Origin of the sequence: Rhizobium centroccidentale (genome assembly GCF_030182565.1) — a bacterium.
Taxonomy (GTDB): Bacteria; Pseudomonadota; Alphaproteobacteria; order Rhizobiales; family Rhizobiaceae; genus Rhizobium.
In genome coordinates this window covers 166,474-224,144 of sequence record NZ_JAQJCG010000006.1, presented here as the reverse complement: position 1 = coordinate 224,144, position 57,671 = coordinate 166,474, and the positions used below count along the sequence as shown (strand labels likewise).

General features: G+C 60.2%; 45 protein-coding genes, 1 tRNA gene and 2 pseudogenes (2 of these 48 only partly in view). 15 read left to right on the top strand and 33 right to left on the bottom strand.

Features of this window, described 5'->3' with window-relative positions:
* The 9 genes from glgC to PH562_RS11050 all read right to left on the bottom strand — a co-directional run.
* A protein-coding gene (gene glgC / locus PH562_RS11090; protein WP_285172995.1) for a glucose-1-phosphate adenylyltransferase crosses the window boundary here: on the bottom strand, positions 1 to 586 show its 5' portion. The gene continues 677 nt to the left of window position 1, outside the view; 586 of the gene's 1,263 nt are visible here — the first part of the coding sequence; its start codon is at positions 584 to 586; its stop codon lies beyond the left edge, outside the window.
* Between the two features lie 27 nt (positions 587 to 613).
* Entirely contained in the window at positions 614 to 2,821 is a 2,208-nt protein-coding gene (gene glgB / locus PH562_RS11085; RefSeq protein WP_285172994.1) for a 1,4-alpha-glucan branching protein GlgB, read from the bottom strand.
* Positions 2,818 to 5,280, bottom strand: coding sequence for a glycogen/starch/alpha-glucan phosphorylase (locus PH562_RS11080; RefSeq protein WP_285172992.1), 2,463 nt, complete (start codon positions 5,278 to 5,280; stop codon positions 2,818 to 2,820). Before PH562_RS11080 ends, glgB begins: the two co-directional genes overlap by 4 nt.
* A gap of 296 nt (positions 5,281 to 5,576) precedes the next feature.
* Positions 5,577 to 6,785, bottom strand: coding sequence for a vWA domain-containing protein (locus PH562_RS11075; protein WP_285172991.1), 1,209 nt, complete (start codon positions 6,783 to 6,785; stop codon positions 5,577 to 5,579).
* 148 nt (positions 6,786 to 6,933) lie between these two features.
* Entirely contained in the window at positions 6,934 to 7,812 is an 879-nt protein-coding gene (locus tag PH562_RS11070) for a transglutaminase family protein (RefSeq protein ID WP_113230778.1), read from the bottom strand.
* A 5-nt stretch (positions 7,813 to 7,817) separates the two neighbouring features.
* A complete protein-coding gene (locus tag PH562_RS11065) occupies positions 7,818 to 10,235 on the bottom strand; it encodes a circularly permuted type 2 ATP-grasp protein (RefSeq protein WP_285172988.1) in 2,418 nt (805 codons plus the stop codon).
* A 13-nt stretch (positions 10,236 to 10,248) separates the two neighbouring features.
* Positions 10,249 to 13,569 (bottom strand): transglutaminase family protein, encoded by a 3,321-nt coding sequence (locus PH562_RS11060; RefSeq protein ID WP_285172986.1) that lies wholly within the window; start codon positions 13,567 to 13,569, stop codon positions 10,249 to 10,251.
* A 182-nt stretch (positions 13,570 to 13,751) separates the two neighbouring features.
* On the bottom strand, positions 13,752 to 15,179 hold the full coding sequence (locus PH562_RS11055; protein WP_113230775.1) for a mannose-1-phosphate guanylyltransferase/mannose-6-phosphate isomerase: 1,428 nt from the start codon (positions 15,177 to 15,179) through the stop codon (positions 13,752 to 13,754).
* 302 nt (positions 15,180 to 15,481) lie between these two features.
* Positions 15,482 to 16,582, bottom strand: a complete 1,101-nt coding sequence (locus PH562_RS11050; RefSeq protein WP_285172985.1) for a DUF475 domain-containing protein — start codon at positions 16,580 to 16,582, stop codon at positions 15,482 to 15,484.
* A gap of 421 nt (positions 16,583 to 17,003) precedes the next feature.
* On the opposite strand from PH562_RS11050, the gene PH562_RS11045 reads away from it, so the two are divergent.
* Positions 17,004 to 17,255, top strand: coding sequence for a hypothetical protein (locus tag PH562_RS11045; protein WP_285172984.1), 252 nt, complete (start codon positions 17,004 to 17,006; stop codon positions 17,253 to 17,255).
* Between the two features lie 44 nt (positions 17,256 to 17,299).
* Here the strand turns inward: PH562_RS11045 and PH562_RS11040 are convergent, their stop codons facing one another.
* Together PH562_RS11040 and PH562_RS11035 are read right to left on the bottom strand one after the other, a co-directional pair.
* Positions 17,300 to 17,770 (bottom strand): hypothetical protein, encoded by a 471-nt coding sequence (locus PH562_RS11040; protein ID WP_113230772.1) that lies wholly within the window; start codon positions 17,768 to 17,770, stop codon positions 17,300 to 17,302.
* A gap of 176 nt (positions 17,771 to 17,946) precedes the next feature.
* The gene (locus PH562_RS11035; protein ID WP_113230771.1) at positions 17,947 to 18,192 is read right to left on the bottom strand and encodes a hypothetical protein; all 246 of its coding nucleotides are present in this window, start codon (positions 18,190 to 18,192) and stop codon (positions 17,947 to 17,949) included.
* A gap of 213 nt (positions 18,193 to 18,405) precedes the next feature.
* Here PH562_RS11035 and PH562_RS11030 point away from each other — a divergent pair, with 213 nt between their 5' ends.
* The gene (locus tag PH562_RS11030; protein WP_285172982.1) at positions 18,406 to 18,717 is read left to right on the top strand and encodes a hypothetical protein; all 312 of its coding nucleotides are present in this window, start codon (positions 18,406 to 18,408) and stop codon (positions 18,715 to 18,717) included.
* A 139-nt stretch (positions 18,718 to 18,856) separates the two neighbouring features.
* Here PH562_RS11030 and PH562_RS11025 read toward each other — a convergent pair.
* A tRNA-Val gene (locus PH562_RS11025) sits at positions 18,857 to 18,931 on the bottom strand.
* A gap of 83 nt (positions 18,932 to 19,014) precedes the next feature.
* Positions 19,015 to 19,377 carry a response regulator CpdR1 gene (gene cpdR1, locus PH562_RS11020; RefSeq protein WP_004117561.1) on the bottom strand — a complete coding sequence of 121 codons (363 nt, stop codon included), beginning with the start codon at positions 19,375 to 19,377 and terminating at the stop codon, positions 19,015 to 19,017.
* Between the two features lie 272 nt (positions 19,378 to 19,649).
* Here cpdR1 and PH562_RS11015 point away from each other — a divergent pair, with 272 nt between their 5' ends.
* The 3 genes from PH562_RS11015 to hisN all read left to right on the top strand — a co-directional run bounded on the left by PH562_RS11015 (position 19,650) and on the right by hisN (position 22,218).
* Positions 19,650 to 20,549 carry an N-formylglutamate amidohydrolase gene (locus PH562_RS11015; protein WP_285172981.1) on the top strand — a complete coding sequence of 300 codons (900 nt, stop codon included), beginning with the start codon at positions 19,650 to 19,652 and terminating at the stop codon, positions 20,547 to 20,549.
* A 111-nt stretch (positions 20,550 to 20,660) separates the two neighbouring features.
* On the top strand, positions 20,661 to 21,152 hold the full coding sequence (locus tag PH562_RS11010; protein WP_285172979.1) for a YcxB family protein: 492 nt from the start codon (positions 20,661 to 20,663) through the stop codon (positions 21,150 to 21,152).
* A 292-nt stretch (positions 21,153 to 21,444) separates the two neighbouring features.
* Complete coding sequence (gene hisN, locus PH562_RS11005; protein WP_285172978.1) at positions 21,445 to 22,218, top strand: histidinol-phosphatase; 774 nt, start codon at positions 21,445 to 21,447, stop codon at positions 22,216 to 22,218.
* Between the two features lie 5 nt (positions 22,219 to 22,223).
* On the opposite strand, the gene PH562_RS11000 is transcribed toward hisN, so the two are convergent.
* The 3 genes from PH562_RS11000 to PH562_RS10990 form a co-directional block, all read right to left on the bottom strand.
* The gene (locus PH562_RS11000; protein ID WP_285172976.1) at positions 22,224 to 23,198 is read right to left on the bottom strand and encodes an alpha/beta fold hydrolase; all 975 of its coding nucleotides are present in this window, start codon (positions 23,196 to 23,198) and stop codon (positions 22,224 to 22,226) included.
* A gap of 128 nt (positions 23,199 to 23,326) precedes the next feature.
* On the bottom strand, positions 23,327 to 24,394 hold the full coding sequence (locus PH562_RS10995) for a cyclic nucleotide-gated ion channel (protein ID WP_113230767.1): 1,068 nt from the start codon (positions 24,392 to 24,394) through the stop codon (positions 23,327 to 23,329).
* A gap of 112 nt (positions 24,395 to 24,506) precedes the next feature.
* Positions 24,507 to 24,986 (bottom strand): Lrp/AsnC family transcriptional regulator, encoded by a 480-nt coding sequence (locus PH562_RS10990; RefSeq protein ID WP_285172975.1) that lies wholly within the window; start codon positions 24,984 to 24,986, stop codon positions 24,507 to 24,509.
* A 130-nt stretch (positions 24,987 to 25,116) separates the two neighbouring features.
* On the opposite strand from PH562_RS10990, the gene PH562_RS10985 reads away from it, so the two are divergent.
* Both PH562_RS10985 and PH562_RS10980 read left to right on the top strand, forming a co-directional pair.
* Complete coding sequence (locus tag PH562_RS10985; RefSeq protein WP_285172974.1) at positions 25,117 to 25,533, top strand: DUF2000 domain-containing protein; 417 nt, start codon at positions 25,117 to 25,119, stop codon at positions 25,531 to 25,533.
* A gap of 355 nt (positions 25,534 to 25,888) precedes the next feature.
* A complete protein-coding gene (locus tag PH562_RS10980; protein ID WP_015341097.1) occupies positions 25,889 to 26,353 on the top strand; it encodes an Hsp20 family protein in 465 nt (154 codons plus the stop codon).
* A gap of 132 nt (positions 26,354 to 26,485) precedes the next feature.
* On the opposite strand, the gene PH562_RS10975 is transcribed toward PH562_RS10980, so the two are convergent.
* Positions 26,486 to 27,511 carry a bile acid:sodium symporter family protein gene (locus PH562_RS10975; protein WP_285172973.1) on the bottom strand — a complete coding sequence of 342 codons (1,026 nt, stop codon included), beginning with the start codon at positions 27,509 to 27,511 and terminating at the stop codon, positions 26,486 to 26,488.
* A 107-nt stretch (positions 27,512 to 27,618) separates the two neighbouring features.
* Here PH562_RS10975 and PH562_RS10970 point away from each other — a divergent pair, with 107 nt between their 5' ends.
* Positions 27,619 to 28,476 carry a LysR family transcriptional regulator gene (locus PH562_RS10970; RefSeq protein ID WP_285172972.1) on the top strand — a complete coding sequence of 286 codons (858 nt, stop codon included), beginning with the start codon at positions 27,619 to 27,621 and terminating at the stop codon, positions 28,474 to 28,476.
* 44 nt (positions 28,477 to 28,520) lie between these two features.
* Positions 28,521 to 28,781 (top strand): hypothetical protein, encoded by a 261-nt coding sequence (locus PH562_RS10965; protein WP_285172971.1) that lies wholly within the window; start codon positions 28,521 to 28,523, stop codon positions 28,779 to 28,781.
* 66 nt (positions 28,782 to 28,847) lie between these two features.
* On the opposite strand, the gene PH562_RS10960 is transcribed toward PH562_RS10965, so the two are convergent.
* The gene (locus PH562_RS10960; RefSeq protein WP_285172970.1) at positions 28,848 to 29,894 is read right to left on the bottom strand and encodes a threonine aldolase family protein; all 1,047 of its coding nucleotides are present in this window, start codon (positions 29,892 to 29,894) and stop codon (positions 28,848 to 28,850) included.
* Between the two features lie 567 nt (positions 29,895 to 30,461).
* Here PH562_RS10960 and gltB point away from each other — a divergent pair.
* Both gltB and PH562_RS10950 read left to right on the top strand, forming a co-directional pair.
* The gene (gene gltB, locus PH562_RS10955; protein ID WP_285172969.1) at positions 30,462 to 35,186 is read left to right on the top strand and encodes a glutamate synthase large subunit; all 4,725 of its coding nucleotides are present in this window, start codon (positions 30,462 to 30,464) and stop codon (positions 35,184 to 35,186) included.
* Positions 35,187 to 35,362: 176 nt separating this feature from the next.
* Positions 35,363 to 36,817 (top strand): glutamate synthase subunit beta, encoded by a 1,455-nt coding sequence (locus PH562_RS10950; RefSeq protein ID WP_113230759.1) that lies wholly within the window; start codon positions 35,363 to 35,365, stop codon positions 36,815 to 36,817.
* 63 nt (positions 36,818 to 36,880) lie between these two features.
* On the opposite strand, the pseudogene PH562_RS10945 reads toward PH562_RS10950, so the two are convergent.
* The 3 genes and pseudogenes from PH562_RS10945 to PH562_RS10935 all read right to left on the bottom strand — a co-directional run bounded on the left by PH562_RS10945 (position 36,881) and on the right by PH562_RS10935 (position 40,364).
* Positions 36,881 to 37,630: pseudogene (locus PH562_RS10945) on the bottom strand (aminoacyl--tRNA ligase-related protein).
* A 240-nt stretch (positions 37,631 to 37,870) separates the two neighbouring features.
* The gene (locus tag PH562_RS10940) at positions 37,871 to 39,061 is read right to left on the bottom strand and encodes an SGNH/GDSL hydrolase family protein (RefSeq protein ID WP_483315338.1); all 1,191 of its coding nucleotides are present in this window, start codon (positions 39,059 to 39,061) and stop codon (positions 37,871 to 37,873) included.
* A gap of 79 nt (positions 39,062 to 39,140) precedes the next feature.
* Positions 39,141 to 40,364: a lytic murein transglycosylase gene (locus PH562_RS10935; RefSeq protein WP_285172968.1), complete on the bottom strand. Its 1,224-nt coding sequence runs from the start codon at positions 40,362 to 40,364 to the stop codon at positions 39,141 to 39,143.
* Between the two features lie 203 nt (positions 40,365 to 40,567).
* On the opposite strand from PH562_RS10935, the gene galU reads away from it, so the two are divergent.
* Complete coding sequence (gene galU / locus PH562_RS10930; protein WP_113230756.1) at positions 40,568 to 41,455, top strand: UTP--glucose-1-phosphate uridylyltransferase GalU; 888 nt, start codon at positions 40,568 to 40,570, stop codon at positions 41,453 to 41,455.
* Between the two features lie 90 nt (positions 41,456 to 41,545).
* Here the strand turns inward: galU and PH562_RS10925 are convergent, their stop codons facing one another.
* Positions 41,546 to 43,063 (bottom strand): outer membrane beta-barrel protein, encoded by a 1,518-nt coding sequence (locus PH562_RS10925; RefSeq protein WP_285172967.1) that lies wholly within the window; start codon positions 43,061 to 43,063, stop codon positions 41,546 to 41,548.
* Between the two features lie 196 nt (positions 43,064 to 43,259).
* Between PH562_RS10925 and PH562_RS10920 the strand changes: the two genes are divergently transcribed.
* Positions 43,260 to 44,255 carry a KpsF/GutQ family sugar-phosphate isomerase gene (locus PH562_RS10920; RefSeq protein WP_285172966.1) on the top strand — a complete coding sequence of 332 codons (996 nt, stop codon included), beginning with the start codon at positions 43,260 to 43,262 and terminating at the stop codon, positions 44,253 to 44,255.
* Here the strand turns inward: PH562_RS10920 and PH562_RS10915 are convergent, their stop codons facing one another.
* A complete protein-coding gene (locus PH562_RS10915; protein WP_285172965.1) occupies positions 44,256 to 44,714 on the bottom strand; it encodes an NfeD family protein in 459 nt (152 codons plus the stop codon). It abuts the gene before it with no gap.
* A gap of 1 nt (position 44,715) precedes the next feature.
* On the bottom strand, positions 44,716 to 45,732 hold the full coding sequence (locus PH562_RS10910; RefSeq protein WP_285172964.1) for an SPFH domain-containing protein: 1,017 nt from the start codon (positions 45,730 to 45,732) through the stop codon (positions 44,716 to 44,718).
* 300 nt (positions 45,733 to 46,032) lie between these two features.
* Between PH562_RS10910 and PH562_RS10905 the strand changes: the two genes are divergently transcribed.
* Positions 46,033 to 46,941: a S1C family serine protease gene (locus PH562_RS10905; protein ID WP_285172963.1), complete on the top strand. Its 909-nt coding sequence runs from the start codon at positions 46,033 to 46,035 to the stop codon at positions 46,939 to 46,941.
* Between the two features lie 33 nt (positions 46,942 to 46,974).
* Here the strand turns inward: PH562_RS10905 and hemH are convergent, their stop codons facing one another.
* The 9 genes from hemH to PH562_RS10860 form a co-directional block, all read right to left on the bottom strand.
* Entirely contained in the window at positions 46,975 to 48,009 is a 1,035-nt protein-coding gene (hemH, locus tag PH562_RS10900; protein WP_285172962.1) for a ferrochelatase, read from the bottom strand.
* Between the two features lie 96 nt (positions 48,010 to 48,105).
* Positions 48,106 to 50,196 carry a 5'-nucleotidase C-terminal domain-containing protein gene (locus PH562_RS10895; RefSeq protein ID WP_285172961.1) on the bottom strand — a complete coding sequence of 697 codons (2,091 nt, stop codon included), beginning with the start codon at positions 50,194 to 50,196 and terminating at the stop codon, positions 48,106 to 48,108.
* 147 nt (positions 50,197 to 50,343) lie between these two features.
* Entirely contained in the window at positions 50,344 to 50,667 is a 324-nt protein-coding gene (locus PH562_RS10890; protein ID WP_285172960.1) for a hypothetical protein, read from the bottom strand.
* A gap of 28 nt (positions 50,668 to 50,695) precedes the next feature.
* The gene (gene omp10 / locus PH562_RS10885) at positions 50,696 to 51,085 is read right to left on the bottom strand and encodes an outer membrane lipoprotein Omp10 (RefSeq protein WP_015341076.1); all 390 of its coding nucleotides are present in this window, start codon (positions 51,083 to 51,085) and stop codon (positions 50,696 to 50,698) included.
* Between the two features lie 180 nt (positions 51,086 to 51,265).
* Positions 51,266 to 52,717, bottom strand: a complete 1,452-nt coding sequence (locus tag PH562_RS10880) for a homospermidine synthase (protein ID WP_113230747.1) — start codon at positions 52,715 to 52,717, stop codon at positions 51,266 to 51,268.
* 255 nt (positions 52,718 to 52,972) lie between these two features.
* A complete protein-coding gene (locus PH562_RS10875) occupies positions 52,973 to 53,257 on the bottom strand; it encodes a YciI family protein (RefSeq protein WP_285172959.1) in 285 nt (94 codons plus the stop codon).
* Between the two features lie 4 nt (positions 53,258 to 53,261).
* Positions 53,262 to 53,903: an aminotransferase class IV family protein gene (locus PH562_RS10870; protein WP_285172958.1), complete on the bottom strand. Its 642-nt coding sequence runs from the start codon at positions 53,901 to 53,903 to the stop codon at positions 53,262 to 53,264.
* Positions 53,888 to 55,048: an aminodeoxychorismate synthase component I gene (locus PH562_RS10865; RefSeq protein WP_285172957.1), complete on the bottom strand. Its 1,161-nt coding sequence runs from the start codon at positions 55,046 to 55,048 to the stop codon at positions 53,888 to 53,890. Before PH562_RS10865 ends, PH562_RS10870 begins: the two co-directional genes overlap by 16 nt.
* 25 nt (positions 55,049 to 55,073) lie before the next feature.
* Positions 55,074 to 56,921, bottom strand: a complete 1,848-nt coding sequence (locus PH562_RS10860) for a M3 family oligoendopeptidase (protein ID WP_285172956.1) — start codon at positions 56,919 to 56,921, stop codon at positions 55,074 to 55,076.
* Between the two features lie 220 nt (positions 56,922 to 57,141).
* Between PH562_RS10860 and PH562_RS10855 the strand changes: the two are divergent.
* A pseudogene (locus PH562_RS10855) lies at positions 57,142 to 57,671 on the top strand (sigma-54-dependent transcriptional regulator) (its annotated part continues 722 nt past the right edge of the window); the annotation flags it as partial.

Below are 57,671 nucleotides of genomic sequence, written 5' to 3'. Positions count from 1 at the left end.
GGATGCCGGGCGGATCGGCCGGCTTCTCGACGAAATCTATGATCCGGTCCTTGTCGTCGACATGCATGACGCCGAAGCCGACAGCTTCCATTCGCGGCACTTCCAGGCAGCCGATGGTGACATCAGCGCCGGAATCGACGTGCTGCTGCAGCATCCATTCGTAGTCCATCTTGTAGATATGGTCGCCGGCGAGGATGACCATATATTCCGGACCATAGGGCTCGATGATGTCGATGTTCTGATAGACGGCGTCCGCCGTGCCCTCATACCATTGCGTTTCCGAAACGCGCTGCGAGGCCGGCAGGATGTCGAAGCTTTCGTTTCGTTCGGGGCGGAAGAAGTTCCAGCCGCGCTGCATGTGGCGGATCAGCGAATGCGCCTTGTATTGCGTGGCGACGCCGATGCGGCGAATACCGGAATTGAGTGCGTTTGACAGCGCGAAATCGATGATCCGGGTCTTGCCGCCGAAATAGACGGCTGGCTTGGCACGGCGGTCGGTCAGTTCTTTCAGGCGGCTGCCGCGTCCCCCGGCAAGAACGTAGGCCATGGCATCGCGTGCCAGCGGCTGAAAACGTTTTTCTACCATTTTTATTCCTCCCTGTCCGTAGTGATCTCAGAATTCCGGTTCGAGCATGATGGTCGCCAGGGGAGGCAGCGTTATCACCGCCTGTACGCCTCCGCCTGCATTGACGGCCTGGACACGCCCGCCATTCCCCTTGCCGCTGCCGCCGTAGATGTCGGCATCGGTATTCAATATCTCGCGCCACCGCCCCTCAGCTGGCAAGCGCAAGGTGTAATTCTCGCGATAGACTGGCGTGAAATTCGTGATGACGGCAACTGGCTTTTCGCCCGGCGCCTTGCGGAGCCATGCAAAGACCGAGTTTTCGAAATCATCGACGACAAGCCATTCGAAGCCGTCGCCCTCGCAGTCGCGGGCGTGGAGAGCCGGCTTGCTGCGATAGGTGAAATTGAGGTCACGAACGAGGCGGCGCATGCCTTCGTGCATGCGGTACTGCAGCAGGTTCCAGTCCAGAGCGCGCTCCTCGCTCCATTCGCTCCACTGTGCGAATTCCTGCCCCATGAACAACAGCTTCTTGCCGGGATAGCCCCACATGAAGGCATAGTAGGCGCGCAGATTGGCGAATTTCTGCCAGTCGTCACCGGCCATCTTGGCGATCAGCGACCCCTTGCCGTGGACGACTTCATCATGCGAGAGCGGCAGGACGAAGTTTTCCGAGAAGGCGTAGATCAGGCCGAAGGTCAGCTCGTTGTGGTGATATTTGCGGTGCACGGGCTCGCGGGCGAGATAGCTCAGCGTATCGTGCATGAAGCCCATGTTCCACTTGAAGCCGAAGCCGAGGCCGCCTTCATGGACCGGCTGCGACACTTTCGGCCAGGAGGTCGATTCCTCGGCAATGGTCATGACGCCGGGATGCGCGCCGTAGATCCGCGTATTCATCGACTGCAGGAAACGGACGGCTTCGAGATTTTCGTTGCCGCCATATTCGTTCGGGATCCATTCGCCATGTTTGCGGGAATAGTCGAGGTAGAGCATGGAGGCGACGGCATCGACACGCAAACCGTCCAAGTGGTATTTTTCTGCCCAGTAAAGCGCGTTGTTCAGCAGATAGGCGAGGACTTCGGTGCGGCCGAAATTGTAGATCGCCGTGTTCCAGTCGGGGTGAAAACCCTTGCGCGGGTCTTCATGTTCGTAAAGGGCGGTGCCATCGAACCAGCGCAGGCCATGTTCGTCCGTCGGGAAATGCGCCGGCACCCAATCGAGGATGACGCCGATGCCGACCTTGTGGCAGCCGTTGACGAAACGGGCAAAGCCTTCCGGTTCGCCGAAGCGGGCGGTCGGGGCGTAAAGACCCGTGGTCTGATAGCCCCAGGACGGATCGTAGGGGTGTTCGGTGATCGGCAGGAATTCGATATGGGTGAAGCCCATGTCGACGCAGTAGGGAATGAGGCGCGAGGCGAGTTCGTCCCACGACAGCATCGAACCGTCGTCGCGGCGCTGCCAGGAACCGGCGTGCACCTCGTAGATGGAGATCGGCTGGCGGCGCTGGTCGACGCTTGCCCAATGTTCGCGGTGTGCCGAATCATCCCAGACCTGAAGCAATTCGTTGGCGGTGACCGAAGCCGTCTTCGGGCGCAGCTCACTGCGTCGGGCAAAGGGATCCGCCTTCAGCGGCAGCAACACGCCATCATGGCCACGGATCTCGAACTTGTAGGCAACCCCGGCCGGCACATCCGGGGCGAAGATCTCCCAGATGCCGCTGTCGGAGCGAAAGCGCATGACGTGCCGGCGGCCATCCCAATTGTTGAAATCGCCAACGACGGAAACACGCTGTGCATTCGGTGCCCAGACGGCAAAATGAAAGCCCTGGACGCCTTCATGCTTCAGCGGATGGGCGCCCATCTTGTCGAACAGGCGCAAATGTGTGCCCTGACGGGCGAAGTAATCGTCCATCGGCCCGAGAACCGGACCGAAGCTGTAGGGATCGGTTACCGCCCATTCGGCATCGCCGCGCCGGGCGCGATAGCGGACCGGCTGCTGTTTGGCGAGTTTGACGTCGCCGGAAAAGAAGCCTGCCGGATCGAGGCATTCGAGCTCGCCGATGACGGAACCGTCGAGCGCCGTGGCGGTGACGGCTTCGGCACCAAGGATGAAACAGCGGGCCACATAGCCTTCGTCTGTCTTATGAACGCCGAGAACGGCGAACGGATCGGAATGGGTGCCTGCGAGAATTGCAGCAATATCCCCTGCCGAAATATCCCTCAAGCTTGTGCCGTCAGCGGGTTTTTTCGGCTTTTTCATCCGGCCCTCCAGATTTCCTTGGCATACTGACGGATCGTCCGGTCGGAGGAGAACCAGCCCATGCGAGCGGTATTGTTGATCGTCTTCGCATACCACTCGGATGGATTGGCCCAGAGAATATCGACTTCGCGCTGTGCCGAGGCATAGGCGTCGAAATCGGCGGCGACCATGAACCAGTCGTGGCTATAGATGCCGTCGATCAGGCTGGCATAGCGGTTGCGATCGTCGGGGGAGAAGACACCGGAGGCGATGGCCGAAAGGGCCTGAGCCAATTCGCGCGAGCGCTCGATAATGGCGCGCGGATTGTGACCGTCACTGCGCAGGTTGGCGACCTCATCGGCCCGCAATCCGAAGATGACGATATTATCCTCGCCGACATTGTCGCGCATTTCGACATTGGCGCCGTCGAGCGTGCCGATGGTCAGCGCGCCATTGAGGCCGAACTTCATGTTGCCGGTACCCGAGGCTTCCATGCCGGCGGTCGAAATCTGCTCGGAAAGATCGGCGGCCGGAACCATGACTTCCGCCAGCGAGACGTTGTAGTTCGGTACGAAGACGACCTTCAAGAGACCGCGCACCGACGGATCATTGTTGATGACACGGGCGACGTCGTTGATCAACTTGATGATGAGCTTCGCGTTGTGATAGCTCGGCGCCGCCTTGCCGGCGAAGAGCTTGACGCGCGGTTGCCAATCGAGTTCCGGATGCGAGCGGATCTGGTCGTAGAGCGCCACCGCTTCGATGACGTTCAGAAGCTGGCGCTTGTATTCGTGGATGCGCTTGATCTGGATATCGAACATCGCATTCGGATCGAGCTTGATGCCCATGCGACTGGCGACAAGATTGGAGAGCTGCACCTTGTTGGCACGCTTGATGGCGGCGAATTTCTCCTGGAAGGCGCTGTCGTGGGCAAACTGATCCAGCGGCTTCAGCTGCTCAGCATCGTCCAGGAAGGCGTCGCCGATGGTTTCGCGCACGAGGTTGGTCAGGCCGGGATTGCACTGCATCAGCCAGCGGCGCGGCGTGATGCCGTTCGTCTTGTTGTTGATGCGGTCCGGATAGAGCTTGTGCAGGTCGGCGAAGACCGTGACTTTCATCAGGTCGGTATGAAGCGCGGAAACGCCGTTGATCGAATGCGAGCCGACAAAGGCGAGATTGCCCATGCGTACGCGCCGATCGCCGTTTTCGTCGATCAGCGAGATCGAGCGGATTTCGGTGTCGCTGAAATTGCGCAGCTTGCGCGCTTCCACCAGAACCTTGGCGTTGATGGCATAGACGATCTGCATGTGGCGCGGCAAAAGCCGCTCGAACAACGGCACGGGCCAGCTTTCCAGTGCTTCCGGCAGCAGGGTGTGGTTGGTATAGCCGAAGGTGCCGCGGGTGATATCCCAGGCCTTGTCGAAATCGAAGCCATGAACATCGACCAGCAGGCGCATCATTTCCGTAACGGAGACGGCCGGATGCGTGTCGTTCAGCTGGATCGCGACCTTGTCGGCGAGATTGGTCAGATCGTCATATTGCTGCAGGTGGCGGCGCAGAATGTCCTGCAGCGAGGCCGACGAGAAGAAGAATTCCTGGCGGAGGCGCAGCTCCTGGCCGGCGGGCGTCGCATCGGCGGGATAGAGAACACGGGTCAGGCTTTCGGCCTTGTTGCTTTCGCGCAGCGCGCCGATATGGTCGCCGGCGTTGAAGGCATCGAGCAGGATCGGGTCGATCGGCTGCGCCGACCAGAGGCGCAGCGTGTTGACGCGTGCGCCACGCCAGCCGACGACGGGTGTGTCGAATGCGGTGGCGATGACGCGCTCGGCCGGCTTCCAGACGTAACGCGGCTGATCGTCGTGGCTGCCGATGGTCTCGACGGCGCCGCCGAAGCCGATTTCATAGGAGCTCTCCTGGCGTTCGAATTCCCACGGGTTTCCGTGCGCCAGCCAGGTTTCGGGTAGCTCCACCTGCCAGCCATCGGCCATCTGCTGGCGGAAGAGCCCGTGGACGTAGCGAATGCCATAGCCATAGGCCGGCACGTCGACGGTAGCCATGGATTCCATGAAACAGGCGGCAAGACGGCCAAGACCGCCGTTGCCGAGCGCTGCATCGGGCTCGAGGCCGGCGATGACACGTATGTCGACGCCGAGTGAGGCGAGAGCGTTGGTGATCTCTTCCATCAGGCCGAGATTGGAGATGGCGTCGCGCATCAGGCGACCAATGAGGAATTCGAGCGATAGATAGTAGACGCGCTTGGCGTTCGTCTCGTAGGTCTTGCGGGTCGATTCGATCCATTTGTCGATGACGCGGTCGCGAATGACGAGGATCGTTGCCGTCAGCCAGTCGTGCGGCTTGGCAACCTTCGCGTCCTTGCCGATACGATATGTCAGGCGCTCAATGATTTCTTCGGCAAGGATTTCGGGGCGGGAACTGCGCGGGGCTGGAACGGGGAGATCGGCCTTCGTCAAGTTATTCATACTATCAACTCTCGCCATTTGTGATTTATATTCAGCGTGTTACGCTCAATTAAATCGATTTGCCTTTCCGTTTCACTATCAGTTTACGCACCGATGTAAAGCAGTTGCAACAAGCGAGTTGGGCGGATGCGAAAATTGCGGCGAAAGGTTTCCGGTGAGCGCGAAAAGACTTGATTCCGATGATGTTTCGAGCTTTTATTCGCGCATCGATCAAACGAAAAGCCGCGCGATACTCGCATCGCGCGGCTTTTTCTTTATTGTCTATCTGTGGTTGCTTTGCGCTGCTGCCAGCAAGATCACTTGGTCAGCAGGGTCATCTGCTTCGATGTTTCCGTGGCGATTGTCTTGAAGGCGGCGACCAGATCCGACATCTGCTGCGCAGCAAAGTAGTTTGATGGGCTCGTTGCGCAAGCCTGGAGCAGACTTTGGCCGCGTGCCGGAGCCATGAAAGCAACAGTGTAGATTTTGATACCAGCGGCCTTTGCAGAATTGCAGGTTGCCAGCGTCTTCTGATCCGAACTGGTGTCGTTGTTTTCTCCATCTGTCATCAGCACGATGTACTTCTGGAAAGTCTTGTTATTCTTTTTGGCCTGAGCAGCTGCTTCGGAAGCCGACATAAGGTTGTTGAAAGCCATTGTCATCGGCGCACTGGACTCGGTACCGCCTTGAGCATTCAACCCGCTGACGACGTTGGTGCGAGTCGATTTTGTTCCCCAATCGAGATTGCTGTAGCTGTCGACTTCGCTGCTCCAAGCAATGGCTGCGGTGCGGACGTATTGCGACGCAGGATCGGCCGCATCCAACTGGTCCAGAAGACTGCCGACGGCTGTTTTCAGTGCTGCAATCTTTTTGATGTAGCAAGGACTCTTAGCCTTTGGATACTGATATAGATAATTCCCGTCAGTATAGTATTGGATACAACTTTTCTGACTAGTGTCGACAACTTCCGTATTCAGTAACATCGAACCGGACTTATCGAGCGCGATCTCCATCGACAGCGCATTCTTCTGGGTTTCGGTAGTCTTTCCGCTGATTGACGTGCTGGATGCAGAAATGTTCAGGGAACTTTGCCCTGTCAGGCGTGTCATGCTGTTCACGGACATCGAATAGGATGCATTTACGACGACCGTGTAACCAGAATTCCCGGAGGAATCGGTCGTTTTTGTTACCGTCGTGCTGGTGCCCGCTTTCAGTGAATTCGCAGCATCGGTATCGCCAGCGAGATAGTTCGACATTTGGCCGAGGACGAAATTGTTGCCGAGATCCTTGGCGGTCGTGGTGGTCGCACTGCCGTCCGCAAGTGCGGTTGCAGTCGCGAGCGCGGCGGCGTCCGTTGATTCCTGAAGCTGGCTGCGTGTCAGCGACATGTTCGTGACATCGACCGCTACACCTCCCGCCACAGCCAGCACGGGCACGGCAATCGCCGTCAGGATGCCGAAATTTCCAGCTCTATCGCGTAAAAGTTGTTTAAATGCCCAAAGTATATCGGAGCCGGCAATCATCATGTCCGCCTGTTAGAAAGAGTTAGATTCTCAAGAACGGCGGGACTATCAATTACAAATATGAGTTGAAGGTTTAAGCGATCGGTTGATTTTTAACAAACTACATAATCTGGCGCGATTCGCTTCAGATTTTTACTACTTTAAGTATATTCTATTTTAGTGGAACGACATCTACTGCCTGGACGGCTTTCTGATTGCCGTAGCCCTTCAGTACGCCGATAACGGGGGCAACGTCCGAATAATCGCGACCATAGGCTACGACGATGTGATCGGTGCCGGCGGGAATATTATTGGTCGGATCGAGCTCGATCCAGCCGGCCGTCTCGCCGCACCAGACGCGCACCCATGCATGCATGGCGTCGGCGCCTTCCAGTCTTTCCTTGCCGGGCGGTGGAATGGTGCGCAGGAAGCCGCTGACATAGCCGGCAGGAATGCCGAGGCTGCGGAGCGCGATGATCATCACATGCGAAAAATCCTGGCAGACCCCGCGTTTGAGGCGAAATGCCTCCTTGGGGGTGGTATCGACCGTCGTCGCCTTGGGATCGTAGGTGAAATCCTTGTGGATCTGCGCGCAGACCGCATGCGCAATCTGCAGGGTCGTCAGTTTGGTCGATTTCCATTGCCTGGCGTAATCGGTGATTTCGCCCGTCAACGGCAGACGCGGGCTGCTCCCGAGGAAATGGTGGGGCGAAGACGGGTCGATCGACCAGCAGTCTTCGATCTCTTCCGGCAACTTGGCGAGCATAGGGGAGAAGTCGGCCGCGACAGGCTGGCTCTCCACCTGAACACGCGCCTGCATGCGGATATCGAGCCTTTCATGCGGATCGCGCACCAGGATCGAAGTTGCCGGGTGCTGGAAGAAATCCGTGAAGTTCGATTGCTCGTCCGGCCCTGGGGTTATCTTCACCGAGCCGGCGATCAGCCTCTGCCGGTTGGGCAGGGAGAGCGGCATGACACGCAATATATGCCGCGCGCCGCTGGCCGGCACGTCGTAGATGTAGCCCATGTGAAGTGAGAGATCGTAGAGCATTCACGTCATCCGAGGTAGGTGCGTGCCAGCAGGTCGGAGAGCCGCTCCAGTTCGCGCGCCAGCTGCTGGTAGACTTCGACCGTCATCGCTTCGGGCGTCATGACAGCCAACCCGGAATGCAGGCGCATAGCTTCGCGGAAAAAGGGCGACATTTGGCCGTTGACGTAGGCATTCGGCAATTGCTCGACCTCGCGGTGGATCTCGTTCATCTGGAAGAGGATCGAGCGCGGATTAAGCGGATCGAGTGCGAGCAAATCCGTCACTGTCAGACGAGCGGTATTGACGTTGTAGCGGCGGCGATGGGTCATGACGCTGTCGCCGATCTCCAGCAACATGTCGAGCGCTCCGTCGGGCGCATCGGGGCCGGACATATGGCCGAGCAGCCGGGTCATGTGCAGGCCGCGCTCGATATAGCGGCCGAGCGACAGGAAGCGCCAGCCGGTGAAGCGGTACATGTTTTCATGCACGAGGCCGGCAAAGCCCGCGAGCTTGCGCAGCAGGATCGTCATGGCATGGCTGGCATCGTCGCCGGACTTCACGCCCTCCTTGAAGCGGCGTGCCGTCTTGGCGAGATCATTCAGCGCCAGCCAGCCATCCGGAGAGAAACGATCACGGATGTTGCTCGCCGAATAGACGGCGCTGTCAATGTTGCGCAGCAGATTTTCCGGCACCGCCTGCTTGGTATCGATGTCGATGGCGGCAAGATAGGCGCTGACATCGGCAAGCAGCGGCTGGTTCGGATCGGCTGCTTCGGCAAAACGCCCATGCCAGGCGCGCAGGATGCGCAGCGCACCTTCGGCGCGCTCGATATAGCGGCCGAGCCAGAAAAGATTATCGGCCGCCCGGCTCGGCAGGCTACCCGGCATGTTGCGGGTGAAGGTTTCTTCGGCCGGCAGCAACGTATGCGCCTCGACGGGTTTGTCGGAGACGATCCAGACATCCGCAGCCGAACCGCCGGCCTGCATGGCAATCGCCGCGACATCGTCGCCGCTGCCGATGCGGGCAAAGCCACCCGGCATGATCTGCCAGCCGTTTTCCGTGCGGGCAGCGAAGACACGCAAGCTCATCGGCCGCGGTGTCAGCTTGCCGTTGACCCAGGCCGGCGTCGTCGACAGTGTCACGACCTCCTGGCCGACCAATTTTTGACCTTCGGTTGCCAACCAGTCCGCGATCGAATCGCGGGCGGTGCTGCGCAGCGTCGAGCCCAGCACGGATTGGCCGTTGTCATCGAAGAAGGGCATTCGGGAATAGGCCGGGCCGATGACCATCTTCTCGATGTTTTCAGCGACATGTTCGCGCTCGCTTTTCTGGCCGCACCACCAGGTCGCGATCGAGGGTAACTTCAATTCCTCACCACGCAGATGCCGACAGATGGTCGGCATGAAGGCGAGCAGGGCGCGCGTCTCGAGAATGCCGGAGCCGAGCGCATTGACGATGGTCACCGTCTGAGCCCGCAGGGCTTCGACGAGGCCGGGCGTGCCGATATGGGAATGCTGGTTGAGCTCCAATGGATCGGCGTAGGACGCATCGAGGCGGCGCCACAGGACACTGATCGGCCGCAGCCCTGCAACGGTGCGCACCATCAGCTGATCGTTGACGACAGTGATGTCCTCGCCTTCGAGCAGCATGAAGCCGAGATAGCGGGCGATATAGGCGTGCTCGTAATAGGTTTCGTTGGCGGGCCCTGGCGTCAGTACCGCAACGCGGCCCTCACCGCTTCGCTTACCGCCGAGCAGGGCATCGCGGAAGGCACCGAAGAAGGAGGCAAGGCGATGAACCTTGGTTTCGGCGTAGATATCGGAGAAGGCGCGGGTGGTGGCGACACGGGTTTCCAGCGCGAAACCGGCGCCGGATGGCGCCTGCGCGCGGTCGGCCAGCACCCACCAATTGCCATCAGGACCGCGGCCGACCTCGAAAGCCAGGAAATGCAGGTAATGGCCGTTTGCAGGCTTGACGCCGACGAGCGGGCGCAGGAACTCCGGATTGGCGGCAATCAAGGCCGGCGGCAACAATCCTTCGCTGACCAGCCTACTGTCGCCGTAGACATCGGCAATGACTTCTTCGAGCAGATCGGCGCGCTGCTGCAGGCCTTCGGAGAGAGCCTGCCATTCGCGCTCGTCGATGAGTACGGGGATATGGGAGATCGGCCAGTTGCGTTCGCTGACACCAGCTGTCCCATAAGCGCGATAGAAGACGCCTGCATCGCGCAAATAGCGGTCGGCGCGGGCGAAGCGCTCGGTCAATCCCTCTTCCGTCATGCGCGTCAGCGCCGAGAGGAAGTTTTGCCAGACTGAGCGGACCGCGCCGGTATTGTCGACCATTTCGTCAGCGACACCGGGCAGGGGACGATAGGCAAAGGCCGGCGCCTTGGCGGTGCCGGTCTTCACCTCATCCCGTCGTTTCATCGCCGGTTTTCTACCCATGCTCAGTTCCGTCTCAAATTCCCGCCGGACGCCTGAGGTCGAGCGTCAGCGGGAATTCCACCGATGCGGTCTCCGGTCTTACGGCATAGTTACCTGCTGTATGCCCCCAAGGCTCGAAACGCGCAAGACGTCGCGCTTCCGCCTCGTTGCCATTGACGGGGAAGGTGTCGTAGTTGCGGCCGCCCGGATGGGCAACATGATAGATACATCCGCCGATCGAACGCTGTGACCACGTATCGTAGATATCGAAGGTCAGCGGCGTATCGATGGGCAGAACCGGATGCAAGCCCGAGGCCGGATGCCATGCCTTGTAGCGCACGCCGGCGACCGAAACGCCCGCCATTCCCGTCGGCGTCAGCGGTACGGGACGGCCATTGCAGGTCACCGTATAGCGGGAGGGATTAGCGGTTTCGAACCGCACCTGTAGGCGCTCGACCGACGAATCGACATAGCGCACGGTGCCGCCGATCGCGCCTTCTTCGCCCATGACGTGCCATGGTTCCAGCGCCTGGCGCAGCTCCAGCTTGCTGCCCTCATATTCGACTTCGCCGCAGAAGGGGAAACGGAATTCGAGCTGCGCCTGGAACCATTCCGGTCTGAGGTTGAAACCGTTTTCGCGGAGGTCGCTGAGAACGTCGAGGAAATCCTGCCAGATATAATACGGTAGCATGAAGCGATCATGCAGCGTCGTGCCCCAGCGCACGAACCGGCCATCGATAGGGTTGCGCCAGAAGCGGGCGATCAGTGCGCGCACCAGCAATTGTTGGGCAAGGCTCATGCGGGCATTCGGCGGCATTTCGAAACCGCGGAATTCGACGAGGCCAAGGCGTCCCGTCGGTCCATCCGGCGAAAACAGCTTGTCGATGCAGATTTCCGAGCGGTGGGTGTTGCCGGTGACATCGGTCAGAAGATTGCGGAAGAGGCGATCCACCAACCATGGAAGCGGCTGGATGCCGCGGCCGGGTGCCGGCACCTGGGCCAGCGCGATTTCCAACTCGTAGAGGCTGTCGTGACGGGCTTCATCGATGCGCGGCGCCTGGCTTGTCGGCCCGACGAACAGGCCGGAAAAGAGGTAGGAGAGCGAGGGATGGCGCTGCCAGTGCAGCACCAGGCTCTTCAACAGGTCGGGACGACGAAGAAACGGGCTGTCGTTCGGATTGGCGCCGCCAACGACGACATGGTTGCCGCCGCCGGTGCCGGCATGACGCCCGTCGATCAGGAATTTGTCCGTGCCGAGACGCGTCTGCCGCGCCTCTTCGTAAACCGCCGTCGTGATATCGACGCAGTCCTGCCAGTTCGACGCGGGATGGATATTGACCTCGATCACGCCCGGGTCAGGCGCGACGCGGATGACGTTGATACGTTCGTCCTGTGGCGGCGAATAGCCTTCGATGTGAATCGGCAGCGCAAGTTCAGCCGCGGCATTCTCGGCCGCTGCCAGCAGTTCGAGATAATGTTCGATCTTTTCAACCGGGGGCATGAAGACACACAGCCGACCGTCACGCGGTTCGACTGAGATCGCCGTGCGGACGGCGCCGCCGATTTCGCCGAGCGTCTGTTCGACCCGCGATTGCGAGCTTTCATCCACCTGGAACGAGGCTTCTGGCATGGTGCGGCCAGCTGGCACGATGACGTCAGGCAGAGGCAAGCGCGGAATGGAGGGATCGGCCGTGTGGATATAGGGATAGCGTGACGGCGGCACATAAGGGAGCGTGCCGAGCGGCAGGCGATAGCCGACCGGAGAATCGCCGGGCACAAGGAAAATCTTGCCGCGGCGTGTGCGCCATTTTTCGCTGACCCAGCGCGTACCGCCGGCGCGCGCGTTCCATGCCTGTATGGGCAATATATAGCCGGTTGGAGTCGTCAGACCACGCTCGAAAACACGAGCGATACGGCTGCGCTCCTCGGGATCCTTGAGCTTCGAATTGGAAGGATCAACGTTCTCGGGTAGGCTCCCTTCCTTGACGATCCATTCAGCTGGGTCTTCGTAGGCCGGTTGCACCATGTCAGGCTCGATTGCCAGTTCTTTGGCAATCGCATTCAGAAGCTTGCTGGCGCTCTCCGAGTCCGCACCCGTCTGTGCCGTTTCTTCGGCGATCAGAGCGGGGTTCTGCCAGATCGGCCGTCCGTCTTTGCGCCAGTAAAGCGAGAAGGTCCAGCGGGGTAGGCTTTCGCCGGGATACCATTTGCCCTGGCCATAATGCAGGAAGCCGCCGGGCGCGAAGCGCTCGCGCAGGCGCCTGATCAACTGATCGGCAAGGTCGCGTTTGGTCGGGCCGACGGCGGCAGTGTTCCATTCCTCAGACTGGAAATCGTCGATCGACACGAAAGTCGGCTCGCCGCCCATGGTCAGGCGCACGTCATCTTCCTTGAGGATCGCGTCAACCTTTTCGCCGAGTTCGTTCAAGGCATCCCAGCTTTCGTCGGAAAAGGGCTTGGTGATGCGCGGATGCTCGGCGACGCGGGCGACCTTCATGTCGAAATCGAATTCGGTATTGGCTTCGCCGAAATAGCCGCCCGAGATCGGTGCGGCGTTGCGGTAGTGCGGCGTGGCGGCGAGCGGGATATGGCTCTCACCCGTCAGAAGGCCGGAGGTCGGATCGAGGCCGACCCAGCCGGCGCCGGGAAGATAGACTTCCGCCCAGGCATGCAGGTCTGTGAAATCGACCTCGGTGCCGGAGGGACCGTCGAGCGCCTTCAGGTCCGGTGTCAGCTGGATGAGGTAGCCGGAGACGAAGCGGGCGGCGAGGCCGAGATGACGCAGCACCTGAACGAGCAGCCAGCTCGTGTCGCGGCAGGAGCCTTTCGCTTTTTCCAAGGTCTCCTCAGGTGCCTGGACGCCCGCTTCCATGCGGATGACATAGCCGATCTCCTGCTGCAGCCGTGCATTCAGGCCGACGATCATATCGACGGTTTTTTGTTCCGAGCGGTCGAGCGTGGCGAGGAAATCTTTCAGTCTGGGGCCGGGTTCTTCCGGCTTCATATAGATAGACAGATCCTCGCGGATGGTCTCTGGATAATCGAAGGGCCATTTCGTCGCTTCCTCTTCGACAAAGAAGTCGAAGGGATTGTAGACCGTCATATCGGCGATGAGATCGACCTCGATCTTCAGCTCGGTTACCGGGTCGGGAAAGACGAAGCGGGCGAGATAGTTGCCGTAGGGATCTTGCTGCAGATTGACGAAATGATTCGACGGCGTGACCTTCAGCGCGTGGCTGAGTACGCGGGTCTTGGAATGGGAGGCGGGTTTCAGGCGGATGATCTGGGGGCCGAGGCGGACCGGATTGTCGTATTTGTAATGGGTGAGATGATAGATGCTTGCCTTGATCGCCATATGTCTCTTCGCCTAGCCCGCATCGTTGTGCGGTGATTGCTGTTCCCATAGCCAGTGTGTGCAATGCAGCGAAAGAAAGCAAGGTGTCTCCAGGCACTTCGGAAAGTCCTGCTGTGGCATGCCAAAGCAAAAGCGGCGAGCTTTCGCCCGCCGCTCTGAAATCGCGATCCGGCTGCCTGCAATCAGCTTCTGCCGAACTCGTCGACGAGGCGGATGATGTCGTCTTCGCCGAGATAGGATCCGGTCTGCACTTCGATGAGCTCGAGAAGGATCTTGCCCGGGTTGGACAGGCGATGCACTTCGCCAAGCGGAATATAGATCGATTCGTTTTCGCGCAGCATCTGCACGTTCTCGCCGACCGTCACTTCAGCTGTGCCCTTGACGACGATCCAGTGCTCGGAGCGGTGGTGATGCTTCTGCAGCGACAGCTTCTTGCCGGGAAGGACGAAGATGCGCTTCACCTGGAAGCGCTCGCCGTTCAGCACAGAGGTATAGCCGCCCCAGGGGCGGTAGGAGGTCGGATGCGTCTCGGTGAGCTTGGCCGTCTTCTTCTCGCTTGCGAGCAGCTTGACGAGCTTGCCGACTTCCTGGCTGTCCTTGAGATGACCGACATAGACGGCATCTTCGCTGGCGATGACGGCGACGTCCTCAAGGCCCTGCACGGCGACGTGCAGGCTGTGCGACATGACGAGCGAATTCTTCGTGTTGACCAGCGTCGTGGCACCGGCCGACACGTTGCCGCTTTCGTCGCGGCTGCCGACTTTCCACACCGCATCCCAGCTGCCGAGATCGGACCAGGTGAAGGGCGAGGGAACGACGGCGGCATTGGCCGTTTTCTCCATCAGCGCATAGTCGATGGAAATATCCGGGCTCTTGGAGAAATTGTCAGCGTCGAGGCGGGTAAAATCGAGATCGCGCGTCGATTTGGACACGGCCTTGCTGGCAGCCTTTTCGACGTCGGGTGCAAATTCCTTCATCTCGGCGAGAAGCTGGGCGGCGGAGAACATGAACATGCCGGAGTTCCAGTAGAAATGGCCGCTGGCAACCATCTCCTGGGCCTTGTCCAAGGCGGGCTTCTCGACAAAACGCTTGACGGCGTGTGCGCCGGTCGAGAGCGCCTTGCCGCTTTCGATATAGCCATAGCCGGTCGCCGGTTCCGTCGGCTTGATGCCGAAGGTGACGAGCTTGCCCTGCAGCGCCGTGTCACGGGCCAGGCGCACGCAATCGTAATAGGTGGTGTTGGCATCGATCTCATAATCGGAGCCGAGGACATGCATGATCGCGTCCTTGCCGAAGAGCTCGGTGACGAGCGCAGCGGCGGCGGCAACGGCAGCGGCAGTATTGCGGGCGATCGGCTCCAGCAGCACGGCGGCGAGCTTCAGGTCGAGCTCGCGGGCCTGTTCTGCGACCAGGAAGCGGAATTCTTCATTGGTGAGAACGATCGGCGCTTCGTAGAGCTCGGGATCGGCCACCCGCTCCAAAGTGTTCTGGAACAGCGTCTTGTCGCCGATGAACTGGATGAATTGCTTCGGGGCGGAAGCGCGCGACAGCGGCCATAGCCGCGTACCCTTGCCCCCTGCCATGATCACCGGAACGATCTTTGCTGCCATACTCTGCCTCTCCTGGACACTTCAACCGAGAGCCGGCCGTCAAGAGCGCAACCGTTGCGCTTTCCGCCATGCTCCTTCGACAACGCTAATCGCCATTGCGATATTTTTCGGCAAAACGCTAGCGCTAATATGCCAGCAGCGTAAACATTCGGCGATCTTAGCGCAGAAATCCCGATGAAAGTCCGCTGCATGCGCCTTTCCGAAGGCGAGGGGAGAGAGGCAGAATCGATAGGTCCGACTCCGCCCCCTCAAGATCCACCATAGGCCAGCGAGGCCATGGGGTGATCATCACACGTCGGAGATCAAGCTTCCGCCCTGTCGTGCTCTTCATCATGCACCGGCGCATGGTTGAGACCATTGCGCCTGTTGTACCGGATCGAGGACCAGAGCGAGATGCCGATCAGGGCGGCGCCGCCAAGGCCGGTTATGACCTCCGGTATATGCGTCAGCGTCTGCACGTACATGATCACCGAAAGGATCAGGATGGCGTAGAAGGCGCCATGTTCGAGGTAGCGATAGTGGGCGAGCGTGCCCTTTTCCACCAGCATGATCGTCATGGAGCGGACGTACATGGCGCCGATGCCGAGGCCGATCGCGATGATGAAGAGGTTCTGGGTAAGAGCGAAGGCGCCGATGACGCCGTCGAAGGAGAAGCTGGCATCGAGGATTTCGAGATAGAGAAAAGCGCCGAAGCCACCCTTTGCCGCCGCGCTCATCGTTCTTTGCGAGGCGTCGAGGAAGCCGGCCAGAACCTCCACGAGCAGGAAAGTCAGGAGGCCGTAGATCGAGGCATGCAGGAAGGTCGTGGCGTCGTCACCGTCGAGCACGGAAGTGAAGATGAGAACCATGATCAGCACGAAGGCGATCTCAACGCCCTTGACGGTGGCGAAATGCGCCATCCTTTTTTCAATGAAGCTGATCCAGTGCACGTCCTTTTCGTGATTGAAGAAGTAGGTCAGGCCCACCATCATCAGGAAGGTGCCGCCGAAGGCGGCGATCGGCAGATGCGCCGCTTGCATGATCTCTGCATATTGCTCGGGCCTGGTCGCGGCGAGTTTCAACGCTTCCCATGGATCGATCCAGGCGGCGATGGCGACGATCGCCAGCGGAAAGACGATTCGCATGCCGAAGACGGCGATGATGATGCCCCAGGTCAGGAAGCGACGCTGCCAGACAGGCGTCATCTCCTTCAGCTTGTTGGCATTGACGATGGCATTATCGAAGGAGAGCGAGATTTCGAGCACGGCCAGGACGGCACAGATGAAGAAGGCTGTTGCAAGACCGCTGAAGGTGCCGGTGGTGTTCCAGCCCAACAGCGCACCAAGCGCCAGGCCGCCGACGGTTACGGCGAAGGCCCAACCGAAATAGCCGAGCACGGATTTTGAAGCGGTGGGCGAGCTCATGGGCACGCCTCGTCGCAAAGGGAGTGAATCCATCCGGATTGCGCGCATAGCCGCATACCGAAGACGGCATGCGGGTCAGGCATGGTCAAGCTGATCATGAAAACGAAGTCCGCCGGCTCATCTGCAGGCGGTACCGACATCGCGAGAGCGCCGTGAAAACTCTCGCCAGAGGGGCCCGGCACCAAAGTTCAATCCGTCGCCGATGTCAGGGAGGCGCGGAGATGTTTCATAGTTAGTGAAGTTGCGATGCAGGTCAAGAGTTGAAATCGTGGCGACAGCAACCGCCCTTGATAATTGCGAATTTGAGGAACCAAACAGAGAGGGCCTGCGTTTGCCCATCAAGCGGCCTTGTGCCGCCCGCCGCTTCAAAATCCCAGGCGGATCATCATCCCGACAACAGCGACAGACAGGAGAAGCTCCGATGAGCCCGACACCCATTCACCACAAGTCGCAAACGCAAAAACCGGAACTGACGGAACGGCAGAAAAAGGCACGGCCGAATACGCTACGCCAAGCTCAGGTACTGCCGCCGCATCAGGTGGATCTTACTCTGCATCCCGTGACCCACGAGGATGTGCACGTTCCCGCACACGTCAACGGCGCAGATCTGTCGCGCGAGGCACCGGGCGATGCCAATCATGGCCGGAAGCAAAAGACTACGCCGCGGCATTAATTCGGGTGCTGGAACTCGGGTGCTGGCCGTGCGGCGAATGACCGCTACTTGTGCCGAGGTGCCTTGCCGTCGGATGTGAAGCTGCCGTTGAAGCTCATTTCGGTCGATTTCGCCGAGCATTCGATGGCGACCGGCTTGCCGGCATAGGGGTTGGCGAAGGTGCAGGCGCCCTTCGCTTCGACCTGGCCCGATATCTTGCCGCCGGCACCGGTCGAGATGACGTCGATCGGTAACTGCGCCGTCCCCTTCTGGCCGCCTGCCTTGATGCCCTTCCCGTTGCCTTGGAAGCCGAGCATCTTGCCGCCGGACGTGAAGATGAAGGTCACGGATCCATCGGGGCCGGTAACGCTGGCGATTTCGGCCTTGCATCCCTTGGAGGCATCGAGCTTGCCGACCACGAGCTTGGAGCATTTTCCGCTAACGACGGTGACGCCTTTCGATGGGAAATCATCCACTGCGCCGGCCGAGGTTGCGGCCAAGACGGTCAATCCAAAAGCAATGCCTGCGAATCGCATAAGAGGGGCTCCTTTCAAGCCCTGGCAGATTCGCCGATCCAAATGTGGCAGTCAACCCGAAGCGGACGCAAACCCGAAGCCCGCTGAAATCGCTCGGATTCACGCTGGGCGTTTCAGCGTCTGACGTCACACATCTCGCTATCGCAAGGCTAGCTGCGATCCCTGCGCGAAGTGCGCTAATGTTGCTGCGCCGATTCCGGCACGAGCGAGCCGATCAACTGCAGCAGGGCATTCTGGCGATTGCCGCCCCCTGCCAGGAATTCATAAAGGGTCATGCTCGTCTCGCTGCCGCCGTCGACGACATAATCCGCCTGGCGAATGACATAGACCTCCCCGCTTTCGGTGTCGCGGGCGAGGTGAAACATATATTCATCGCCGTTGGGCTTGTGGTTCTTGTAGAACTGCCGCTTCACCACCGTCATCTCGTCCTCCCGTATGATCGATGCGCCGATATGACAGTAGGATGACGGCGCGGCCGGAAGTCAAGCGGCTTGTGGCGGGAACTTGTGTCGCAGGCTCCGTTCAACTCGCAATCGCAACGAACAGCAGCATGTGATTGGCTATCTTTCAAAAGGCTACTATTCTCGACCTGCGCTCGAATTTTTCGAGACGCGGCTAGTTGGAGATCGAAACACATGAGAATGATGTTATCGCTGGGAGCGATTTTGAGCCTGGCATGCGTCTCTGCCGGTGAGGCGCCTTCGAATTACCAGACCTATCATGGCGGCATTCGCGCCGACAGCGATCCGGTGGTGCTGGCAAGATACGACAGGGCTCTCAATCATTGCGAGCCCGAAGCCTATTCCTGGCGGCGTGGATCGCCGGATGCGAACAGCACGCTATATTGGCTGGCTCTCAGGAATTGCCTGTATCGCCAAGGCTTCGTTGATCGTGGCGTCTATGCCTACCCGACGACGGCGGTGCTGCGGCATATTCTGGATCGCTGACCGTCGACAAACGGTCGCGGCCTGGCGAACATTTTGCCAATGTAAAAACTCCCGTGACATGCGCAGCCATAGCCAAACGACAGGAAATGAAAAAGGCCTTTCGATTTCTCGAAAGGCCTTGCTTTTCAGCGAATTAGGATGGTGGGCGTGACAGGGATTGAACCTGTGACCCCTACGATGTCAACGTAGTGCTCTCCCGCTGAGCTACACGCCCATCCGATGGCGGCGCATAGATCACAAAACCTCGGTGGCCGTCAATAGGCTTTTTTCGGTTTTGTGACGTGGCCGCCGAAAGCCTTACGCGGCAAGGAGTTTGTTAACTTCGTCGACGAGCTCGCGAAGGTGGAAAGGCTTGGAAAGGACCTTTGCATCCTTCGGCGCCTTCGAATCGGGGTTCAAGGCGACTGCGGCAAAACCGGTGATGAACATGACTTTCAGATCGGGGTCGAGCTCGGTGGCGCGCCGCGCCAGCTCGATGCCGTCCATCTCGGGCATAACGATGTCGGTCAAAAGCAGCGAGAACGGCTCTTCGCGCAGCCGGTCGTAAGCGCTGGCTCCATTGTCAAAGGACAAGACCTTGTAGCCGGCTTTTTCGAGTGCCTTCACGAGAAAGCGACGCATGTCGTTGTCGTCTTCGGCAAGAAGTATCTTCTGGGTCATCATCTCTATCGCTAATCAACTTTGTCTTTTTGGACTCGTCCAGCGTTTAGGGTACCGCGGCGCCGTAAACAAGCCGTGAATGGTCAGCCAAAACGCGCCATTCCAGCATTTGTTCGAAGCACAAGTGCATTCCACGAAAACGTCCTGCGTTTTCGCTGACCGGGCATCCGAGATTCCGAATACGGTGTTTTGGATTAAGGCCATTTCGCTCAAGTTACTATGGACTTGCGGTCATGCAACTGGCAACATGATTACTGCGACAAGTTGTTGACATGGTAAAGACGTTGATGTCCGCGGAAATGCGCAGTTTCGAGATTTTCGAGGTATTGGAGCCAGCCTCCCAGACGATACCGTTTGTCTACAGCTCGCCTCATAGTGGTCGCGTCTATCCCCCCGATTTCGTCGCCCAATCCCGTCTGCAGGGCATCGCTATCCGCCGCTCCGAGGATCATTATGTCGACGAGCTTTTTTCGGCGGCAAGCTCTCTCGGTGCGCCGCTGCTGTTTGCCAATTTTCCGCGCGCCTATATCGACGTCAATCGCGAGCCCTATGAGCTCGATCCGCGCATGTTCGATGGTGCCTTGCCGTCCTATGCGAACATCAACTCGCTGCGGGTCGCCGGCGGTCTCGGCACGATCCCGCGAATCGTTGCCGAGAATATGGAGATCTATGCGCGTCGCGTTCCGGTCGAGGATGCGCTGAAGCGAATCGATACCATCTACAAGCCTTACCACGCCACGCTGCGGCGGCTGATCGCGCGCACCCATGTGAAATTCGGCTTCGGCGTGCTGGTCGATTGTCATTCCATGCCGGGCAATATCCGTATCGCCGGTAGCAACATGCGGCCGGATTTCATTCTCGGCGATCGCTACGGCACCAGCGCCTCGGCGGAGCTTTCGCGCGCGGCCATGCAGATCCTCGAGGAGCTCGGCTTCAACGCCGTGCGCAACAAGCCCTATGCCGGTGGCTTCATCACCGAACATTACGGCCGCCCCTCCCGCGGGCTGCATGCCCTGCAGATCGAGGTCAACCGGTCGCTTTACGTCGACGAAACGACGCTGGAGAAGCGTGCCGATTTTGACAAGGTCGCCGCCGCCATCACGCTGTTCATGAAGCGCATGGCCGAGCATGTGGAATCCTACACGGGCGATCCGGCGCTGGCGGCGGAGTGACCGTTTCGTCGTCATTGAGCTCGCCGAAGGGATGCGCGGCTAGGCAAAATCTGCTTATGGGTGACGTCGGAATTCGAAGCTTGGCGATAGGCAGAGCGTAGTGGGTGGGCGATGCGTCGGACTATCACTGTCACCTACACGGAAGAAATGGTGCGCGATGCCGTGACGGTCTTTGTCTGGCGGCGGCTGATCGTCAATCGGCGCCTCTGGGTCTCGGAAATTGCAATAATCTTGCTATTTCTTTGGCAGCTTTGGTGTGATGGCACCGGATGGCTGACCGGCGTTTTCGGTGGCCTCGTTCTTCTCTATCCGGCTATGATTATTATCGTATGGGCTGCGCATTGCCGCAACACGGTCGGAAAGTTCCGCAAGATGTCGACCCGACAGGCGACGTTTGCTTTTCACGATGAGGGGTTTGACGTGGCGTCCGAGTTGAGGTCGGTCAAAGTTCCCTGGTCCACCGTTACCGAAATCTGGCAGCGGCCAACCTATTGGATGATATTTATAGCCATCAACCAATTCATGACACTGCCCACCCAGACGGCAGACATCAATGATCTCAATTTTGTGAAATCGAAAGTGCCCTCTACGATGCCGCAATGAATGCGGATTCCCTTGCAAATAGGTAGGTCAGGCAAAAAAGAACCGCGCTCGTGGCGCGGCTAAGTCTAGGGAGGAAACACCCAAGGAGGGTATTTACAGTCGAAAGACTGCATGAGGATATTGCTGCTGCATTGCACAAATGTCAAGCACTTTATTGCAGTGCAAAATATTTAGGCAAATTCAAAAATACTGCCTGATCTGCAGGCATTGCGCCCAGCGCGTCATCATCCGGTTTGCTTCACGGCCTATATGCGGTATGACATCGCCATCCTGCCACCTATCCGGATTCACCATGCTTCCCGATCGCTCGTTCTTCTATCGTCTGGCCGAAGCGGCCAAGGCCGAAACCCTGCCGCGCTTTCGTGCCGGCATCGATGTGGTCAATAAGGAAGCCCAGGGCTTTGACCCCGTGACGGAAGGGGACCGTGCGGCCGAACAGGCGATTCGCGCATTGATCGACGCCGAATTTCCGGAACATGGCATTTTGGGCGAAGAGCATGGCAATGTGGGGCTCGACCGCGAGCATGTCTGGGTCATCGATCCGATCGACGGCACGCGCGCTTTCATCTCGGGCGTCCCGGTGTGGGGAACGCTGATCGGCCTGCAGAAGAACGGCCGCGCCGTCATGGGCCTGATCGACCAGCCCTTCACTGGCGAGCGCTATTTTGCCGATGGCAATGGCGCTACCTATTCCGGTCCGGACGGCGAGAGGCGGCTGCAGGTCCGCGATTGCGGCAGCCTTTCGAATGCCATCCTCTTCACCACCTCGCCGCATCTCTTCGTCGGTGAGGAGCTTGCCAAATATCGCGAGATCGAAAGTCAGGTGCGGCTCTTCCGCTACGGCTGCGATTGCTATGCCTATGCACTGCTGGCGGCCGGTCATATCGATCTCGTCATCGAGAATTCGCTGAAACCCTATGATGTCGGCGGCATCATTCCGGTCATCGAGCAGGCCGGCGGCATCATGACCACCTGGGATGGCGGCCGGCCGGAAATGGGCGGAACGATCATCGCCGCAGGCAGCCGCGCCGTTTATGAGCAGGCTTTGGCTGTCCTGTCTCGCTAAGCCGCCTAGGCTTCCGCTTCTGTTTCGTAGGCATTGGTTTCGGCGTCGCTGCCGGGGATGAAGGCGTGGATCGCGGCAAGTGCCTGGTTGCGATAGACATCCCGTTCCTGCAGGATTTCATGCTTGGCACCGTGAACCGGCACCAGCTGTGCGGCGCGGAAATAGCGCGACAGCCGCTCCTGATCGGCATAGGGCACCACACCGTCGCGCGTCGGCGCGATCAGAACCGTGGGAATCTGGATCGAAAACAGATGTTCGGGCCTGTTGACCCGTTCGATCGCCCGCAATGCCTGCGACAGCCAACGTGCCGTCGGCGGTCCCAGACAAAGCTGTGGGTAGGCGGTGCCGATGCCTGTGTTACGCCGGTAGCGCTGCTCGTCCGTCGTCAGCGGGTTTTCAGCAAATGGCCTTTCCTTGAACTTCTTGCTGAACTGGATGCGGCCAAGGCCGATACCGCAGACCGCGCCGGACAGAAAGCGGATAAAGCCAGGAGAGGCGCCATGGCCGGTCAAGCCGATGAACGGAGCAGACAGCACCATGCGCTCAATTCGTGTCGCAAGCCTCGGCGCCGCGGACAGGGCAATCAGACCGCCCGTCGAATGGGCGAGCAGAAAAAAGGGCAGACGCGTATCCGGCAGGACGATCTTGTCAAGGAAGGCGGTCAGATCGCGCTCATAATCGGAAAAGTGCCAGATATGGCCGCGCAAGGGGTCCTTCAGCAATCTCTCCGATCCACCCTGGCCGCGCAGATCGAAGGTCGCGACCCAAAGGCCCTTGGCTGTGAGGTCGCGGATCGTCTCGAAATATTTCTCGATGAATTCATTACGGCCCTGCAGCAGCACAACGGTTCCCTTGGCGACCGGCTGCTCGCAGCGGAAGACGGCATAGCGCAGCTTGCGCCCGTCGAAACTTTCGAAGAATCCTTCGGTGCGGTTTTCCGGCACCGGATTGTCTGCTGCGGAATAGAGGATCGAATCCATGACGGTGTCGCGCCTCGCTGACCAATATCTCGTCTCAAGGGGATAGCGCAGGCTGGGGGAATTGCAACAGGTTTATGGCTTTCTCCGAACGATGCGCTCAAAGGCCGACACCATGAAGATCGTCCGTATCAGCTCTTCGATACCGCGCCGCGCCGTTCCAGCGCCGTCTGGCGAATGATCTCGGCGATCTCCGGGCTGCTACTCGACAGCATCTGGAAATCTGACGCATAGAGCGACAGCAGCGAGACTTCGGTCGCGGCGCTGACGGTTGCCGAGCGGGGCTCGCCGGTGATCAGCGCCATTTCCCCGAAGAAGCTGCCGGAGCCGAGTTCCACCGGGTTCGGCGTGGCGACGCTGACGCGACCCTCGACGATGAAGTACATCTGATCGCCGGCCTCGCCCTTGCGGCAGATGATGCCGCCGGCCGGCACGACGCGAGGTCGCAGCGCCCGTACAATTTCGATGAGGGCGCCTGAGCCGAGCTTCTGAAACAACGGCACTCCCGCCACCAGCTGCCAGTTGCGCACGAAGTCCTGGCGGCGAACCTCTTCGTAGAAACCGGTGGCGAGAATGCCGGCCCATAAGGCAAAGATGCCGATACCGCACATCATGACCAGCCCGGCAAGTGTGCGGCCGGCGAGACTTTGCGGGATCTCGTCGCCATAGCCCGTGGTCGACAGCGTCGTCACGGCCCACCACATTGCGAGGGGAATGCTGCCGAACTTGTCAGGCTGGACGTCGCGTTCGATGATGTAAGCAGCAAGCGCTGCGGCGAACAGAACGATGCCGAAAATCGAGGTGACGCCGATCAGGTTGCGCGCCTCCTTGGTCAGGACCCTGCCCAGTAACCGGAAAAAGGTTGAACCGCGCAGCGGCTTCAAAAGCCAGATGGCGCAATAGAGGCTTTGGTCGCGCCCGCGGATGAGAAGGAAGGCGGCCAGAGGGACCAGAACGGCCAGGATGTCGACCGCGATTTCCGGTATCCTGCCGCGAACGCCCCTTGCGCGGTGCATGACCAGCGTCTCGATCAATTGCAGGACATAGACGGCCCAGACGGCGGCAAGCAGGAGTTCCAGGATGAGCCTAGTCTTTTCGTTTATATCAGGTGTCGTAAGCACTGCTACCGTCAGCAGACCGATGGCAGCCAGCAGCGCATTCAGCGATGAGGAAATCTTCGAAAAAGAGAGCGCCGACATTCAATACCCCCGAGCAACACCCCAGGGGGGCAGCCACTCGCCTGAGAATAGGATGGCTTCGATCCAAACGTAAAGGGCTCGCAGGATATGCGCCGCAGGCAAGCGTTGCGTGTTATCGCTGCCCGACCTCAAGCGGAAGACCCTTGAAAGGCTTGATTTCCTTCAGCACGAAGGTCGTCTGCATCTCCTTGATGCGTGGCAGCCGGCGCACCACCGCCATGGCGAAATCGGCATAGCTGTCGAGATCGGTCGCGACCACTTGCAGCAGGAAATCCGCATCGCCGGCGATGCTGTAGCAGGCGACGACCTCGCTGAGTTTCAGCACGTCGCGGGAGAATTCCTCGGCTTCCGCCTCGCTGTGGCTGTCGATTTTCACCCTGATGAAGGCGAGAACGCCGAGGCCGATCTGGCGCCTGTCGAGCGTGGCCGTATAACCCTGGATCACGCCGGTTTCTTCCAGCTGGCGCACGCGCCGCCAGCACGGAGATGTCGAGAGCCCGACTTCGGATGAAAGCGCTTGGTTCGTCAGGCGCCCATCCTTCTGAAGCGCGCCGAGAATCTTCAGATCGATGGGTTCAAGGGTAGTGGGCATATTTAACCTTGGAATTGCGGATATAAGGTAGATCCTACCATATTATCCGAATGTGTGGCAATGAAAGGTAAGATTATTCCCGGCAAGAGAGATATCTTGCGATCCCACATGTCAACACCAGCAGGTCTCCATGCTTCCCGATATTCGCCTAGCAATCGTCATCAATCCGGTATTACCGCTCGGTCTGATCGCCAACACTGCCGGCGCCATCTCGATTGGGTTGGGTGCAAAGTTTCCTGCACTCGCGGCCAGGCAATTGACCGACAGGGAGGCTCGTACCATCGACATCAGTTCGAACATGCCCGTCCCGATACTGCAGGCGGATGCGGAAACCATACGATCTCTGTTGCTGAAGACCTTGCCGGTGGAAAACGACCGCGCGATCGTTCCTTTTCCTGCCTTTGCCCGCTCGCTGCACGATTACAGGGAATATGAGGCGACGTTTCCGGATCGCGATCTCGCCGGGGAGGCGATCGACGGCCTCGGGCTGGCGGGGCCTTCGAAATGGGTGAAATCGCTCACCGGTTCGCTGAAGCTGCTGCGGTAGTGTCCGCGAAGAAAAAAGGCCGGCTTGCGGAGATAGAGAGATCCGCTTCGCCGGCCGAGCAAGGACTGAAGAAGAAGGGACGATACACTTCAGTCATCGGACGATGGTGTTCCGATGGTTTTGACGATAGGCCAGCCAGCCTGAACGGGTTCCGAACCATCCGTTCATCTGCGGTTCACGCAGCGATTTTCCACAAAATGAGGGTCGGGGCACAGGGGGCTTGAACTCGGGAAAAGCGATCCCCATCTTTTTTTCGCGGGTGCCAAACGGGCTCGCAGAACCGTCCCGAGGCCGCCCCGAGTGGGGTCATGGGACAAGAATTGAAATCGCAATTGTCGCTCACAGGAGGACTTCCATGCGTCACGTAGACTTCTCTCCCCTTTACCGTTCCACCGTCGGTTTCGACCGTCTGTTCACCATGCTCGACAGCCTTGGCCAGCCGGATCAGGCCCAGACCTATCCGCCTTACAATATCGAGCGCACGGGTGAAAACACCTATCGCATCACCATGGCCGTTGCCGGTTTCGATGAAAAGGAACTGAGCATCGAGGCTCACGCCCATGTCCTTCAGGTCAAGGGCGAAAAGAGCGAAGAGCCGGCTGAAACCAGCGAATATCTCTATCGCGGTATCGCCAAGCGTGCCTTCGAGCGTCGTTTCCAGCTTGCCGACCATGTCGAGGTTCAGGCTGCTTCACTGAAGAACGGTTTGCTGCACATCGATTTGCTGCGCAACATTCCCGAAGCCATGAAGCCCCGCCGTATCTCCATCGCGGCCGAGCCCGTGGAAACCCCGAAGGCCATCGAGGCTCACATCAACTAAGTGCGGCTGACGGTCTTAGACCGTCATGCCGGGCTGGCGGTTTCTGGCCGCCAAGCTCCTGATCCTCCCAAGATCAAAAAGAAGCGGCGCTCCATCGGGGCGCCGCTTTCGTTTTGTGTGTTATCGGAGAACTCAGGCTGCGTTTGTCGCTTCGCCCGTTTTCGTTCCCGCCTGAGCCTTCGCAGCCTCGCGCCGCTTGGCGGCATCGGCATATTTCTGGGCGAGCACTGCGCAGGTCATCAGCTGGATCTGATGGAACAGCATGAGTGGCAGCACGATGGCGCCGATACTCTGGCCGGCGAAGATGACATTGGCCATCGGCACGCCGCTTGCCAGAGACTTCTTCGAGCCGCAGAAGGTAATGGTGATCTCGTCGGCCTTTTCAAAACCGAGGGCGCGGCTGCCGAACATGGTGATGCAGATTACCATCGCCAGAAGCACCATGTTCGCGATGATGACTGTGACGATATCGAGGATGGAGAAGGTATGCCACAGTCCTTCCACCACGGCCTCGCTGAAGGCGGAATAAACGACCATGAGGATCGAGCCGCGATCGACCGGCATCAGGATCTTCTTCTTCGAACGGATCCAGCCGCCGATCCATGGCTGCAGCAGCTGGCCGGCGATGAAAGGGGCGAGCAGCTGCAGCATGATTTGCCACAGAACATCCCAGGAAAAGCCACCGCCCTGGCCGCCGACCGAAAACAGGATGCCGACGAGCAGCGGCGTCAGGAACATGCCGAAAATATTGGAGGCCGACGCCGAGCAGATCGCAGCCGGCACATTGCCGCCGGCGATGGAGGTGAAGGCGATCGAGGACTGCACGGTTGACGGCAGAACGCTCAAAAACAGCATGCCGGTATAAAGCGAGACGGGCAGGATGCTGTTCGGGACGATTTGGCCCATGGCCAGCACCAGCAGCGGAAAGGTGCCGAAGGTCGTCAGCAGGATGACGAGATGCAGCCGCCAGTGCAGTATGCCGGCGATGACGACATCGCGCGACAGGCGTGCACCATGCAGGAAAAACAAGAGACCGATGGCGAAGTTGGTGGCAATGCTGAAATAGTGAGCGCTAGCCCCCTGCACCGGAAAGAAGGATGCCGTCAGGACGGTGAGTACCAGCAACATGGTGAAGGTGTCTGGAAGAAAGCGGCGCATCGTGCCTACCCCAATCGCATTTGCAAGTCTTGATGATACTCCTTGCAGATAGACCTATTGTGATCCACGATGCAAGGAATAACAGTTATCGCAATACAGGATAATCCATGCTTGATCTCACCCAGTTGCGGAGCTTCGTCGCCGTCGAGCAGATGGGCAGCTTCACGCTGGCCGCCGAGCGGCTCGGTCTTGGGCAATCGACCGTCAGCCAGCATATACAGCGGCTGGAAACGGAACTCGGTCGCAAGCTTTTGGCGCGCGACACGCATCGCGTCGTCCTGACTGGCGACGGCGAGGCCTTGCTCGGCCACGCACGCCAGATGCTGTCGATCGAAGGCCAGGTGCGGCAGCTTTTCGCCGGCAACAGCCTGCGCGGCAATCTGCGGCTCGGGGTTTCCGAGGATTTCGTCACCAGCCAGCTTCCGGACGTGCTTGAGGATTTCGTGCGCTCGCATCCGTCCGTCGATCTCGAGTTGACAGTTGCGCTCAGCGGTGTGCTTTATGAAATGCAGGATAATGGCGATCTCGATCTGGTGCTTGCCAAGCGCCGGCTCGGTGACAGCAGGGGCAAGCTCGTCTACCGGGAGCCGCTGGTCTGGCTGGCGCGAGACCCGGATCGCATCCGCAAACTTGCGGGACCATTGCCGTTGATCGCCTTTCCGACGCCGAGCGTTACGCGCGCGGTCGCGCTGGAGGCGTTGCGCCGGCAGCAGATGCCCTGGCGCATCGTCTGCACCTGCGGCAGCCTGAGCGGCCTGACGGCGGCGGCGCGCGCCGGCATGGGCGTCCTCGTACAGCCGAAGAGCATGGCGCCTGCCGGATTGCTGGAGACCGCGCCGGGCTGGCTGCCCGTCCTCGAAGACGTGGAATTCGTCCTGGTGCCGCGCAAAGGCGCGGACCAGCTTTTGGTCAAGGCGCTCTCGGACGATATACTCGCGAAGGTCAGGGGGCCGCGATCGAGCTGACGACAAAATCGTTTATCAGATATCGTTAAAAGTCGTTTCCCATCATGCAGATGAGATCCGGATTTATTTTGCCGGCTGATTTATTGCAGCGCCCGTTTTCAGGCGAAAGTCAGCTTCTTTTGCTATCTCAGGTGGCGATGGGAGAATTGCGGAGGAATAGTCGCCCGATGATATATGGTGCCATCTTCATTTCCGGGCTTGTCGCCTGCGTCGTGGCAATGACGATGATTATACACAACGCACCAGCATCCGATCGCGACGATCTATCGAACTTCGCAATGATCGCCCATCGAAATCAAAATTGACCTCTTGCCCCATTACGAGCGCCGTCTGGCCCTGAAGGCCAGCCCCGGCGCTCTTTTTCATGCGGATCACGCCAGGCAGGCAAGGAAATTCGCCACATCGGCCTCGGTCGTGGCGAAGCTGGTCACGAGCCGGATCAGCGTTTCATCGCTGCCGACCAGGTCCGGCTGCGACTCCGGAATCGGCCATTCGTAGAACTTCGCGCCCTTGTTTTCGGCCGCCTTGGCGGAGGATTTGGGGATGATCGCAAAAATCTCGTTCGAGGCTGTTGACCACGCCGGACGGGCGCCAGGGGTCTTTTCCAGCCCGGCGCGCAGCCGATCGGCCATGCCGTTGGAATGGCGGGCGAGATCGAGCCAGAGGCCATCCTGGAAATAACCGTCGAACTGGGCGGCGATGAAGCGCGACTTGGAGAAAAGTTGGGCGGCGCGTTTGCGGATGAAATGCATCTCCTTTGCCTTCTCTGGATCGAAGATAACGATCGCCTCGGCGCACCAGCAGCCGTTTTTGGTGCCGCCGAAGGAGAGGATATCGACGCCGCGCCTCCAAGTCATCTCGGCCGGCGTCGTGCCGAGCGCGACGAGGGCGTTGGCGAAACGCGCGCCATCCATATGCAGCGGTAGGCCGTTCGCCTTGGCGATGGACGCGATGGCATCGATCTCATCCAGCGAATAGACTGTGCCGATTTCCGTCGCCTGAGTGATCGTTACGGCGGCGGCGCGGCCGTGATGGACGGCATCCTGCGGGAAGCGGGCGATCTTGGTGGCAAGCGCCTTGGGATCGATCTTGCCGAGGGCGCCTTCGACGGTCGCAAGACGCGCACCGCTGAAGAAGTCAGGAGCGCCGCATTCGTCTTCGGCGACATGTGCCTCGGTATGGCAGAAGCTGATGCCGCCCGGTTTCTGGACGCTGGCAAGCGACAGCGAATTGGCGGCCGTGCCGGTTGCTACGAAGAAGACCGCGACCTCGCGCTCGAAGATCTCGGAGAATTTGGCTTCGACATGCTGGTCGAGCTCGCTTGTACCGTAGGCGGAGGCAAAGCCACTCGATGCGGCGAGCAGACGTTCGGCGACTTTGGAATGGGCGCCGGCCCAGTTATCGGAAGCAAAGAACATGGAAATGCACCAGATGGAGGATTGAATTGCGGCTAGATTAGATAGGATCGGGCGGACATTACGCCAATGCAAAAACCTATCAAGAGCATGAGTTTGAAGAATGCATCACAGAAATTGATTGACGCAATCAACAAATAAAATGATGCGCCGCAGCGAAACTTTATTGCTCTATTCCTGCAACAAAGGCAATCTTCCGTCTTTCGTTGACGAATTTTTGCCGTTTTGCTCTTGCGAAGGCTTAAGCTTTCTGGCATAGAGCTGATGAATTAGGACAGGGTTGCTGTCCTATTTTGGCCACCGAGGCCGAAGATGTGCCCCCAGGGTCCTGACGATGTCGGGATTTCGAGCTATAGTTACCAGGAGCATGCCCTTTCGAGCCTTTTGAGGCACGGGCAATGCGGCGGTGGAATGGCAAGGCGCGGAACGCTGACGACGGGCTCCACTTCAAGGAGCTGCGGTTCGCGGCCGATCTTCACAATGCAACAGCGCTGTCGCGCGTCGGCCCCGGAAACGGACCGCGCGGGACGAAGGAGCGCCCGCGACGCGGGCCTTACCGGAGGGAAGACCATGACGAACAGGACGACGTTGACGAGTTTTGACCAGACCGCTGCAGTGAATGCTGCCGCGACGGCCAAGACGTCGAAACGCGCTGTTGGCATCCCGCCGAAACAGGGCCTTTACGATCCTCGCAACGAGCATGACGCCTGCGGCGTCGGCTTCGTTGCGCATATGAAGGGCCAGAAGTCGCACCAGATCGTGCGCGACGGCCTGTTCATTCTCGAAAACCTGACGCATCGCGGTGCCGTCGGTGCCGATCCGCTGATGGGCGATGGCGCGGGCATTCTCGTACAGATCCCCGACCGCTTCTTCCGCGAGGAGATGGCCAAGCAGGGTGTGATCCTGCCGAAGGCCGGCGAATATGGCGTCGGCCATTTCTTCCTGCCGCGCGACGAAGCGCTGATCGAGCACTTCAAGACCGCGATCAAGCAGGTCGTGGCCGAAGAGGGGCAGGTGTTGCTCGGCTTCCGCGATGTGCCGGTCGATAATTCCTCGCTGTCTAAGGCGCCTGACATCGCTGCCACCGAGCCGCACCATGTGCAGGTCTTCATCGGCGCTGGCCGCGATGCAGGCACGAACGAGGAATTCGAGCGTCGTCTCTTTACCCTGCGCAAGGTAATCTCCAACCGCATCTATGCGGAATACGAGGGCGAGGAGAGCAGCTTCTACCCTGTCTCGCTGTCGAGCTCGACCATCGTCTACAAGGGCATGTTCCTCGCCTATCAGGTGGGCGCCTATTATAAGGACTTGTCCGACCCGCGTTTCGAGACGGCGGTTGCCCTCGTGCACCAGCGCTTCTCGACCAACACCTTCCCGTCGTGGAAGCTGGCGCATCCCTACCGCATGGTCGCGCATAACGGCGAAATCAACACGCTGCGCGGCAACGTCAACTGGATGGCCGCTCGCCAGGCTTCGGTATCCTCGCCGCTGTTCGGCGACGATATCTCCAAGCTCTGGCCGATCTCCTATGAAGGTCAGTCGGACACGGCTTGTTTTGACAACGCGCTCGAATTCCTCGTGCGTGGTGGATACTCGCTGGCGCATGCCATGATGATGCTCATCCCGGAAGCATGGGCCGGCAACCAGCTGATGGCGCCGGAACGCAAGGCATTTTACGAGTATCATGCCGCCCTGATGGAACCGTGGGATGGCCCTGCCGCCGTCGCCTTTACCGATGGCAAGCAGATCGGCGCGACGCTCGACCGTAATGGTCTGCGTCCGGCCCGCTATCTCGTCACCAGCGACGACCGCATCATCATGGCGTCAGAAGCCGGCGTTCTGCCTGTCGAGGAAGAGAAGATCATCCAGAAGTGGCGCCTGCAGCCGGGCAAGATGCTTCTCATCGATATGGAAAAGGGCCGTATCATCTCCGACGACGAGGTGAAGTCGGAACTGTCAACCAAGCATCCCTATCGCAGCTGGCTGAACCGCACGCAGCTGATCCTGGAAGACCTGAAGCCGGTGGAACCGCGGGCGCTGCGCCGCGACGTGTCGTTGCTCGATCGCCAGCAGGCCTTCGGCTATACGACCGAGGACACCAAGCTCCTGATGTCGCCGATGGCGACGACCGGTCAGGAAGCTGTCGGTTCCATGGGCACGGATACGCCGATCTCGGCCATGTCCGACAAGCCGAAGCTGCTCTACACCTACTTCAAGCAGAACTTCGCGCAGGTAACGAACCCGCCGATCGATCCGATCCGCGAAGAGCTCGTCATGAGCCTAGTCTCGTTCATCGGCCCACGCCCGAACCTGCTCGACCATACCGGCATGGCCAACGCCAAGCGCCTGGAAGTCCGCCAGCCGATCCTGACCAACGGCGATCTCGAAAAGATTCGCTCGATCGGTCACACCGAGGATCGCTTCGACACCAAGACGCTCGACTTCACCTATGATGTCGAACGTGGCGCCGAGGGCATGCCCGAGATGCTCGACCGTCTCTGCGAGCGGGCGGAAGCTGCCGTTCGCGGCGGCTACAACATCATCGTGCTTTCCGACCGCCAGATCGGACCGGACCGCATCGCGATCCCGGCGCTGCTGGCGACGGCGGCCGTGCACCATCACCTGATCCGCAAGGGCCTGCGCACCTCGGTCGGTATCGTCGTCGAAACCGGCGAGCCGCGTGAGGTGCATCACTTCTGCCTGCTGGCCGGTTACGGCGCCGAGGCGATCAACCCCTATATGGCGTTCGACACGCTGCTTGACATGCATCAGCGTGGCGAATTCCCGAAGGAAGTGGACGCGACCGAAGTCGTCTACCGCTACATCAAGGCGGTCGGTAAGGGCATCCTCAAGGTCATGTCGAAGATGGGCATCTCGACCTATCAATCCTATTGCGGCGCGCAGATCTTCGATGCTGTGGGCTTGCAGCAGGAACTGGTCGACAAGTATTTCTTCGGCACCGCAACGATGATCGAAGGCATCGGCCTCGAGACGATCGCCGAGGAAACCGTCTCGCGTCACAAGGCTGCTTTCGGCCGCGATCCGCTGCTGGCAAGCACGCTCGACATCGGTGGCGAATACGCCTACCGCATGCGCGGCGAAAGCCACGCCTGGACGCCCGATGCCGTGGCTGCCCTGCAGCATGCCGTGCGTGGGAATGCCGAGGACCGCTACCGCGAATTCTCCGAAATGGTCAACGAGTCGGCGCTCCGGATGAACACCATCCGCGGTCTCTTCAAGATCAAGGGTGCGGAAGCGCTCGGCCGCAAGCCGATCTCGATCGACGAGGTCGAGCCGGCTGCCGATATCGTCAAGCGCTTCTCGACAGGTGCCATGTCCTTCGGTTCCATCAGCCGCGAGGCGCATACGACGCTGGCCATCGCCATGAACCGTATCGGCGGCAAGTCGAACACCGGCGAAGGCGGCGAGGAAGCCGATCGCTACATGCCGCTCTTCGACGGTTCGCCGAACCCGGAACGTTCCGCCATCAAGCAGATCGCCTCCGGCCGTTTTGGCGTGACGACCGAATATCTGGTCAATGCCGACGTGCTGCAGATCAAGGTGGCGCAGGGCGCCAAGCCCGGTGAAGGCGGCCAGCTGCCCGGCCACAAGGTCGATGCTACAGTTGCCAAGACCCGGCACTCGACGCCGGGCGTCGGCCTGATCTCGCCGCCGCCGCATCATGACATCTATTCGATCGAAGATCTCGCGCAGCTGATCTACGACCTGAAGAACGTCAACCCGACCTCGGATGTGTCGGTCAAGCTCGTCTCGGAAGTCGGCGTCGGCACGGTTGCCGCCGGCGTTGCCAAGGCGCGCGCCGATCACATCACCGTCTCGGGCTATGATGGCGGCACCGGCGCTTCGCCGCTGACCTCGCTGAAGCATGCCGGCAGCCCTTGGGAAATCGGCCTTGCCGAGACCCAGCAGACGCTGGTGCTGAACGGGCTGCGCTCGCGCATTGCCCTGCAGGTCGATGGCGGTCTGAAGACCGGCCGCGACGTCATCATCGGCGCGCTGCTCGGTGCCGACGAATTCGGCTTCGCCACCGCGCCGTTGATTGCGGCCGGCTGCATCATGATGCGCAAGTGCCACCTCAACACCTGTCCGGTTGGTGTCGCCACCCAGGACCCGGTTCTGCGCAAGCGCTTCAAAGGTACGCCGGAGCATGTCATCAACTACTTCTTCTTCGTGGCCGAAGAAGTGCGCGAAATCCTCGCCTCGCTTGGCGTTGCCAAGCTGGACGAGATCATCGGTGCTTCCGAGCTTCTGGAAAAGGACGACATGCTCGCCCATTGGAAGGCGAGAGGCCTCGACTTCAGCCGCATCTTCCACAAGGTCGATGCGCCGAAGGAAGAGACCTACTGGACGACGGTGCAGAAGCACCCAATCGACGACATTCTCGACCGTAAGCTGATCGAGAAGGCGGAGCCGGCGCTCTCCTCCAAGACGCCTGTCGCCTTCGAAGTCGACATCAAGAACGTCGACCGTTCGGCCGGCGCCATGCTGTCGGGTGCTGTTGCCAAGCGCTATGGTCATCGCGGCCTGAAGGACGATACGATCAGCGTCACCCTGAGGGGAACGGCCGGCCAGTCCTTCGGTGCGTTCCTTGCACGCGGCGTAACCTTCAACCTCGTCGGTGACGGCAACGACTATGTCGGCAAGGGCCTTTCGGGCGGCCGCATCATCATCCGTCCGCCGGAGAACTCGAAGATCGTCGCTGAGAACTCGATCATCGTCGGCAACACCGTGCTCTACGGTGCGACCGAGGGCGAATGCTACTTCCGCGGGGTCGCGGGCGAGCGCTTTGCGGTCAGAAACTCCGGCGCGATCGCCGTCGTCGAAGGCGTGGGCGACCACGGCTGCGAATATATGACCGGCGGCGTCGTCGTCGTGCTCGGCGAAACCGGGCGCAACTTCGCGGCCGGCATGTCGGGCGGCGTGGCCTATGTTCTCGACGAGAAAGGCGATTTCGCCCGCCGCTGCAACATGGCGATGGTCGAACTGGAGCCGGTTCCCGAGGAAGACGAGCTGCTGGAGAAGCTGCATCATCATGGCGGCGACATCATGCATAAGGGACGCGTCGACGTCTCCGATGACATGACGCGCCACGACGAAGAGCGTCTCTTCCAGCTGATTTCGAACCACGTCCACTATACGGGCTCGACGCGAGCCAAGGAGATTCTCGATCACTGGGCCGATTACCGCCCGAAATTCCGCAAGGTCATGCCGGTCGAATACCGCCGCGCCCTTGAGGAAATGGAGCGTAGCCGGATGAGCGTGGCGGCGGAGTAATCTGCCCCAGTTCTGAAACCAGCCGAGGGTTTCGCCTCGCATTGCGATCGCCGTCATGGCGATCGCGACTGTCGAACAGCGGAATCGGATTTGAATTAAAGTGCCGGACAGGGAACCGAGATGACCCTCAGGCACGGGAGCCATGAGCTCCTCTTTTTGAGTGAGGAAACGAAAGCATGGGCAAGGTAACAGGCTTCTTGGAAATCGACCGGCAGGTGGCGAAGTATCAGCCGGCGTCGGATCGCATCCGGCATTTCCGTGAATTCACGATCCCCATGTCGGACCAGGAAGTGCAGAAACAGGCAGCCCGCTGCATGGACTGTGGCATTCCCTATTGCCACGGCCCGACCGGCTGCCCAGTGCACAACCAGATCCCCGATTGGAACGACCTCGTTTACAACAACAACTGGGAACAGGCGATCCACAACCTGCATTCGACCAACAACTTCCCGGAATTCACCGGCCGCGTCTGCCCCGCACCCTGCGAGGAGGCCTGCACGCTGAACCTGGAAGATGCGCCCGTCGCGATCAAGACCGTCGAGCAGGCGATTGCCGACAAGGCCTATGAGCTCGGCTTCATCCGGCCGCAGCCGGCAACGGTTCACACCGGCAAGAAGGTCGCAATCATCGGCTCCGGCCCTGCCGGCATGGCTGCTGCCCAGCAGCTCGGCCGCGCAGGTCACGACGTCCATGTCTACGAGCGCGAAAGCAAGCCCGGCGGCCTGCTGCGCTACGGTATCCCGGACTTCAAGATGGAGAAGAACTTCATCGATCGCCGCGTCGAGCAGATGAAGGGCGAAGGCGTCACCTTCCATTGCGGCGTCAATGTCGGCGTCGATGTCAAGGTCGAGCAGCTTCTGGCCGACCATGACGCCGTGCTCTATTGCGGCGGCTCGGAAACCCCGCGCGAAGCTGGCATTCCCGGCACGACGCTCGCAGGCGTCCATGACGCCATGCCCTATCTCGTGCAGCAGAACCGCCGTGTCGGCCGCGAAAACATCGACAGCGTCGGCTGGCCCGCCGATCCGATCCTGGCGGGCGGCAAGCATATCGTCGTCGTCGGCGGCGGCGATACGGCATCCGACTGCGTCGGCACGGCATTCCGCCAGGGTGCGGTGAAGGTGACCCAGCTCGATATTCGCCCGCAGCCGCCGGAGAAGGAAGACAAGCTCGCCGTATGGCCGTTCTGGGCAACGAAGATGCGCACCTCTTCCTCGCAGGCCGAAGGTGCGGTTCGCGAATTCCAGGTGGCAACGCTCGAGTTCATCGGCGAAGACGGCGTGCTGACGGGCGTGAAGTGCTGCGAAGTGGACGATCGCCGCAAGCCGATCGCCGGCACGGAATTCGTCATCCGCGCCGACCTCGCCTTCATCGCCATCGGCTTCCGCGGCCCCTTCACCGACAGCGTGCTCAAGGAACTCGACGGCAAGCTGACCGTGAATACCGACCGCCGCGGTTCGACCAACGTCGTTGCCAACGACAAGGACTACAAGACCTCGGTCGACAAGCTCTGGACGGCCGGCGACATTCGCCGCGGCCAGTCGCTGGTGGTCTGGGCGATCCGCGAGGGCCGTCAGGCCGCCCGCGCGATCGACGAGGCTTTGATGGGTTCGACGGTTCTGCCGGCCTAAGTTTCGCTATCTCGCGCGCAAAGTGATTGAAGGCCGGGTTCTCGATGAACCCGGCCTTTGTCGTTATCGGCTTGCGGCGATGTTCCAGTTGTAGACGCAGCGATCGAGGCCGATGGCAATTTCGAGTACCGCGACGTCATGGTCTATCGCCGGCCCTTTCTTCGGCTGGCTGCGGTAGCGCTGCGGAAAGTCCGTTCGCCTCGAAATCGAACAGATCTCCATCCATTTATCGCCGTTGTCGACCTCGATATCTATGGTGACCTCGGAATAGGCCGGCAGGCGATCCGACGGTACGACCCGCGTCGGCAGGTGGATGACCGAAGCGATCATCCTGCGGACGGGTTCGAGGGAGGCGGCGTGATAATCATTGCCGCTATCGGCGGTGAAAGCGCATTGGAATTCGAGCTGCCAGAATTCCTTGAGCCGCACATGCTTGCTCGGCTGCTCCTGTTCCCGGCGATAGGATTTTCCGGCCTGCCAGACGCATAGTGGCAGCCGCGCTCTGGAATGACTTCCGAGAAGATGCTGCATATAGGCATAGGTTGAAGGTGTCGTTTCCGGCCGCAGCACAAGTTCGGTCTCGGTGTTCGACATTCGCTCCTGCACCCATATGTCCGAGTTGGAATAGGCGTCCGAAACGAGGTTTCGAGGCATCAGAGTCGGTGCTTCGATCCTTCACATGTCCCAGGCGGGGTTTGCCGATCGCAGGAAGTTCGCGACCTCATCGGAAAAGAAGCGGATGAAATCGTCGCGCAGTTTAATGTCCCGCTCTTCCCAGTGAACGAGCGAATTGACGTTATAGATATTGAGCACGTGCCATTCTCCATGGGCAACGTTGATGTCTTGAGGTTGAGGGCTTTACGTCCAGCAGCCGCCGGACGCATCAACGCCTCCGGCCGTCACGACTGGACGCGGAGACCTCGGCCGGAGAAAGCGCGCAAAACCGCAACCTGCAGGGCAGGTGCGGTAACGATCGATCTGATCTGCGCTTTTGGTGCTCATGCAATTCTTCTATTGGCCGGGTGCTGCATTGTCAAACCGCCTTCGCGCCGCCTATCGTGCAACCGATCCCGGCAATCTGTAGTCGTCGACGCGGCCGACCGGCGCCGGGTCCATCAGACCCTTCTCGACCAGAAGATCGCGGGGTGATGAGGTCATTACGGTTGGGGCAGGGGTGCTGCCCAGGAGCTGCGAGCCGCCGTCGAGATCGGGATCGGAGAGGCTCATCGGCTGCGTGCGGGTGATCTTTTCCGGCTCCGCGTCAGGAAGATTGGCCTGTTGCGCCGGCAGGGGATTGCCCGTGTCCAGGCGCGTGATGTCGGGACTTGCCTGATCGCCCAGGATCCGGCGGGCAGACTTCTCCAGATAGAAGGCGACCTTGCGCTTGCCGGCTGCCGTCAGATTGACGCCGTCGGCCGTTCTCAGTCGAACCTGCTGGCCGTTGATATCGGAGCCGGTGACGATGAATTCGCCGTTCTGGTCGGTAAAGCCGTCCCATATGTCGATGAACTCGCCGCCGACGCTGGTGGTCTGGCTTTGGTAGATCTGGTTGAGCTTGACGGCGCTGGCGGTCAGCTGATCGGAGCCGAAGGAGGGCAGGCCAACCCAGAGCAGCGGAATATGGCGGCTCGTTACCAGCTTGGCGAATTGCTGCACGCGCTCTTCATAGGCGAGGAACCACGGGTCGGTGCCGTATTTTTCGTTGAGCCCGTCGCCGATCATCTGCTGGCGGTCGTTGGCGCCGATCATGACGACGACCATGGCCGGTTTCAGCTGGTCGATCATCTCAGGCAATTGCTGCGGCCAGTTGTAATAGTCCTGCCGCACAAGACCGGAGGCGACGTTGCCGCGGGACTGGACGACGACGCCGGGGGAGGTAGAGAAGGCATCTTCCAGCCCGGTTGCCAAGCCGCTCGCCAGAAAATCGCCGACGACGAGGATGGTTTTGGCGTCAGAAAGCTTTTCCGCGGGGGGCGGTGTTTCCGGCTGCGCGACCGGCTGGCGCGGCGGCGGGGTCGGACGCTTTTTCGGCTGCACCTTGCGACGAGGCGGCGGCTGCTCCATGGGCTGGTCCGGATAATCGGGCTCGCGGGTGCCGAACAGCATGTCGAACAGGTTTCGCCGCGGACGCTCCTGCGCCTGCGCCATATTCGGCAGGCATCCAAGCGCGATGACGGCGGCGAAGAATGCCGTCAGAACAATCCCCAGAGTTGTCTTGGTCGCGCGGGCAGGGTGTTTCATCATCGCTTCTTTTCCGCTGACGAGTCCGGGCCGCATAAGGACGATTTCATCGTCCGGCGGTCCCGGATTCGCTCGAGGCGGCCTACTTACGCAATGCTTTCAGCAGGTTCATTGACGGCTCGCCGTCCGCATCCATGCCCATGCGCTGCTGGACGGCTGATATGGCGGCCTTCGAGCCCGAGCCGAAATTGCCGTCGACCACGCCGTCATAATAGCCAAGTTCTTTCAGACGCGTCTGCAGCTCGAATTTCTGCTTGACGTCGAGCGTGCCGCTCGGACGGGGCCAGGATTGCTGCATTCCGCCATAGCCGGCAATCTGGTCCGCGAGCAGGCCGACTGCCAAGGCGTAGCTGTCGGAGGCATTGTAGCGCTTGATGGTGAAGAAGTTTCCGGTCATCAGGAAGCCGGGGCCGTTCGGTCCGCCGGGCATCTTCAGCTGCGCGCGGTCGGAGGTGCTGCGGAAACCCTTGCCGTTGGGACGCACGAAGCCGAGAGCCGCCCATTGTGCGATTGTGTGAGTCTTGCCGGCCTGGGCATTGCCGCCGGGTGGTACGACCACCTCGTAACCCCAGGTCCGGCCGGTATCCCAACCGTTCTTGGCGAGGAGATTGGCTGTCGTCGCCAGGGCGTCCGGAACGGAATTCCAGATATCGGCATGGCCGCTGCCGTCGGCATCGACAGCATAGAGGAGATAGCTCGTCGGGATGAACTGCGTATGGCCCATGGCGCCGGCCCAGGAGCCGTTCAGGTCCTTGCGCGAGATGTCGCCCTTCTGCAGAATCTTCAGCGCGGCGATAAGCTGCTTCTTGGCGTAGTTCGCCCGCTTCGGATCGGCATAGGCAAGGGTCGCCAGCGCGCGGGGCACATAATGCAGCCGATCGTTCTTGGCGAGAACCTCGCCGTAATTCGACTCCATCGACCAGATGGCCAGTATGATATTGCGATCGACGCCGAAATGCTGTTCGAGCGTGCGCAGTGTGGATCCGTACTTAACCGCCATCTTGCGGCCAATATCGACCGTATAGGGATTGACACGGGAGTCGAGGTAATCCCAGATTTGGGACTTGAATTCCGGTTGGTATTGCGCCTTTTCAAGCACCGTGGGGTCTGGGTCCGTCACGCCGGAAAATGCATTGCGATAGGTCGATTGCGTGATGCCGCTCTTTGCGGCGGTAGCGTAGAAGCCCGCGATCCATTTCTGGAACCCAGGGTCAGCATTGGCGTTAACGGGAAGGAATCCCGCCAGGGCGCCGAGCGCGAGCGCCAGAGCGAGACCACGAAGGGAGTGTTTGCGGTTTACGGTCATCTACAGCCTTGTCCATCAATCGTTGGATTTCGGTGCGGCGATGCACGTAGCATCGGCCCATGCGTGACGCTAAACGAACGAAGTCAACAAATTCTTTACCATGGAAGTTCGCGTCAGTCATTATTTGCAAAACAGTAGCAAATCTAATCTACTGACCTTTAGAATGGCTTTGTGCCAACTGATTTAATGCCCAGGAGGTATGCGTGGGACAGCATAAGAAGGTTCGTAAGGCAGTATTTCCGGTCGCCGGACTAGGGACGCGGTTCTTGCCGGCGACCAAGGCGGTGCCAAAGGAAATGCTGACCGTCGTGGATAAGCCGGTGATCCAGTATGTCGTCGACGAGGCGATGGAAGCGGGCATCGAGCATTTCGTGTTCGTCACGGGCCGCAGCAAGCACGTCATCGAAGATTATTTCGATATCCAGTTCGAGCTTGAGCAGACGCTGCGCCAGCGCAACAAGAACGCCGAACTGTCGCTGCTGAACGGCCTGTTGCCGAAGGCCGGCACGGCGAGCTTCACGCGCCAGCAGGAGCCGCTCGGCCTCGGTCACGCCGTCTGGTGCGCTCGCGAGATCGTCGGCGACGAGCCGTTCGCGCTGCTGCTGCCCGATATGGTCATGCGCGCCGAAAAGGGCTGCATGAAGGGCATGATCGAGCTTTACGAGCACAGCGGCGGCAATGTCATCGCGGTCGAGGAATGCGCCCCCGACCAGACCCATAAATACGGTATCGTCGGCGTCGGCGAGACGATCGGCAGCGGCTTCCGTATCACGGAAATGGTCGAAAAGCCGGCCAAGGGCACAGCGCCTTCCAACTTCTTCATCAACGGCCGCTACATTCTTCAGCCGGAAATCTTCCGTATCCTGGAAAGCCAGGAGCGCGGTGCCGGCAACGAGATCCAGCTGACGGACGGCATGCTGAAGCTTGCCAAGACGCAGGATTTCGCCGGCTATCACTTCCGGGGCCAGACGTTCGACTGCGGTGCCAAGGACGGTTTCATCCTCGCGAATGTCGCCTTCGCTTTGGCGCGTGACGACATCCGCCCGACCATCGAGGACGAGTTCAAGGCGCTGATCGCTGCCCTGAAATAGGGATTCGACCTTTTGGAGAAAATCTTGAGGCCTGGCATATGCTGGGCCTCAATTCATTTGAGTGGCTTGGATTTAAGCGAAGGCAGGGGCTTAGCGCTTTACCGTCAGGCCCAGGCCGGCCTGGAACTGCCGGGTGCTGTCGCCCACATCCCTCGTCGTCAGCTGATAGCCGACATTGCTGGTGAGATCGAGGTAACGGTTGATTCCCCAGGTTAGCCCGAAAGCGGCATCGTATTCGATTTCGTCGGCGGCGCTGCCATTGGAGGGGTAATTGCGCCAGGTCGGGCCTCCCGTCAACTTGGCGGTGAGGTCGTCGCGCAGCTGATGGCTTATGGTGCTCGTGAGCTGATAAGCGGTGTAGCCGCTGAGGCCGGCCGTGGTGGAGGGCTGGACCGTGGTGGAAAGGCCGACGCTGATATCCGTACCGCGCTGTGGCGACCAGGCGAGGCTGCCGTCGATCGTGGGCGAGTCGACCGAGCCCAGGCGCGAATCGTCGAACTCCGTGTGCTGGTAGCCGAAGCCCAGCTCACCCTTGAATTTTTCACCGAGGTCGACTTCGACGCCGCCCTTACCGCCATAGCTCTGGTTCGAGCGGGCATAACCGTTGCTGTCGCGCGTCTCATCGTAGACGGCGCGACCGAGGGTGACTTCGACGAAGGGAATGATGGCGGGCGATAGCTCGTAGCCGATACGGCCGCGCCAGGTTCCGGCCGTCTGGTTGCGATCGCTGAGGGTGACCGTTGTCCCATCCGAAAGCACGGCGTTGGAATAGACGCTGCGTGTCAACGCTACGGCCGTCGTGCCGCGCAGCAGGCCGAAATCGCGCTCCAGCGAGAGGCCGGCCGTGTACTGGTTGACGGCGGACTGTTTCGAGGCGCCGGCGATCGCATTCGGGTCGCTGGTGTCCTCGCGATAGAATTGATAGCCGGCGGTGACATGCGCGGTCGTGTCCGCTGGAAGATCGAGGCGCAGGTCGGCATTCAGATTGACCGTCGGCTTTTCCTCGCCGGTGCCGCTGACGTTCTTCTGCCAGACACCTTCGCCGGTGATGGTCAGGGCATGCCTGTCCCAGTCCGAAGTCAGGGTGCTGCGCAAGTCGGTCTGCAAAAAGCCGCGGTTATCCTTGGTGTCGCCGGTGCGATCCCGCTCGATGTTGATCGACTGGTTGATCGAAGGCTTCAGGGTGAAGGTGCCGAGCGGGATGCCCTGTGCATCTGCTCGATCTGGATACCGGCGGGCTCTCAGATCATCAATGCTTGGTTCGCGCTGGTTCACACGGCGCAGGTCGTTATCCAGCATCGAGCCGGTGGTTGTGGGGTCGATACCGGTGAGGCGCAGCGGCGCGTTCAACGGCGCGTCGCTGGAGGTCGATGTCTGGTTTGCCGGCGCGGTCGCCTGGCTGTCGGTCGTGGGTGCGGCATTCGGATCGGTCGGGGATGCCGACGTCGAGGCAGGCAAGGTATCGTCGAGGTTCTGGTCTGGCGGCAAGGATTGCGCATGGGCCGACAGCGGCGCGGAGAATACGATACCCCAGCTGAGCAGGGCGGAACTTGCCCATGCCGTCAGCCGGAGGGCATCATAACCCGCCTTGTCCTTGCCGATGCCCATGTTGTTTATATCTGACCCTGCTGGAAATGACCTAAATTCTTACCCAAGTGTAAAGCCGCGTGGTTAACGCTTGGTTGCCAAGCGATGGCGACAAGAAAGGGTCCGATAATATTTGTCGGGAAGGCGCTGCAAGCTGTGTATCGCCATAAGTCGATCTTTTGTGGACAGATTTGCAGAAAAGCGTTAGGCCTCGCTCATGAATAAGAGAGCTGTAAGACTCATCGAGAACGGTGCGATCGAATCCGCGATGCGAACGATCGAGACCGAGAGACGGGGCATGGAAGCGCTCGAACGCGCACTGACCAATGGTCTGGCCGAGCCCTTCAGTCGCGCTGTCGCGCTCATCGGCGATATCAGTGGCCGTGTTGTCATCACCGGCGTCGGCAAGAGCGGCCATATCGGCAACAAGCTCGCCGCAAGCCTGGCTTCCACGGGCACGCCGGCTTTCTTCGTCCATCCGGTCGAAGCCAACCACGGCGATCTCGGCATGATCACGCAGGCTGACGTCATCATCGCCATCTCCTGGGGCGGCGAAAGCGCCGAGCTGCGCGGCATCATCAGCTATTCCCGCCGTTTCTCGATCCCGATGATCGCGATCACCGCCGGCGAAACTTCTACGCTTGCTCGCGAATCGGATGTAGTGCTGTTGCTCCCTAAGGAGCAGGAGGCCTGCCCGCATGGGCTCGCGCCGACGACATCGACGCTGCTGCAGCTTGCGATCGGCGATGCGCTGACCGTCGCCTTACTGGAGGCGCGCGGCTTCACCGCCGAGGATTTCCGCACTTTCCATCCGGGCGGCAAGCTCGGTGCCAGCCTCTCGCATGTCGCCGACATCATGCACAAGGGCGACCGCGTGCCGCTCGTCAAGCTTGGAACCGGTATGCCGGAAGCGGCGATGACGCTATCGAAGATGCGGTTCGGCTGCGTCGGCGTGATCGATGATGATGGTCGCCTCTGCGGCATCGTCACCGATGGCGACATTGCCCGCAATCTCGGCACCAGCCTCGCGGAGAGGCTGGTGGATGAGGTGATGACCCCCAATCCAAAAACGGTGAAGGAAACGACGCTGGCGACGAGCGCCATGGCCGTGCTCAACCGTCACAATATCTCGGCGCTCATGGTCATCGATGAAGCGCGCCGGCCGATCGGTGTCGTACACTTCCACGATCTGCTGCGGATCGGCGTCGCCTGATTACACGGGTTCGACCGTGAGCTCGCGGCCGTTGCTGGCGACCACCTTGACGCGGGTGCCAACGGGCAGGTCCGGCCCGTTGACCGTCCAATAAGTGTCATTGAGGCGAATGCGCCCGCGGCCTTCGGCGATCGGCTGGTCGAGCGTTGCAGTACGCCCGACCAGGCTGGCGCTGCGCTGGTTCAGGAACGGCTCGTCGGTCACCTGGTCGTTGTTGTAGAGATAACGCCGGCCGATGAGGGTGACGATAACAGCCATGGCGGCGAAGACCAGCCCTTGAACCTGCCAGACCCAGAAGCTGCTTTCCCAAAACAGAAGCGACAAGGCGCCGACGATGATCGCGGCGAGCCCGATCCATACCAAGAAGAAGCCGGGCAGGACGAGTTCGGCGGCAAGCAGCGCCAGACCGGCGAGCCACCAGCTCCAGGGGCCGAGTTCGACGATAAGATTGTCGAACATCTCAGCTCTCCTTCGGCGGCAGCGGATTGATCGACGGCGTGGTGCGGGCGGGGCCGGAGCGCGGGCGGGCCGGCTGCGGCGTGCCGTTGCCATCGCCATTGTCGCCGAAGACTTCGCGGGCGATGGCGCCGATACCGCCGAGCGAGCCGATAATGGAGCTCGCCTCCACCGGCATGAGGACAATCTTCGAATTGCTGGCGGAGCCGATCGCGGTCAGGGCTTCGGTGTATTTCTGGGCAACGAAGTAGTTGATCGCCTGCACGTTACCCTCGGCAATCGCTTCGGATACCACGCGGGTCGCCTTGGCTTCGGCCTCGGCCAGGCGCTCGCGCGCCTCGGCATTGCGGAAGGCGGCTTCGCGCTGGCCTTCGGCTTGTAGGACGGCCGCCTGCTTCGCGCCCTCGGCGCGGAGGATCTGCGCATTGCGCAGGCCTTCCGCCTCCAGGACCTGGGCGCGCTTTTCGCGTTCGGCCTTCATCTGCCGGCCCATGGCGTCAACCAGGTCTTTCGGCGGCTGGATGTCCTTGATTTCGACGCGTGTTACCTTGATGCCCCAGGGCTCTACCGCCTCATCGACCACGCGCAGCAGTCGTTCGTTGATGGCATCGCGGTTGGACAAAAGCTCGTCCAGATCCATAGAGCCCATGACGGAGCGGATATTGGTCTTCGTGAGATTAAGGATCGCGGTTTCCAGATTGGTGATCTGATAGGCGGCCTGCGCCGCATTCAGCACCTGGAAGAAAGCGACTGCATCGGCGGATACACTCGCATTGTCCTTGGTGATGACCTCCTGCGTCGGCACGGCCAGCACCTGCTCCATCACGTTCATCCGCACTCCGATTGTTTCGATGAAGGGCACGATCAGATTGAGTCCCGGTTCCAGCGTCCGGATATAGCGGCCGAAGCGCTGAACTGTGTACCGATAGCCCTGAGGTACGGTCTTGATGCCCGCAAACAGCACCAGAATGACGAAGACCACCAAGGCAATCACAACGATGCTGAAACCACCCACTACCATCGAACTCCTCCATGGACGCGGCTGCCTGAGCAGGCTCGCGTCGCGTAAACCGCTACCATTCGGCCTCCCTACGCTCGGTCGAGCTCACGAGGCGGTAGCTCAATCTGATGTGGTGGGTTAGCATGTTCTCAGCAAGTGAGGAATGGGGATGCGGCAGGCGTTTTGCTATGAGGCAGGTCTACCAATCGCCGTCTGGGTCTTGCGCCCGGCGATTGATATTCATACTTTATATGGAGATTTCCGGTCCCGCTGCCATGCAGCTTCTCGGGCCAAGCCTTAGCGCATTATCAGGGTGAAGCTATGAACTTAGATAGGACCTTGCGGTCGGTTGTGGCCGTGCACGCCTCAATTCCGGAAGACGCCTTTACGGCGGCAACGCTCGGCACCCGCAGAGAAGGGAGTGGCGTCGTCATCCGCGGAAACGGTCTGGTATTGACGATCGGTTATCTCATCACCGAAGCCGACGAGGTCTGGCTCACGACCAATAGCGGTCGCGTCGTGCCCGGTCATGCGCTTGCCTACGATCAGGAAACGGGTTTCGGCATCGTGCAGGCGCTCGGGCCTCTCGATGTGCCCGCCCTCGAATTCGGCGATACCGACAAGGCTGAGATCGGTGATGAAGTCGTCATCGCCGACGGGATCGGCCAGTTTGTCGAGGCGAAGATCGTCGCCAAGCAGGAATTCGCCGGCTATTGGGAATATCTGCTCGACGAGGCGATCTTCACGGCGCCAGCCCATCCCTCCTGGGGCGGGGCGGCCGTTGTCGACGAGGATGGCAAGCTTCTCGGCATCGGCTCGCTGCACTTGCAGATGGCGACGCAGAACGGCGATAGCGCCGATATCAACATGATCGTGCCGATCAATCTCCTGATGCCGATCCTGGACGATCTGATCAAGCGCGGTCGGGTCAACAAACCGCCGCGGCCCTGGCTCGGTGCCTTCTCGGCCGAAAGCAATGGCGAAGTCGTCGTCATGAGCGTCACCGAGGGTGGGCCGGCCGCCAAGGCTGGCTTGCGCCGTGGCGACGTCATTTCCGAAATCCGCGATGGTGAGGTCGACGGGCTTGCCGATTTCTATCGCAAGGTCTGGGAGAGCGGCCCGGCTGGGTCCGAGATCCCCATGCGCGTATTGCGCGACGGCCGCGAGGCCTGGCTGCGCGTCAAATCCGCCGACCGCGGCAGCTTCCTCAGAAAGCCGCAGCTTCAGTAGGAACGCGTCGCCGGGGTCAACCCGGCGATCCGCTCAGGCCCAGCCGAGCAGCTCCCGCCGCGCGACTTTTTCCAGCACGTTCATGCCGTCTTCGCTGTCGTTGAGACAGGGAATGTGGGTGAATTTCTCGCCGCCATTGTGGTGGAAGGATTCGGCCGCCTGCTCGGCGATCTCTTCCAGCGTCTCCAGGCAGTCGGAGACGAAACCCGGATTGAGGACGGCGATCCGCTTCGTGCCCGTCCTGGCAAGCTCTTCCACCGTTTTGTCCGTATAGGGCTGCAGCCATTCCTCCGGGCCGAAGCGGGACTGGAACGTAACCATGAACTGATCTTCGGATAGGCCGAGCTTCTCGCGCAGCAGCCTGCCGGTCTTCTGACAGAAACAGTAATAGGGATCGCCGAGCTTGAAGTAGGACATGGGAATGCCGTGGAAGGATGCGATGATCTTTTCGGGCTGCCAGTCCAGCGTCGATAGATGCCGGGTGACCGAATTGGCGAGCGCCTCGATATAGGTCTCGTCGTCATGATATTGCGGCACGGTACGGATTGCCGGCTGCCAGCGCATCTTTTGAAGCTTCTCGAAGGCCTTGTCGTTGACCGTCGCCGTCGTTGCCGCCGCATATTGCGGATAGAGCGGGAAGAGCACGATGCGTTCGCAGCCATCATCCTTCAATGCCTGGATGCGATCGGCGATCGAGGGTTGGCCGTAGCGCATGGCCCAGTCGACCTTGACGTTGGGCAGGTCGCGCAGCCGCTCGGCCATCAGATCAGCCTGGTTGCGCGTGTAGGTGCGCAGATAGCTCTCGTTCTTCTCCTTGTTCCAGATCGTCTCATAGGCCTTGCCGACCTTTCTCGGCCGGGTGTTGAGCACGATGCCGAACAGGATCGGGTACCATTTCCAGCGCGACCACTCGATGACGCGGCGGTCGGTCAGGAATTCGCGCAGGTAGCGGCGCATTGAGGAATAGTCTGTGCCGTCGGGGGTGCCAAGATTGATGAGCAGCACGCCGACCTTGCCGTATTTCACGCTGGGGTGATCGGGCGGAAGCGTGGTCAGGTCTGCTGTCATCGATTGAATTCCTCTCAAGATACGAAGCATTTCACATAAGAACAAAAGCCGGTCCGGGAAAGCCCGGACCGGCTGTGACATGCGAGACAAATCGTCTTACTTGGCCGGAATTTTCAACTTTTCACCGACCGACAGATGGTGCGCCTTGATGTTGCGGTTGGCGGCCACAAGTTTGTGCCACTGCTTTGCATTGCCATAGTAGGTCTTGGCGAGATCCCAGAGCGTGTCGCCGGCGACGACGACGTGGGTTGTCGGCGTCTTTGGCGGTTCGCTGGTCTTGGCTTCCGGCGTTGCCGTTGCCGGAGCTGTGGTCGCGGGTGCGGCAGCAGCCGGCGTTTCAGCCGCTGGAGCTGAGGTAGCGGGGGTCGAGGGCGCCGGATCCGATTTTGCCGGAGCGGACGGCGTTGCGGTCGGGTTTGCCGGTATGGTGGTGCTTGGCGTTGTCACCGTGGGAGGGGAGGAGGCCGGAGGGGTGGTCGTGGCGCCGCCACCTGTAGCGGCTGCTGCCGGCTTCTGCTCCGGTGCTGTCTGCGTGGTATCGGTGGGCTTTGCGGGTTCCGGCTGCGCAGCCGGCGCTGCCGCGGCTATCTGGGTTATGCGGCCGTCCGTGTACGGCTTGTAGGGATTGTGCGCGCCAAGATAATCGGCGACCACCGATTCCAGGTTGGGGCCGAAGTCATAGGCGTTCTTGCCATTCTTGGCGAAGACCGTATAGCCGTCGCCGCCAGCGCGCATGTAGTTGTTGCTGACGACGCCATAGGTCTTTTCGGGGTCGATCGGCTTGAATTCCGTGCCTTCCTGAACGTCGACGGACACCAGGCGGCTGCCTGCCGGCTTCGACTTGTCGAAGCTGTATTTGAGGCCGGCGACCTGCGGGAAGCGACCGGCCCCGTCATCGATCTGGCTGAGGCCGTTTTCGAGTGCCGCTTTCACGTCGGCTCCCGTGAGTTGGAAGGTCGCAACCGTGTTCTGGAAAGGCAGTACGGTCAACACGTCGCCCATGCTGACGTCGCCGGCGCCGATGGAGGCGCGCAAGCCGCCGCCGTTCTGGATGGCAATGGAGATCCCTTGCGCCTTGGTGCGGTCGAGCATCGCGTCGGCAACGAGATTGCCCATCGAGCATTCCCGAACGCGGCAGACTTCGCGCGCGCCTTCGATCGGCCCTTGCGAATTGCCGATGACCTTCTTGCGCAGCTCCTCGATCGGCTTTGCCATCTCCTGCACGCGTGCAAGGATCGTCGGATCGGGCTTGATGGAGGAATCGAGCAAGATCGGATCGCCTTTGGCGTCCTTGACGGCGCCGTTGTCGTCGAAGGTGACGACGATGTCGCCGAGATATTTGCTGTAGGATGCGGCCTGAACGACAGGCACCTTATAGCCGGCCGGATTGTCGACCATGGTCGGGTAGGGGCCGGCTGCCTTCGGGTCGGTATTCGACAAGAGCGTATGCGAGTGGCCGCCGACAACGACACTGACGCCGGCGATCTTGGCGATCTTCTCGACATCGCGCGGATAGCCGACATGGGTGAGCGCGATGATCTTGTTGACGCCTTGCGATTTCAGCGCATCGACTTCGGCGCTGATGGCGGCGGCATCGTCGGTGATCTTCACATGCGGGCCGGGAGAGGCAAGTTCCGGTGTTTCGGTCGTCACCGCACCGACGATACCAATCTTCTGGCCGCCGATATCAAGCACGATCGACTTCTTGATGCGTTCGCCGAGCTTCGACTGGTCGTCGACCACCAGATTGGCCGTCACAACGGGGAACTGCGCCTTGTCGAGGAAAGCGGCAAGCGGGCCTTCGCCATCGTCGAACTCATGATTGCCGACCGTCATGGCATCGATCTTCATGTCATTGAGGAATTCGACTTCGGCAGCGCCCTTGTAGGTCGTGTAGAACAGGGAGCCCTGGAAGTTGTCGCCGGCATCGAGGACGAGGACATTCTGGCCGGCAAGGGCGGCGCGGCGCTGGTCGATGGCTGCTTTCAGCCGTGCCGTCCCGCCGAAGCATTCGTTCTTGGCTTCCTCGGCTGCCGAGCAGGTGGCGTCGAATTTGTTGATCGATTCGACACGCGAATGGAAATCGTTGAAGTGCAGGATGTTGAGCTGATAGTCCGCGAAGGCGGCGCTGGTGCTCAGTGCCAGCAGCGTCGCGGCCAAAAGACCCACTCCGAAGGGCTGCTTCATCTGTCTCTCCTGTTGGTCATTGCAATCCGGCCCGCCAATGCCCGAGGCGGTCCCCCGATGCCGATGTTTCCATCCCGGCGGAGCGAGCGCAAGTAAAAGCTGTTGCCTTCATTCGGATTTTACAAAGAAGCGAAATGGCCCGCCGGATCAGGCGCAGGCTTCGGCGGAGGCTGCACCATAGGAGTCGCGCAATGCCGCAGCGGCATTCCAGCCGGCAGCGCAGAAGACGAGCGCACAACAGAGGGAGGCGACAAGATGAAGGCGCCGATTCCGCCTTCGGTAGAGCAGGATAGCGCCGGCGGCGTAGACGAGCAAAGTGGGTACAGCGAAAAGAAGGACGCTCGCCGGGCCGTCACAATCAAGGGCGTCGATGCCCTGGGCCTGATAGCTGTTTACAGGGAGGACCGTCGCCATAATGGCGACGGGCAATGCTGCTATAAGGGCCAGATAGAGGATCAGCATGCCGCGCATGATGCTTTATCCGTCCATCGAGCTTCTATCAACCCTGGCGATTGAGCGAGAAGTGTCCACCGGTTTCGGAGGTGCAATTGAGTTGGCTGGGATTGGCCAGGAAGCAATTCACCTTCGACGATGTGCGCTTGATGTTCGAATAGAGATTGATCTGAATCACGCCGGATGGATCGGTGGTGTAGGTTCCAGAAGCCATCTGCTGGTTCGTGCCATCTGTCGTGTGCGTTTCGAAACGGCCGCCGTTGAAGGTCGAATTCAGGCCGTTCGAATCGGCCCAGCTTCCTTCCACCGAATTCATGCGCGGCTGGGAGCCACCCGGGTTCATCCCCATCGGCGGCGGTCTGGAACCGCCGAAATCGACGCAGGCAGAGAGGGCTGCCGCGGCAGCAACGAGGGCAAGAACGGTTCTCATCTTCATAAATATCTCCCGCGAATAGAGGCGGTCTAAAGGCGTATCGGTTGCAAGGAAGATGGCGCGACCATCGGGTTAAAGCAAGACGTCCCAGGCGATCTGCTTGATTTATCTGGCTTGCGTAACAAAAATGCCCGCACGACCTGTGCGGGCATTCGTGACTTGCATCAAGCCAACACTATACTCTTAGCGAACCAGAATGTTCCGGAACTGCCATGGGTCCTTCGTGTCGATGTCTTCCGGGAACAGGCCTGGACGGCCATCGAGCGGGGTCCAGTCGGTGTAATGACCTTCGACCGGGCCGAGGTAGGGCAGCTGCACTTCAAGGCAGCGCTTGTAATCGACTTCATCTGCTTCGACGATGCCGGCCTTCGGGTTTTCCAGTGCCCAGACCATGCCGGCGAGCACGGCAGACGTCACCTGCAGGCCGGTAGCATTCTGGTAGGGGGCAATGCGGCGGGTCTCTTCGAGAGACAGGCGCGAGCCGTACCAGTAGGCATTCTTGGCATGGCCGTAGAGCAGCACGCCGAGTTCGTCGATGCCGTCTTCCAGCTCGTCCTCATCAAGAACGTGGTGAACCGGCTGCGGCGTGCCGCCGTTGCCGAACATCTCGTGCAGCGAGAGCACGGCATCGTTGGCCGGATGATAGGCATAGTGGCAGGTCGGGCGGAAGGTGACGTCGCCGTCCTTGTCGCGGACCGTGAAATAATCGGCGATCGAGATCGACTCGTTGTGAGTGACCAGGAAGCCGTATTGCGGGCCGGGGGTCGGGCACCAGGTGCGCACACGGGTATTGGCGCCCGGCTGTTCCAGATAGATGGCAGCCTTGCAGCCCTTCTTGTGCTTCTTGGCGTTCTTCGGCATCCATTCTTCATGGGTGCCCCAGCCGAGTTCGGCCGGCTGCAGACCTTCGGAGATGAAGCCTTCGACGGACCAGGTATTCCAGAAGACGTTGAGCGGCTTCGGATGCTTGGTGCGCTGCGTGTCGCGCTCGGCGATGTGAACGCCCTTGACGCCGACCTTCTTCATCAGCTTGGCCCAGCCTTCACGGTCGTGCTGATCCGGCTCTTCGAACTTCAGGCCGATATCATTGGCGAGGTTGACGAGCGCCTGCTTGACGAACCAGGAGACCATGCCCGGATTCGCGCCGCAGGTGGAAACGGCCGTCGTGCCGCCCGGGTTCTTTTCTTTCTCCTTGCGCATAGTTTCGCGCAGAGCGTAGTTGGTGCGGTCGGCGTTCTTCAGGTTCTTGTCGAAGTAAAAGCCGAGCCAAGGCTCGACGACGGTATCGATATAGAGCACGTCGAGCTTGCGGCACAGCTTGACCAGATCGAGCGAGCCGGTGTCGACCGATAGGTTGACGCAGAAGCCCTGGCCGCCGCCTTCCGTGAGCAGCGGCTTCAGCAGATCCTTGTAATTGTCCTTGGTGACATGGGCCTGCATATGGCGGACGCCATGCTTTTCCAGGATCGCCAGGTGCTCGGCATCCATCTGCGGGTCGATGACGACCATCCGGCTCTTGTCGAATTTGAAATGGCGCTCGATCAGGGGCAGGGTGCCACGGCCAATGGAGCCAAAGCCGATCATTACGATCGGACCGGTAATTTCGGCATATACCGGATAGTTTTGTTTCGTCATTCTTTTCTCCTTCGAAAGGCGGGACGCCGTTCGGTTCACGAAATTCAATTAGAGTCTGCGCGAAAGCGCTGGCAGAGTTTGCGCGAAAACGCGGGGTGAGCGGCTCTAATCATAATTTGATGTCACAATAAAGAGCTGTTGAGGGTTAGCCGGACAAAGTCAAGTGGAGGCCAACATACACGCCTTATGCGACGGGTTTGTTGCCTTCAAGGTTGGTTTTCGCTGACATAAGCGGAATGTCGTTATAGGCCGCGCTCAGCCTTTCAAGGCTTCCAGGCCATCGGTAACGGTGGTCAGCGCGATTTCCTGGACCTCGTAAACGGCGACGCCGTGGATGGTGAAGGGATCGGCGGCGACATAAGCCTCCAGTTCGGCACGCTCGCCGCGGGCGAAGATGACGCCGCCGGTGCGTGGGACCTTGCGGCCGGAGGCAAGGAACCAGCCCTTGGCATAGCCTTCCTTCACCCAGGCCATATGCGGCTCCATGTGCTTGTCAGCTTCGTCATTGCCCTTGAGATAGGTGAGCGAGAGGATGAACATTCAATCAATTCCATAGGAGTTGCGCGCGGATCAGGCCGCGCAAGGAGTTTCCGACATAAAGGGGGCGATCTTTCAGGTCGTTGAGCCGGATGCGGCCGACGCGGGCTTTGCGCTGGCAGATGAGTTCGGTGCGCAGGACACCGGCAAGCAGGCCGGCTGATATGGGCGGCGCGCGGAGCAGGTCCGCGCCGTCCCCGAGGAAGACGGAGGTGATCGTTCCCTCGCAAAGCTCGTCCTTCTCATTCAGCAACAGGACTTCGTCTGCCTCGTCTGGCCGATATTCCGCGCGGGCTGCTTCGTAGACGCCTCGTCGCGTAGTTTTAACACGCAGCAGCTTGTCGGAGGAATCGAGCCGGGTTGCGGCGATGCGGACACGCCAGACGGTGTCGGGCAAAAGCGGAACAAACGGCGCCGTTGTCACTTTCGTTTGCCCTTCTCTGTCCGACGTTAGCCGCACTCGCAAGGGCGCGCCAGCACCGGCAATCGCCTGTTCCAGGTTTCCGAGCACGTTCTTGGGGGCGGAAAAGCCAAGGCGGCGGGCGGATCGTTGCAGCCGCGCGAGATGCAGGCGCAGGCGAACGAAGCCGGTTTCCGGCTCGTAGCGCAGCGTCTCGATCAGGGAAAAATCCTCTACTGGTCGATCCATCGGTCCCCCACGGCGAAGCGCGCCTTGAGGAGGCATTCTTCATATTCCGCTTCCGCCGTCGAATCGAAGACGATGCCTCCACCGACATTGAACACCGCGCGGCCGTCTTCGAAAAGCGTGATCGTGCGGATCGCCACGGAAAAACGCATGGCGCCACCAGGCGAGATCATGCCGATCGCGCCGCAATAGGCGTCGCGCGGGCCGTCTTCGAGATCGTGCAGGATTTCCATCGCCCGCATTTTCGGCGCGCCAGTGATCGAGCCGCAGGGAAAGAGGGCGGCAAGGATATCGCGGATCGATATGCCTGGCAGCAGCTTCGCCTGCACATGGCTGACCATCTGGTGCAGGGTAGGGTAGGTCTCGATTTCGAAGAGTTTGGGCACGTCCAGCGTGCCGACCTCGGTGATGCGCGAGATGTCGTTGCGAAGCAAGTCGACGATCATGCGGTTTTCGGCCTGCGTCTTTTCGTCGGCAAGCATGGCGGCGATGATGTGCTCGTCCTCGGCGGCATTCGCGCCGCGCTTGGCCGTGCCCTTCATCGGATGCGTCTCGATCCAGCCTTCTTCGTCGGTCCGGAAGAAGAGCTCGGGCGAACGCGAGAGGATGATCGGGCCTCCGAGATCGACGAGTGCGCCGTATTTCACCGGCTGCCGTTCGATCAGCGACCAGAAGGCGGCGCACGGATCACCGGTCCATCGGGCGTGGATCGGCATAGTGAGGTTTGCCTGATAGCAGTCGCCGAGGCGCAAATGCTGGTGCAGCCTGTCGAAGCGCTCCTGATAGGTCTCGAAATTCCAGGCCGCTTTCGGCTCTGTCAGGAATTCCTGGTTTTCCACGCGCTGGGCCGGTTGGCCGAGCGGATGGCCATCAGCGGCAGGAGCATCGAAAACGCCGAAGCAGAGCAGGGGCGTTTCCCTGTCCTCCTCGGCGAAGGATGCGAGTTTTTCCTCGAAGAGATGGCCGGCCTCATAGGCCATGTAGCCGGCAAGCCACTTTCCCTGCCGCCTGGCCTCCTCCATCCGATCGAGGGCATTGAAGAACTGCGCGCGCGTATGAGCGATGATGATCTCGGCCGGTTCGGCGAAGATCATCATCTGTCCTGTGCTGTCATCCCTGAAAAGGACGTAGGGTATGGCGTCGGCCATTGGGCACTTCTTCGGCGGTAGGGTGTCAGGCACCCTTATCTAGCGCTTCCAACTCGTCGATCAGCCCTTCGATCATCGACAGGCCCTTGCTCCAGAACGACGGATCGGTCGCGTCGAGGCCGAAAGGTTTCAAAAGTTCGGAATGATGCTTGGTGCCGCCGGCCTTCAGCAGCTCGAAATACTTGTCCTGGAAGCCCTTTTCGGCGTTGCGGTAGACGGCATAGAGCGAATTCACCAGGCAATCGCCGAAGGCATAGGCATAGACGTAGAAGGGCGAGTGGATGAAGTGCGGGATATAGGCCCAATAGGTCTCGTAACCTTCGGAGATCTTGATCGCCGGACCTAGGCTCTCTTCCTGCACAGAGAGCCACAGTTCGCCGATAGTGTCCGATGTCAGTTCGCCATTCTTGCGAGCGGTGTGCACCTTGCGCTCGAATTCATAGAAGGCGATCTGGCGCACGACCGTATTGATCATGTCCTCGACCTTCTGGGCGAGCATGGCCTTGCGTTCGCGCTTGTCGGTGGTCTTGTCGAGCAGCGCGCGGAAGGTCAGCATTTCGCCGAAGACGGATGCGGTCTCTGCCAAAGTCAGCGGCGTTTGGCACATCAGCGCGCCCTGGCCGCCGGCCAGCACCTGATGCACGCCGTGGCCGAGCTCATGCGCCAGCGTCATGACATCGCGCGGCTTGCCCATGTAATTGACGAGGACATAAGGATGGGCCGAGGGGACAGTCGGATGCGCGAAGGCGCCAGGCGCCTTGCCCGGACGCACCGGTGCATCGATCCATTCCTCATCGAAGAAGCGTTTGGCGATCGCAGCCATCTCCGGCGCGAAATTGCCATAGGCCGACAGTACCGTATCCTTCGCATCGGTCCAGGGGATCAGCGCATTGGGCGTCTCCGGCAGCGGCGCGTTGCGGTCCCAGAAGTTCATCTGGTCCATGCCGAGCCACTTGGCCTTCATCTTATAATAGCGATGCGAAAGCCGCGGATAGGCCTCGCGCACGGCGGCAGCCAGCGCATCCACCACCTCGCGCTCGACGCGGTTGGCGAGATGCCTGCTGTCGGCAATATCCTCGAAACCGCGCCAGCGGTCGGAAATTTCCTTATCCTTGGCGAGTGTATTTGTAATCAGTGTAAAGGTGCGCAGGTTCGCCTTGAAAGTTTCGGCAAGCGCCATGGCCGCCTTGCGGCGCACTTCCGGGTCCTGCTCCTGCAGCATGTTCAGGGCGACTTCCAGCGGCTGCTTTTCGCCATCGATCTCGAAGCGCAGCTCCGCCATCGTCTCGTCGAACAGGCGGTTGAAGGCGGCGGCACTCGTCATGGATTTTTCCAGGAACAGCTGCTCGAGCTTGTCTTCGAGCTGATGCGGCTTGTCCTTGCGCAGGTCGACGATCCACGGACGATAATGGCCGGCGGTGGCGTCGTTCGCCATGCAGGCGTCCATGACGGCGTCGTCGATGCGGTTCAGTTCCAGCGGGAAGAACAGCAGATGCGCGGCATAGTCCGTCAGCTTTGCCTGCACGTCTCCGTAGAGCTTGCCGTTGGCCGGATCGACGGTGTTGGAGAAGTAGGTGAGGCCGGCATAGGAGCCGAGGCGGCCCATGATATCGTCAAGCGCTTCATACTCCTTGATGGCTGCGCCGATGCCGGCGTCGCCTGTCTTGGCGGCAGCATCGGTAAGCTTGCCCTTCCACTTTTCTTCGAAGGCAACGGCCATCTTGCCGGCCTTTTCCAGATCTCCGGCGAACTCAGGGGAGGTGGAGGACGGATAGAGATCGCTTAGCTTCCAGGCCGGCAAGTCTCCAAGCGCCTGGCCGGCGGCCGAGCTTGCTGAGAAGTTAAGAGAGTGGCGGAGCGAGGTCGGGCTCATGGGCGAAATTTCCTCTGCTTTTATTTTTCGGATCGTCCGATCCATTCGTGTCTAGTCGGCTGGAAAGGCCACCGCAAGGCCTGATTTTCCAGCGCTGGCCGTTGATTCATAAGCGATTTTATATTCGTCATAATGATTAAAATGCGATGGTTTGGCAAAACTTCATGTTCAAGCCTTTCTGCGAATGTCCGTGTCAGGTTTCGCATGAAGTGAGGCACCAATGACCGTTTACAATAGCGCCAAGGGGGGCGCGCAGATTCTCGTTGTTGAGGATGATCCGATTCAACGCCGTCTGCTGAAGAATGCCATCGAGCGGCACGGACACGTTGCCCATTTGGCAGAAAATGGCCGTCTCGGCCTTGAGTTTCTGAAGCGTGGCAATGATCAGATCAACGTGATCGTGCTCGATCTTATGATGCCGGAAATGAACGGCATCGAGTTCCTGGGCGCGCTGAACGATATGGGCATCGACCTGCCCGTCATCGTGCAGACGGGGCAGGGCGGCATCGATACCGTGGTGCAGGCCATGCGTGCCGGCGCCTTCGATTTCGTCGTCAAGCCCGTGTCGCCGGAGCGTATCGCGGCATCGATCGCCAATGCTCTGAAGCTCGACCAGCGCGAGGCGAAGGCCCGCGCCGGGCGCAAGTCTCGCTCGAGCAGCATCACCTTCGACGATATCGTCTCGGCGAGCCCGGCGATGATGCGTGTCATCGATCTCGCCCATCGCGCCGCGCAATCGAACATTCCGGT

Excerpts from the sequence above, each read along its gene's own strand:
- glgB (WP_285172994.1), bottom strand. The coding sequence starts at position 2,821 with ATGAAAAAGCCGAAAAAACCCGCTGACGGCACAAGCTTGAGGGATATT.
- PH562_RS11080 (WP_285172992.1), bottom strand. The coding sequence starts at position 5,280 with ATGAATAACTTGACGAAGGCCGATCTCCCCGTTCCAGCCCCGCGCAGT.
- PH562_RS11075 (WP_285172991.1), bottom strand. The coding sequence starts at position 6,785 with ATGATGATTGCCGGCTCCGATATACTTTGGGCATTTAAACAACTTTTA.
- PH562_RS11070 (WP_113230778.1), bottom strand. The coding sequence starts at position 7,812 with ATGCTCTACGATCTCTCACTTCACATGGGCTACATCTACGACGTGCCG.
- PH562_RS11065 (WP_285172988.1), bottom strand. The coding sequence starts at position 10,235 with ATGGGTAGAAAACCGGCGATGAAACGACGGGATGAGGTGAAGACCGGC.
- PH562_RS11060 (WP_285172986.1), bottom strand. The coding sequence starts at position 13,569 with ATGGCGATCAAGGCAAGCATCTATCATCTCACCCATTACAAATACGAC.
- PH562_RS11055 (WP_113230775.1), bottom strand. The coding sequence starts at position 15,179 with ATGGCAGCAAAGATCGTTCCGGTGATCATGGCAGGGGGCAAGGGTACG.
- PH562_RS11050 (WP_285172985.1), bottom strand. The coding sequence starts at position 16,582 with ATGAGCTCGCCCACCGCTTCAAAATCCGTGCTCGGCTATTTCGGTTGG.
- PH562_RS11045 (WP_285172984.1), top strand. The coding sequence starts at position 17,004 with ATGAGCCCGACACCCATTCACCACAAGTCGCAAACGCAAAAACCGGAA.
- PH562_RS11040 (WP_113230772.1), bottom strand. The coding sequence starts at position 17,770 with ATGCGATTCGCAGGCATTGCTTTTGGATTGACCGTCTTGGCCGCAACC.
- PH562_RS11035 (WP_113230771.1), bottom strand. The coding sequence starts at position 18,192 with ATGACGGTGGTGAAGCGGCAGTTCTACAAGAACCACAAGCCCAACGGC.
- PH562_RS11030 (WP_285172982.1), top strand. The coding sequence starts at position 18,406 with ATGAGAATGATGTTATCGCTGGGAGCGATTTTGAGCCTGGCATGCGTC.
- cpdR1 (WP_004117561.1), bottom strand. The coding sequence starts at position 19,377 with ATGACCCAGAAGATACTTCTTGCCGAAGACGACAACGACATGCGTCGC.
- PH562_RS11015 (WP_285172981.1), top strand. The coding sequence starts at position 19,650 with ATGGTAAAGACGTTGATGTCCGCGGAAATGCGCAGTTTCGAGATTTTC.
- PH562_RS11010 (WP_285172979.1), top strand. The coding sequence starts at position 20,661 with ATGCGTCGGACTATCACTGTCACCTACACGGAAGAAATGGTGCGCGAT.
- hisN (WP_285172978.1), top strand. The coding sequence starts at position 21,445 with ATGCTTCCCGATCGCTCGTTCTTCTATCGTCTGGCCGAAGCGGCCAAG.
- PH562_RS11000 (WP_285172976.1), bottom strand. The coding sequence starts at position 23,198 with ATGGATTCGATCCTCTATTCCGCAGCAGACAATCCGGTGCCGGAAAAC.
- PH562_RS10995 (WP_113230767.1), bottom strand. The coding sequence starts at position 24,394 with ATGTCGGCGCTCTCTTTTTCGAAGATTTCCTCATCGCTGAATGCGCTG.
- PH562_RS10990 (WP_285172975.1), bottom strand. The coding sequence starts at position 24,986 with ATGCCCACTACCCTTGAACCCATCGATCTGAAGATTCTCGGCGCGCTT.
- PH562_RS10985 (WP_285172974.1), top strand. The coding sequence starts at position 25,117 with ATGCTTCCCGATATTCGCCTAGCAATCGTCATCAATCCGGTATTACCG.
- PH562_RS10980 (WP_015341097.1), top strand. The coding sequence starts at position 25,889 with ATGCGTCACGTAGACTTCTCTCCCCTTTACCGTTCCACCGTCGGTTTC.
- PH562_RS10975 (WP_285172973.1), bottom strand. The coding sequence starts at position 27,511 with ATGCGCCGCTTTCTTCCAGACACCTTCACCATGTTGCTGGTACTCACC.
- PH562_RS10970 (WP_285172972.1), top strand. The coding sequence starts at position 27,619 with ATGCTTGATCTCACCCAGTTGCGGAGCTTCGTCGCCGTCGAGCAGATG.
- PH562_RS10965 (WP_285172971.1), top strand. The coding sequence starts at position 28,521 with ATGCAGATGAGATCCGGATTTATTTTGCCGGCTGATTTATTGCAGCGC.
- PH562_RS10960 (WP_285172970.1), bottom strand. The coding sequence starts at position 29,894 with ATGTTCTTTGCTTCCGATAACTGGGCCGGCGCCCATTCCAAAGTCGCC.
- gltB (WP_285172969.1), top strand. The coding sequence starts at position 30,462 with ATGACGAACAGGACGACGTTGACGAGTTTTGACCAGACCGCTGCAGTG.
- PH562_RS10950 (WP_113230759.1), top strand. The coding sequence starts at position 35,363 with ATGGGCAAGGTAACAGGCTTCTTGGAAATCGACCGGCAGGTGGCGAAG.
- PH562_RS10940 (WP_483315338.1), bottom strand. The coding sequence starts at position 39,061 with ATGATGAAACACCCTGCCCGCGCGACCAAGACAACTCTGGGGATTGTT.
- PH562_RS10935 (WP_285172968.1), bottom strand. The coding sequence starts at position 40,364 with ATGACCGTAAACCGCAAACACTCCCTTCGTGGTCTCGCTCTGGCGCTC.
- PH562_RS10925 (WP_285172967.1), bottom strand. The coding sequence starts at position 43,063 with ATGGGCATCGGCAAGGACAAGGCGGGTTATGATGCCCTCCGGCTGACG.
- PH562_RS10920 (WP_285172966.1), top strand. The coding sequence starts at position 43,260 with ATGAATAAGAGAGCTGTAAGACTCATCGAGAACGGTGCGATCGAATCC.
- PH562_RS10915 (WP_285172965.1), bottom strand. The coding sequence starts at position 44,714 with ATGTTCGACAATCTTATCGTCGAACTCGGCCCCTGGAGCTGGTGGCTC.
- PH562_RS10910 (WP_285172964.1), bottom strand. The coding sequence starts at position 45,732 with ATGGTAGTGGGTGGTTTCAGCATCGTTGTGATTGCCTTGGTGGTCTTC.
- PH562_RS10905 (WP_285172963.1), top strand. The coding sequence starts at position 46,033 with ATGAACTTAGATAGGACCTTGCGGTCGGTTGTGGCCGTGCACGCCTCA.
- hemH (WP_285172962.1), bottom strand. The coding sequence starts at position 48,009 with ATGACAGCAGACCTGACCACGCTTCCGCCCGATCACCCCAGCGTGAAA.
- PH562_RS10895 (WP_285172961.1), bottom strand. The coding sequence starts at position 50,196 with ATGAAGCAGCCCTTCGGAGTGGGTCTTTTGGCCGCGACGCTGCTGGCA.
- PH562_RS10890 (WP_285172960.1), bottom strand. The coding sequence starts at position 50,667 with ATGCGCGGCATGCTGATCCTCTATCTGGCCCTTATAGCAGCATTGCCC.
- omp10 (WP_015341076.1), bottom strand. The coding sequence starts at position 51,085 with ATGAAGATGAGAACCGTTCTTGCCCTCGTTGCTGCCGCGGCAGCCCTC.
- PH562_RS10880 (WP_113230747.1), bottom strand. The coding sequence starts at position 52,717 with ATGACGAAACAAAACTATCCGGTATATGCCGAAATTACCGGTCCGATC.
- PH562_RS10875 (WP_285172959.1), bottom strand. The coding sequence starts at position 53,257 with ATGTTCATCCTCTCGCTCACCTATCTCAAGGGCAATGACGAAGCTGAC.
- PH562_RS10870 (WP_285172958.1), bottom strand. The coding sequence starts at position 53,903 with ATGGATCGACCAGTAGAGGATTTTTCCCTGATCGAGACGCTGCGCTAC.
- PH562_RS10865 (WP_285172957.1), bottom strand. The coding sequence starts at position 55,048 with ATGGCCGACGCCATACCCTACGTCCTTTTCAGGGATGACAGCACAGGA.
- PH562_RS10860 (WP_285172956.1), bottom strand. The coding sequence starts at position 56,921 with ATGAGCCCGACCTCGCTCCGCCACTCTCTTAACTTCTCAGCAAGCTCG.